The 56,894-nt window shown below is 59.8% G+C and carries 50 protein-coding genes and 1 pseudogene (1 of these 51 running past the window's edge); 25 read left to right on the top strand and 26 right to left on the bottom strand.

Features of this window, described 5'->3' with window-relative positions:
- Positions 1-1,099, bottom strand: the 5' portion of a protein-coding gene (locus JJN09_RS00250; RefSeq protein ID WP_249484962.1) for a methyl-accepting chemotaxis protein. The gene continues 527 nt to the left of window position 1, outside the view; the window shows 1,099 of its 1,626 coding nt (coding positions 1-1,099); its start codon is at positions 1,097-1,099; its stop codon lies off the left edge, out of view.
- Positions 1,100-1,516: 417 nt separating this feature from the next.
- Here JJN09_RS00250 and aceK point away from each other — a divergent pair, with 417 nt between their 5' ends.
- The 7 genes from aceK (at position 1,517) to JJN09_RS00215 (ending at position 11,533) form a co-directional block, all read left to right on the top strand.
- Positions 1,517-3,238, top strand: a complete 1,722-nt coding sequence (aceK, locus tag JJN09_RS00245; RefSeq protein WP_249484961.1) for a bifunctional isocitrate dehydrogenase kinase/phosphatase — start codon at positions 1,517-1,519, stop codon at positions 3,236-3,238.
- Between the two features lie 97 nt (positions 3,239-3,335).
- Complete coding sequence (locus JJN09_RS00240) at positions 3,336-4,523, top strand: AAA family ATPase (RefSeq protein ID WP_249484960.1); 1,188 nt, start codon at positions 3,336-3,338, stop codon at positions 4,521-4,523.
- Entirely contained in the window at positions 4,520-5,098 is a 579-nt protein-coding gene (locus tag JJN09_RS00235) for a DUF4276 family protein (RefSeq protein WP_249484959.1), read from the top strand. The genes JJN09_RS00240 and JJN09_RS00235 overlap by 4 nt, the downstream gene beginning before the upstream one ends.
- 81 nt (positions 5,099-5,179) lie before the next feature.
- Positions 5,180-9,091: an ATP-dependent RNA helicase HrpA gene (gene hrpA, locus JJN09_RS00230; RefSeq protein WP_249484958.1), complete on the top strand. Its 3,912-nt coding sequence runs from the start codon at positions 5,180-5,182 to the stop codon at positions 9,089-9,091.
- A 330-nt stretch (positions 9,092-9,421) separates the two neighbouring features.
- The gene (locus JJN09_RS00225; protein WP_249484957.1) at positions 9,422-10,543 is read left to right on the top strand and encodes a beta-ketoacyl-ACP synthase III; all 1,122 of its coding nucleotides are present in this window, start codon (positions 9,422-9,424) and stop codon (positions 10,541-10,543) included.
- 148 nt (positions 10,544-10,691) lie between these two features.
- Positions 10,692-11,303, top strand: coding sequence for an RNA polymerase sigma factor (locus tag JJN09_RS00220; protein WP_249484956.1), 612 nt, complete (start codon positions 10,692-10,694; stop codon positions 11,301-11,303).
- Complete coding sequence (locus JJN09_RS00215; protein WP_249484955.1) at positions 11,297-11,533, top strand: anti-sigma factor; 237 nt, start codon at positions 11,297-11,299, stop codon at positions 11,531-11,533. Before JJN09_RS00220 ends, JJN09_RS00215 begins: the two co-directional genes overlap by 7 nt.
- Before the next feature lie 134 nt (positions 11,534-11,667).
- On the opposite strand, the gene JJN09_RS00210 is transcribed toward JJN09_RS00215, so the two are convergent.
- Positions 11,668-12,999 (bottom strand): putative porin, encoded by a 1,332-nt coding sequence (locus JJN09_RS00210; protein ID WP_249484954.1) that lies wholly within the window; start codon positions 12,997-12,999, stop codon positions 11,668-11,670.
- A gap of 280 nt (positions 13,000-13,279) precedes the next feature.
- Between JJN09_RS00210 and JJN09_RS00205 the strand changes: the two genes are divergently transcribed.
- Entirely contained in the window at positions 13,280-14,404 is a 1,125-nt protein-coding gene (locus tag JJN09_RS00205) for a GNAT family N-acetyltransferase (protein ID WP_249484953.1), read from the top strand.
- A 15-nt stretch (positions 14,405-14,419) separates the two neighbouring features.
- Here JJN09_RS00205 and aqpZ read toward each other — a convergent pair whose 3' ends face one another.
- From aqpZ to JJN09_RS00180, 5 genes are all read right to left on the bottom strand, one after another.
- On the bottom strand, positions 14,420-15,115 hold the full coding sequence (gene aqpZ, locus JJN09_RS00200) for an aquaporin Z (protein WP_249484952.1): 696 nt from the start codon (positions 15,113-15,115) through the stop codon (positions 14,420-14,422).
- A 187-nt stretch (positions 15,116-15,302) separates the two neighbouring features.
- Positions 15,303-17,135, bottom strand: a complete 1,833-nt coding sequence (locus tag JJN09_RS00195) for an ABC transporter ATP-binding protein (RefSeq protein WP_249484951.1) — start codon at positions 17,133-17,135, stop codon at positions 15,303-15,305.
- A gap of 88 nt (positions 17,136-17,223) precedes the next feature.
- Positions 17,224-17,787, bottom strand: coding sequence for a peptidylprolyl isomerase (locus JJN09_RS00190; RefSeq protein ID WP_249484950.1), 564 nt, complete (start codon positions 17,785-17,787; stop codon positions 17,224-17,226).
- A 3-nt stretch (positions 17,788-17,790) separates the two neighbouring features.
- Complete coding sequence (locus JJN09_RS00185; RefSeq protein WP_249484949.1) at positions 17,791-18,594, bottom strand: alpha/beta fold hydrolase; 804 nt, start codon at positions 18,592-18,594, stop codon at positions 17,791-17,793.
- Positions 18,595-18,608: 14 nt separating this feature from the next.
- A complete protein-coding gene (locus JJN09_RS00180; RefSeq protein ID WP_007956543.1) occupies positions 18,609-19,532 on the bottom strand; it encodes a LysR family transcriptional regulator in 924 nt (307 codons plus the stop codon).
- 49 nt (positions 19,533-19,581) lie between these two features.
- On the opposite strand from JJN09_RS00180, the gene JJN09_RS00175 reads away from it, so the two are divergent.
- The 6 genes from JJN09_RS00175 (at position 19,582) to JJN09_RS00150 (ending at position 26,450) form a co-directional block, all read left to right on the top strand.
- Entirely contained in the window at positions 19,582-19,896 is a 315-nt protein-coding gene (locus JJN09_RS00175; RefSeq protein ID WP_249484948.1) for a 3-phosphoglycerate kinase, read from the top strand.
- Positions 19,897-20,061: 165 nt separating this feature from the next.
- Entirely contained in the window at positions 20,062-20,661 is a 600-nt protein-coding gene (locus JJN09_RS00170) for an FMN-dependent NADH-azoreductase (RefSeq protein WP_249484947.1), read from the top strand.
- A gap of 344 nt (positions 20,662-21,005) precedes the next feature.
- A complete protein-coding gene (locus JJN09_RS00165; protein WP_249484946.1) occupies positions 21,006-21,872 on the top strand; it encodes a carboxylate/amino acid/amine transporter in 867 nt (288 codons plus the stop codon).
- A gap of 120 nt (positions 21,873-21,992) precedes the next feature.
- Positions 21,993-24,557 carry an S-type pyocin domain-containing protein gene (locus JJN09_RS00160; protein WP_249484945.1) on the top strand — a complete coding sequence of 855 codons (2,565 nt, stop codon included), beginning with the start codon at positions 21,993-21,995 and terminating at the stop codon, positions 24,555-24,557.
- The gene (locus JJN09_RS00155; protein ID WP_249484944.1) at positions 24,554-24,829 is read left to right on the top strand and encodes a bacteriocin immunity protein; all 276 of its coding nucleotides are present in this window, start codon (positions 24,554-24,556) and stop codon (positions 24,827-24,829) included. The genes JJN09_RS00160 and JJN09_RS00155 overlap by 4 nt, the downstream gene beginning before the upstream one ends.
- A gap of 85 nt (positions 24,830-24,914) precedes the next feature.
- The gene (locus JJN09_RS00150) at positions 24,915-26,450 is read left to right on the top strand and encodes a bacteriocin immunity protein (protein ID WP_249484943.1); all 1,536 of its coding nucleotides are present in this window, start codon (positions 24,915-24,917) and stop codon (positions 26,448-26,450) included.
- On the opposite strand, the gene JJN09_RS00145 is transcribed toward JJN09_RS00150, so the two are convergent.
- A complete protein-coding gene (locus tag JJN09_RS00145; RefSeq protein ID WP_249484942.1) occupies positions 26,413-27,300 on the bottom strand; it encodes a LysR family transcriptional regulator in 888 nt (295 codons plus the stop codon). The genes JJN09_RS00150 and JJN09_RS00145 overlap by 38 nt on opposite strands.
- A gap of 169 nt (positions 27,301-27,469) precedes the next feature.
- Between JJN09_RS00145 and JJN09_RS00140 the strand changes: the two genes are divergently transcribed.
- Entirely contained in the window at positions 27,470-28,114 is a 645-nt protein-coding gene (locus JJN09_RS00140; RefSeq protein WP_085648570.1) for a hydrolase, read from the top strand.
- Positions 28,115-28,245: 131 nt separating this feature from the next.
- Here the strand turns inward: JJN09_RS00140 and JJN09_RS00135 are convergent, their stop codons facing one another.
- Entirely contained in the window at positions 28,246-29,544 is a 1,299-nt protein-coding gene (locus tag JJN09_RS00135) for a mechanosensitive ion channel family protein (RefSeq protein ID WP_249484941.1), read from the bottom strand.
- 191 nt (positions 29,545-29,735) lie between these two features.
- Here JJN09_RS00135 and JJN09_RS00130 point away from each other — a divergent pair, with 191 nt between their 5' ends.
- Positions 29,736-31,076 (top strand): DEAD/DEAH box helicase, encoded by a 1,341-nt coding sequence (locus tag JJN09_RS00130; protein WP_027614555.1) that lies wholly within the window; start codon positions 29,736-29,738, stop codon positions 31,074-31,076.
- Between the two features lie 63 nt (positions 31,077-31,139).
- Here the strand turns inward: JJN09_RS00130 and JJN09_RS00125 are convergent, their stop codons facing one another.
- From JJN09_RS00125 to JJN09_RS00110, 4 genes are all read right to left on the bottom strand, one after another.
- Positions 31,140-31,739 (bottom strand): hypothetical protein, encoded by a 600-nt coding sequence (locus JJN09_RS00125; protein ID WP_249484940.1) that lies wholly within the window; start codon positions 31,737-31,739, stop codon positions 31,140-31,142.
- 12 nt (positions 31,740-31,751) lie between these two features.
- Positions 31,752-32,336, bottom strand: a complete 585-nt coding sequence (locus tag JJN09_RS00120) for a papain-like cysteine protease family protein (RefSeq protein WP_249484939.1) — start codon at positions 32,334-32,336, stop codon at positions 31,752-31,754.
- A 239-nt stretch (positions 32,337-32,575) separates the two neighbouring features.
- Positions 32,576-32,851, bottom strand: a complete 276-nt coding sequence (locus JJN09_RS00115) for a hypothetical protein (protein ID WP_201138459.1) — start codon at positions 32,849-32,851, stop codon at positions 32,576-32,578.
- 81 nt (positions 32,852-32,932) lie between these two features.
- Positions 32,933-33,667 (bottom strand): thioredoxin family protein, encoded by a 735-nt coding sequence (locus tag JJN09_RS00110; protein WP_249484938.1) that lies wholly within the window; start codon positions 33,665-33,667, stop codon positions 32,933-32,935.
- Between the two features lie 176 nt (positions 33,668-33,843).
- On the opposite strand from JJN09_RS00110, the gene JJN09_RS00105 reads away from it, so the two are divergent.
- Positions 33,844-34,236, top strand: a complete 393-nt coding sequence (locus tag JJN09_RS00105) for a transcriptional regulator (RefSeq protein ID WP_249484937.1) — start codon at positions 33,844-33,846, stop codon at positions 34,234-34,236.
- Between the two features lie 58 nt (positions 34,237-34,294).
- On the opposite strand, the gene JJN09_RS00100 is transcribed toward JJN09_RS00105, so the two are convergent.
- The 3 genes from JJN09_RS00100 to JJN09_RS00090 form a co-directional block, all read right to left on the bottom strand.
- Positions 34,295-35,164 (bottom strand): DUF6279 family lipoprotein, encoded by an 870-nt coding sequence (locus JJN09_RS00100; RefSeq protein WP_249484936.1) that lies wholly within the window; start codon positions 35,162-35,164, stop codon positions 34,295-34,297.
- Positions 35,165-35,241: 77 nt separating this feature from the next.
- Complete coding sequence (locus JJN09_RS00095; RefSeq protein ID WP_249484935.1) at positions 35,242-35,958, bottom strand: TorF family putative porin; 717 nt, start codon at positions 35,956-35,958, stop codon at positions 35,242-35,244.
- A gap of 216 nt (positions 35,959-36,174) precedes the next feature.
- Positions 36,175-36,363, bottom strand: coding sequence for a hypothetical protein (locus JJN09_RS00090; protein WP_016985943.1), 189 nt, complete (start codon positions 36,361-36,363; stop codon positions 36,175-36,177).
- A gap of 351 nt (positions 36,364-36,714) precedes the next feature.
- Here JJN09_RS00090 and JJN09_RS00085 point away from each other — a divergent pair, with 351 nt between their 5' ends.
- The 3 genes from JJN09_RS00085 to JJN09_RS00075 all read left to right on the top strand — a co-directional run bounded on the left by JJN09_RS00085 (position 36,715) and on the right by JJN09_RS00075 (position 39,230).
- Positions 36,715-37,551, top strand: coding sequence for a S1 RNA-binding domain-containing protein (locus tag JJN09_RS00085; RefSeq protein WP_249484934.1), 837 nt, complete (start codon positions 36,715-36,717; stop codon positions 37,549-37,551).
- Between the two features lie 45 nt (positions 37,552-37,596).
- Positions 37,597-38,001, top strand: coding sequence for a DUF2177 family protein (locus JJN09_RS00080; RefSeq protein WP_249484933.1), 405 nt, complete (start codon positions 37,597-37,599; stop codon positions 37,999-38,001).
- A gap of 296 nt (positions 38,002-38,297) precedes the next feature.
- Positions 38,298-39,230 carry a DMT family transporter gene (locus JJN09_RS00075; RefSeq protein ID WP_249484932.1) on the top strand — a complete coding sequence of 311 codons (933 nt, stop codon included), beginning with the start codon at positions 38,298-38,300 and terminating at the stop codon, positions 39,228-39,230.
- Here the strand turns inward: JJN09_RS00075 and JJN09_RS00070 are convergent.
- Positions 39,175-40,356: an MFS transporter gene (locus JJN09_RS00070; RefSeq protein WP_249484931.1), complete on the bottom strand. Its 1,182-nt coding sequence runs from the start codon at positions 40,354-40,356 to the stop codon at positions 39,175-39,177. The two genes, JJN09_RS00075 and JJN09_RS00070, sit on opposite strands and share 56 nt — an antisense overlap.
- Before the next feature lie 104 nt (positions 40,357-40,460).
- On the opposite strand from JJN09_RS00070, the gene JJN09_RS00065 reads away from it, so the two are divergent.
- Entirely contained in the window at positions 40,461-41,354 is an 894-nt protein-coding gene (locus JJN09_RS00065; RefSeq protein WP_249484930.1) for a LysR family transcriptional regulator, read from the top strand.
- A 142-nt stretch (positions 41,355-41,496) separates the two neighbouring features.
- Positions 41,497-41,625 (top strand): PA1414 family protein, encoded by a 129-nt coding sequence (locus JJN09_RS29645; protein ID WP_007905120.1) that lies wholly within the window; start codon positions 41,497-41,499, stop codon positions 41,623-41,625.
- A 105-nt stretch (positions 41,626-41,730) separates the two neighbouring features.
- Here the strand turns inward: JJN09_RS29645 and JJN09_RS00060 are convergent, their stop codons facing one another.
- The 6 genes from JJN09_RS00060 to speB all read right to left on the bottom strand — a co-directional run bounded on the left by JJN09_RS00060 (position 41,731) and on the right by speB (position 47,324).
- Complete coding sequence (locus JJN09_RS00060; RefSeq protein WP_249484929.1) at positions 41,731-41,979, bottom strand: acyl carrier protein; 249 nt, start codon at positions 41,977-41,979, stop codon at positions 41,731-41,733.
- A gap of 43 nt (positions 41,980-42,022) precedes the next feature.
- Entirely contained in the window at positions 42,023-42,748 is a 726-nt protein-coding gene (locus tag JJN09_RS00055; protein ID WP_249484928.1) for an MBL fold metallo-hydrolase, read from the bottom strand.
- 85 nt (positions 42,749-42,833) lie between these two features.
- Positions 42,834-44,213, bottom strand: coding sequence for a sodium:solute symporter (locus JJN09_RS00050; protein WP_249484927.1), 1,380 nt, complete (start codon positions 44,211-44,213; stop codon positions 42,834-42,836).
- A gap of 160 nt (positions 44,214-44,373) precedes the next feature.
- Complete coding sequence (locus JJN09_RS00045; RefSeq protein WP_249484926.1) at positions 44,374-45,885, bottom strand: cytosine permease; 1,512 nt, start codon at positions 45,883-45,885, stop codon at positions 44,374-44,376.
- Between the two features lie 56 nt (positions 45,886-45,941).
- Positions 45,942-46,364, bottom strand: a complete 423-nt coding sequence (locus JJN09_RS00040) for a nuclear transport factor 2 family protein (RefSeq protein ID WP_249484925.1) — start codon at positions 46,362-46,364, stop codon at positions 45,942-45,944.
- A gap of 9 nt (positions 46,365-46,373) precedes the next feature.
- Entirely contained in the window at positions 46,374-47,324 is a 951-nt protein-coding gene (gene speB / locus JJN09_RS00035) for an agmatinase (protein ID WP_003222717.1), read from the bottom strand.
- 428 nt (positions 47,325-47,752) lie between these two features.
- Here speB and JJN09_RS00030 point away from each other — a divergent pair, with 428 nt between their 5' ends.
- Together JJN09_RS00030 and JJN09_RS00025 are read left to right on the top strand one after the other, a co-directional pair.
- The gene (locus tag JJN09_RS00030) at positions 47,753-48,646 is read left to right on the top strand and encodes a LysR family transcriptional regulator (protein WP_039772530.1); all 894 of its coding nucleotides are present in this window, start codon (positions 47,753-47,755) and stop codon (positions 48,644-48,646) included.
- Positions 48,647-48,650: 4 nt separating this feature from the next.
- Positions 48,651-49,247, top strand: coding sequence for a tRNA-uridine aminocarboxypropyltransferase (locus JJN09_RS00025; RefSeq protein ID WP_249484924.1), 597 nt, complete (start codon positions 48,651-48,653; stop codon positions 49,245-49,247).
- 160 nt (positions 49,248-49,407) lie between these two features.
- Here the strand turns inward: JJN09_RS00025 and JJN09_RS00020 are convergent, their stop codons facing one another.
- The 3 genes from JJN09_RS00020 to JJN09_RS00010 are packed head-to-tail and all read right to left on the bottom strand — an operon-like array spanning position 49,408 to position 54,333.
- Complete coding sequence (locus JJN09_RS00020; protein WP_249484923.1) at positions 49,408-50,769, bottom strand: HlyD family type I secretion periplasmic adaptor subunit; 1,362 nt, start codon at positions 50,767-50,769, stop codon at positions 49,408-49,410.
- A 9-nt stretch (positions 50,770-50,778) separates the two neighbouring features.
- Entirely contained in the window at positions 50,779-52,938 is a 2,160-nt protein-coding gene (locus JJN09_RS00015; protein WP_249484922.1) for a type I secretion system permease/ATPase, read from the bottom strand.
- Between the two features lie 30 nt (positions 52,939-52,968).
- Complete coding sequence (locus tag JJN09_RS00010) at positions 52,969-54,333, bottom strand: TolC family outer membrane protein (RefSeq protein ID WP_249484921.1); 1,365 nt, start codon at positions 54,331-54,333, stop codon at positions 52,969-52,971.
- Between the two features lie 533 nt (positions 54,334-54,866).
- Between JJN09_RS00010 and JJN09_RS00005 the strand changes: the two are divergent.
- A pseudogene (locus JJN09_RS00005) lies at positions 54,867-56,894 on the top strand (retention module-containing protein); the annotation flags it as partial.

Raw genomic sequence — 56,894 nt, 5'->3', positions numbered from 1 at the left:
GGCTCGCAAGGCCCTCGGCCTGTTCGGACGCACCGAGCACCGCGCTGACCAGTTCCTGAATCGAACTGATGGTTTCGCTGACCTGCACGTGCCCGTGCTTGCTGTCCTCGTTCGAGGCTTCGGACGCTTCAGCACTGGACACCGCGTTGGCAGCCACTTCATCCACCGCCGTGCTCATCTCGGTAACCGCGGTGGCAGCCTGTTCGATCTGGTCGTTCTGCTGTTGCAGGCCGCGGGTGCTCTGTTCCATCACCGAGCTCATTTCCTCGGCGGCGGAGGCCAGTTGCTGGGCAGACTCGCTGATGCCGCGAATGGTCGAGCGCAGATTGCCCTGCATCTCGGCCAGCGCCGTGAGCAACTGCGCGGCTTCATCCCGGCCCTCGCTGTCGATGCGACCACTGAGATCACCGGAGGCAATCCTTCGTGCCACGTTCAGCGCCTGATTGATCGGCGCGGTGATGCTGCGGGTCAGCAGCCACGCCAGCAGCAACGTGGCGATCAGGGCGATGACGATAATCGTGGCGACGATCCACAGCGCCTGCTGGTACATCGCCGCCGCAGACCTGGCGGCGGCATCCGCGCCTTGCTGATTGAGGCTGATCATTTGCTCCAGCGTCTTGTCGAGCACCGTGCCCTGAGGCGCCAGTTCATTGGTCAGGCGCGCGTATGCCTGATCGTTTTGCCCGGCATCGATCTGTTTGAAAATCTGGTCGAGGATGCTCACGTACTTGGCCGTGTCGGCGCCCAAACCTTCCAGCATCGCCCGCTCCTGGTCGTTGGCGATCAGCGCTTTGTGGTCGTCGAGGCGCTTGAGCAATTCCTGTCGCTGCGCCGTGAGAATGCCTTTGCTTCGTTCGCGAACGGCAGCCTGGGTGCTGGTGATCAGGCGCAGGGATTCAAGGCGGATGCTGGCGATGTTTGCCGCCGCGTCGTGGATGCTTTCGATGCTGGGCATCCACGACTCTTCGATCACCGCAGCGCTCTCGCGCAGGGTTTTCATCTGGCCCAGACCGAACAGACCAACCACCACCAGCAAGATGGCCAGAACGGCAAAACTCAAACTGGCGCGCAAACCTATGCGCAGATTCCGGATAGACATCAATGTGCTCCTTGGGCGTTGGGGGAGAGGTCGTCCTCGTGGTCCGAGGATCTTGTTGTGAGGCGGGTGATGGCGGGCTGTATATCAAAGTGCCAGTATCTTGGTAAGGCCAGTTTTTACTCGACGCTGCCCGGAATGGACAGGAGTGGACACGTCGAGCAAAGCCTCGGACTAGAGATGTCCTTGATGAATTGGATCCGAAACCCAGAGAAAACGTGGGCTGGCGCCTAGCAGGGGAAAGAACCGTTCGAGATGTTTATTGACCGAACGGTCGATTAAAAAAACTTTGATAAAAACTGTGTCGCTGTACAAGCCGGTCGAGGATTTGGCAGAAATTGCACTTCTCCTGCGCCCGGTTCCGTGGCTAAGCTCAGGCCTTCGAGCGCAGATTCTTCAATTCCCGCAGAGGTCTCATCTATGCCGCAGCAATGGCCAGCCACCGACATCGCCCGCATGATCCTCGATGGCTTTGACGATTACCGCGAGCATTTTCGGCGGATCACCGACGGCGCCCGGGAGCGCTTCGAGCAGGCGCGCTGGCAGGAGACGCAAACCGCCTCGGCGGCGCGGATCAACCTCTACGAAGACAAGGTCGGCGAAACCGTCGCTCGCCTTCGCGAGTATTTCGAGGCGGACACGCTGATGGAGGTCAGCTGCTGGCCGCTGGTGAAAAGCGCCTACATCAGCATCATCGACTTGCGCTTCGACGATGAGCTCTCCGAGACCTGGTACAACTCGATTTTCTGCGGCCTGTTCAGCCACGATCTGATCAGCGACGGCAGCATGTTCATCCACACCACCCGGCCAAGCCTGCGTCGCGCGCGGGCGGCACAGACCCGCACCTACAAACCTCAAGGGCAGCTGTCAGGCATGCTCGCGAGCATCTTTGCCGATTACCGATTCAGCGAGGCATATGCCGACTTGCCCCGCGACTTGCAGCGCCTTGAAGCGCAATTGCGCGAGAACCTGCCGGACTGGGTGTGTAAGGACCCGGAGCTGAGCGTCGAGCTGTTTTCCTCGGTTCTGTACCGCAACAAGGGCGCGTACCTGGTCGGTCGCATCTACACCCGTGACGAGCAGTGGCCGCTGGTGATTCCGTTGCTGCACCGCGAGGGGCGGGGGATTCAGATCGACGCGCTGATCACCGACGAAGCCGATGTGTCGATCATCTTCTCGTTCACCCGTTCGTACTTCATGGTGGACGTGCCGGTGCCGGCGGAGTTCATCGGCTTCCTCAAACGCATCCTGCCGGGCAAGCACATCGCCGAGCTGTACACCTCGATCGGTTTCTACAAGCACGGCAAATCCGAGTTCTACCGCGCGCTGATTAACCACCTGGCCAACACCGATGACCAGTTCATCATGGCGCCGGGCGTGCGCGGTATGGTCATGAGCGTGTTCACGCTGCCGGGCTTCAATACCGTGTTCAAGATCATCAAGGACCGCTTCTCACCGTCGAAAAACGTCGACCGGGCGACGGTGATCGAGAAGTACCGACTGGTGAAAAGCGTCGACCGCGTCGGGCGTATGGCCGATACCCAGGAGTTCGCCGACTTCCGTTTTCCGCTGAGCAAATTCGATCCGGCCTGCCTGGCGGAATTGCTGGAAGTCGCGCCGTCCACGGTGTCGCTGGAAGGCGAAACCGTGCTCATCCGCCACTGCTGGACCGAGCGCCGGATGACTCCGCTGAACCTGTATCTGGACAACGCCAACGAAGCCCAGGTGCGCGAAGCACTGGAGGATTACGGTCTGGCAATCAAGCAACTGGCGGCGGCCAACATCTTCCCCGGCGACATGCTGTTGAAGAACTTCGGCGTCACCCGCCATGGCCGGGTGGTGTTCTACGACTACGACGAGATCTGCTTCCTTACCGAAGCCAACTTTCGCCATATCCCGGCACCGCGCACGCCGGAGGATGAAATGGCCTCCGAGCCTTGGTATTCGATCGGGCCGCTGGACGTGTTTCCCGAGGAGTTTCCGCCTTTCCTGTTTGCCGATTCGGCGCAGCGCAAGCTGTTCGATCAGTTGCATGGCGAGTTGTACAACGCCGATTACTGGAAGGGACTGCAGGAGGCGATTCGGGCGGGGAAAGTGATTGATGTTTTCCCGTATCGGCGCAAGGGCCTTGATAACGAGTGAGCGGCCGACGCGGTTGTAGAGGATGAATGGCAATTGTTTATGTGGTCTGTGACAATGCCAAGCTAATCAAACGACAGCTCGGATGGTCGAGGCACCTATGAAAATCGAATCAATTCGGCTAAAAAACTTTAAAGTTTTTCGCGATGTACACTTGAAGGATATCCCTCCTTTTTTAATTGTGGTGGGGGCTAATGGTGCAGGGAAGACCTCTCTCTTCGATGTGTTTGGGTTCCTGCATGATTGTTTAAAAGGAAATGTTAGACAGGCTCTAGATAGCCGTGGTCGCTTTAGGGAGGTCCTTAGTAGAGATAGTGATGGGGACACGATCCTTATAGAAATTCAATACAGGATGCCTATCGCGGGCGTTAATCGTTTAGTTACATACTCACTTGAAATTGGAGATCGCAACAACATTCCTTATGTTAAGCGCGAGATTCTCAGGTATAAGCGTGGACGTTACGGTAGTCCCTACCGTTTTCTCGATTTTGAGAATGGTCAAGGTTTTGCCATTACTAATGAAGAAGACTTTCAGCGTTCCGATGAAGAGTTGGATCGTGAATATCAGTCCGTTGCTTCCGATACGCTGGCAATCAAAGGGTTAGGGCAATTTGAAAAATTTAAGGCTGCTAATGCCTTTAGGCAGTTAATTGAACAGTGGCATGTGTCTGATTTTCACATTAGTTCGGCGAGGGGGAGGAAGGAACCTTCGGGCGACTCAGAACATTTGTCTGAGTCTGGTGATAATTTGCCGTTAGTTGCTCGCTATATGCATGAGCAGCATCCAGAGCAGTTTAGGAAAATTCTGGATACCATGTCTCGAAGAGTGCCAGGAGTGAAAACCATTGAACCACTCCTGACTGCCGATGGTTATTTGACATTAAGGTTTCAGGATGGCGCCTTCAAAACTCCATTTTTGGATCGGTATGTTTCAGATGGCACAATTAAAATGTTTGCCTATATGGTGCTTTTGCATGATCCAGCACCTCATCCGCTGCTTTGTGTTGAGGAGCCAGAAAATCAGCTCTATCCAACGCTAATGCAAGAATTGGCTGAAGAGTTTCGGGGTTATGCATTGCGAGGTGGTCAGGTTCTTGTTTCCACTCACTCGCCTGATTTTTTGAATGCGGCGGAGTTGGATGAAGTTTGTTGGTTGGTAAAGGAAGAGGGTGGGACTAAAGTTCGTCGAGCTAAAGACGATCCGCAAATTTGTGCCTATATGGCTGATGGCGATCAACTAGGATACCTGTGGAAGCAAGGCTTCTTTGATGGAGCTGATCCACAATGAGAAAAGAGTTAGTGTTTTTGCTCGAGGAGCGCTCTGCGAAAGTCATGTTGGAAAGCCTTCTGCCGAGGATGCTTGATGAGCGAATTGAGTTTAGATTAATTGCTTTTGAGGGCAAGCAAGACTTGGAGAAGCGCATGGTTATGCGCATGAAGGGATATGTAAATTCTGAGGCTCGTTTTGTTGTAATGCGAGATCAGGATAGTGATCCAAACTGCATGGCTCTAAAATCAAGATTGCTCGCCAAGTGTCAAGAGTCTGGGAGGGGGGCGGTCAGCTTGGTACGTATCGCTTGCCGCGAACTCGAAACTTTTTATCTGGCAGATCTTAAGGCTGTAGAAAAAGCTCTCGCCGTAAAAGGAATAAGCGAGAAACAGGGTGCTGCAAAGTTTCGTCATCCCGACTATTTAGTGTCGCCTAGTCATGAGCTGAAAATTATAAGTAAGCACAGGTATGAAAAGATTAGTGGCTCGCGTGAGATTGGGCGGTATTTGGATGTTGATAATGTCCGTTCTGATAGTTTTCGTAATTTGGTCCAAGGGATAAAGCTTCTAGAGAGAGAGCTTCTTTCCTTGTGATGGATACGCTATACGGTGCTTTCGAACTTTGTGTGATAACTTTTCTACACTGCAACCTTTTATAAGAATTCTGTATACCCGATGACCGACGAATCGCCCTCCATCGACAAACTGCTGAAAAACCTCGATCACGCCATGCTCGCCGACCGCCACCGGCTGCGGCGGCAGTTGCTTGAGCTGCGCAAGAAACCTGACGAGGCCAAGCTGGCCCAGTGGGTGGCGCGCATGCAGGCGTCCTGCGATCAGGTGCTGGCGCGCAAGGCCAGCCTGCCGGTGATCCGTTACGACGACAGCCTGCCGATTGCGGCCAAGCGTGACGAAATCAAGAAGGCCCTGGAAAAGCACCAGGTGCTGATCATCGCCGGCGAAACCGGCTCGGGCAAAACCACCCAGTTGCCGAAAATCTGTCTGGAAATCGGTCGCGGCCAGCATGGCCTGATCGGCCACACCCAACCGCGTCGGATCGCGGCGCGCAGCGTGGCCAGCCGGGTCGCCGAAGAACTCGGTACGCCGCTGGGCGCACTGGTCGGCTATCAGGTGCGATTCGAGGATCAGAGCGATTCCAACACCCTGATCAAACTGATGACCGACGGCATCCTGCTGGCGGAAACCCAGAATGACCGCTACCTCGAACGCTACGACACGATCATCGTCGACGAAGCCCACGAACGCAGCCTCAACATCGACTTCCTGCTCGGTTACCTGAAAACCCTGTTGCCACGTCGTCCGGACCTGAAAGTCATCATCACGTCGGCGACCATCGATCTGGAGCGCTTCTCCAAGCATTTCGATGATGCGCCGATTGTCGAAGTGTCCGGCCGCACCTTCCCGGTCGACACTTGGTATCGCCCGCTGACCCTGGAGCAGGACGAAGAGGGCAACCGCGTCGAAGACGACCTGACGGTGGATCAGGCGATCCTCGCCACCCTCGACGAAATCGCCGCCTATGAGCGTAGCGAGCGTCGCAGCCCCGGCGACGTGCTGGTGTTCCTGCCGGGCGAGCGCGAGATTCGCGACGCCGCCGACATGCTGCGCAAGGCCCAGCTCAAACACACCGAAATCCTGCCGCTGTACGCACGCCTCTCGCCGGCCGAGCAGCAGCGGATTTTCCAGTCCCACCCGGGCCGTCGTGTGGTGCTGGCGACCAACGTCGCCGAAACGTCGCTGACCGTGCCGGGCATCCGTTACGTGATCGACAGCGGCACCGCGCGCATCAGCCGCTACAGCTACCGCGCCAAGGTCCAGCGGCTGCCGATCGAAGCGATTTCCCAGGCCAGCGCCAACCAGCGTAAAGGTCGTTGCGGCCGGGTCGAGCCGGGCATTTGCATACGTCTGTACAGCGAAGAGGATTTCATCGGTCGCCCGGAATTCACCGATCCGGAAATCTTGCGGACCAACCTTGCGGCCGTTATTTTGCAGATGTTGCATCTGCGTCTCGGCGAGATCACCGATTTCCCGTTCATCGAGCCGCCGGACGGCAAGGCGATCAGCGACGGTTTCAACCTTCTGCAAGAGTTGTCGGCGGTGGATCGCAACAGTCAGCTGACCCCGCTCGGTCGCCAGTTGGCGCGCCTGCCGGTGGACCCGCGCATGGGCCGCATGCTGCTCGAAGCGGCAAAACTCGGCAGTCTGCAGGAAGTGCTGATCGTCGCCAGTGCCATGTCTATTCAGGACCCGCGCGAGCGTCCGCCGGAGCGTCAACAAGCGGCCGATCAGGCCCACGCCCAGTGGAAGGACATCGATTCGGACTTCGCCGGGCTGGTCAATCTGTGGCGCGGTTTTGAAGAGCAGCGCCAGGCGCTGACCGCCAGCCCGCTGCGCAACTGGTGCCGCAAGAATTTCCTCAATTACCTGCGCTTGCGCGAGTGGCGCGATTCCCATCGCCAGTTGAGCCTGATCTGCCGCGATTTGCAGCTAAGCCTCAATAAAGAGCCGGCGGATTATCCGAAACTGCATAAAGCGGTGCTGGTTGGTCTGCTCAGTCAGATCGGTCAGAAAACCGAGGACGGAGATTACCTCGGTGCGCGTCAGCGGCGGTTCTGGATTCATCCGTCCTCAGGCATCGGCAAGAAGCGCCCGCAATGGGTGATGACCGCCGAGCTGGTGGAAACCACCAAGCTTTACGCGCGGATGGTGGCGAAGATCGACGCCGACTGGATCGAACCGCTGGCCGGGCATCTGATCAAGAAAAACCACTTCGAACCGCACTGGGAAAAGAAGCGTGGCCAGGTCGTCGCGTTCGAACAGATCACTCTGTTCGGCCTGATCGTGGTCGGTCGCCGGCCGGTGCATTACGGCCCGGTGGATCCGGTGGTCTCGCGGGAACTGTTCATCCGCGAAGGCCTGGTGCGTGGCGAGATTCAGTCCCGGGCCAAGTGCCTGACCGCCAACAAGCAATTGCTGGAACAACTCGACGAACTGGAAGCCAAGGCCCGTCGCCGCGACATTCTGGCCGACGAGGAAACCCTGTTTGCGTTCTACGATGCGCGGCTGCCGGCAGAGATCCACCAGACCGCAACGTTCGACAGCTGGTATCGGGTCAACAGCCAGAAAGACCCGCAACTGCTGATCATGCGCGAAGAAGACGTGCTGGCCCGTGAGGCCAGTGAAGTCACCGCCCAGCATTACCCGGACACGCTGCACATCGGCGATCTGGAACTGGCACTGAGTTATCACTTCGAACCCAATCATCCGCGCGACGGCGTGACCCTGCGTGTGCCGGCACCGCTGTTGCCGATGTTGCCGCCGGAGCGCCTTGAGTGGCTGGTGCCGGGCCTGATCGAGGCCAAGTGCATTGCGCTGGTGCGCAACCTGCCCAAGGCCTTGCGCAAGAACTTCGTGCCGGTGCCGGACTTCATCAAGGCTGCGCTGCAACGCATGACGTTTGCCGAAGGTTCGTTGCCGCAAGCGCTGGGCCGTGAACTGCTGCGCATGACCGGTGCGCGGGTCAGCGACGAAGCCTGGGCGGAAGCTGAGCAGCAGGTTGAAAACCATCTGCGGATGAACCTGGAAATCGTCGATGGCCAAGGCAAGTTCCTCGGCGAAGGCCGGGATCTGGCAGAGCTGACAGCACGCTTCGCCGAAGCCAGCCAGGCCGCACTGGCCGTGCCGCAGAGCGCGAAAAGTCAGCAACCGGTGGAGGCCAAGGTCTTCGCCCCGGTGGCGGAAAAGACGCAGCAGAAGATTGCCGGGCTGTCGATGACGGTCTATCCGGCGCTGGTGGAAGAGGGCGGCACGGTCAAGGAAGGGCGTTTCTCGACCCCGGCCGAAGCCGAGTTCCAGCACCGCCGCGCCTTGCAAAGACTGTTGATGCAGCAACTGGCAGAACCGGCCAAATTCCTGCGCGGCAAGTTGCCGGGCCTGACCGAACTGGGCTTGTTGTACCGCGAACTGGGCCGGGTCGATGCGCTGGTGGAAGACATTCTGCTGGCCAGTCTCGACAGTTGCATTCTTGATGGCGAAGACCCGTTGCCTCGTGATGGCGCAGGGTTGGCGGCACTGGCCGAGCGCAAGCGTGGCAGCTGGACCGAGCACGCCGAACGGGTGGCGCGTCTGACCCTGGAAATCCTCAAGCTCTGGCACGGTCTGCAAAAACGCTTCAAGGGCAAGATCGACCTGGCTCAGGCGGTGGCGCTTAACGACATCAAGCAGCAGCTGAGCCATCTGGTGTATCCGGGTTTCGTGCGGGAAACGCCGATGCTCTGGCTCAAGGAGCTGCCCCGTTATCTGAAAGCCGTCGAGCAACGTTTCGAGAAGCTTGGCGCGCAGGTGCAGAAGGATCGTGTATGGAGCGGTGAACTGGCCGGGCTCTGGACGCAATACCAGACGCGCGCGGCCAAACATGCTCAGGAAGGCAAACGCGATCCGCAACTTGAGCTGTATCGCTGGTGGCTGGAAGAGTACCGGGTTTCGTTGTTCGCCCAGCAGTTGGGGACGAAAGTGCCGATTTCCGACAAGCGCTTGAACAAACAGTGGACCCAGGTCGAACCCTGATTCCGAGGCTGTGCAGATACTCTGTGGGAGCGAGCTTGCTCGCGAATGCGGCGGCTCAGGCAATCAAGATGTTGACTGATGTACCGCCTTCGCGAGCAAGCTCGCTCCCACAAGGAGTTTTCCGTTTCTCCCGGGAGTGGGGCCAAAACCTTGGGTTTATGGCAAACTTCGCGACCATAAATGCCGTTTTCGCGTCCCAGAGCCTTTGCCGGGCCGCGCAGCGGAATAAAGCGATGCCAGGTTTTTGCGTCCCCTCTATGGGAATCGACCCTTTGCGTGTTGGCACGTCGGTGCCAGCACTTTCTGCCTGAACAGATTAGAGAAACGACCATGCATAACGTCGTCATCAGCGGCACCGGCCTGTACACCCCGGCCAACAGCATCTCCAACGAAGAGCTGGTGCAGTCTTTCAATACCTACGTCGCGCAGTTCAACGCCGACAACGCTGACGCCATCGCCAGCGGCGAAGTCCAGGCCCTGACCGAATCCAGCGCCGCGTTTATCGAAAAAGCCTCGGGCATCAAGAGCCGCTTTGTCATGGACAAGGACGGCATTCTCGACCCTGCGCGCATGGCGCCACGTCTGCCGGAGCGTTCCAACGACGAATGGTCGGTGCTCTGCCAGATGGCCATCGGCGCTGCCGAACAAGCCTTGCAGCGTGCCGGCAAGACCGCCGCCGACATCGACGGTGTGATCGTTGCCTGCTCCAACCTGCAACGCGCCTACCCGGCTATCGCCATCGAAGTTCAGGAAGCGCTGGGCATCCAAGGTTTCGGTTTCGACATGAACGTTGCCTGCTCCTCGGCCACCTTCGGCATCCAGCAAGCCGCCAACAGCGTGCAACTGGGCCAGGCCCGGGCGATCCTGATGGTCAACCCGGAAGTCTGCACCGGTCACCTGAACTTCCGCGACCGCGACAGTCACTTCATCTTCGGTGACGCGGCCACTGCGGTGATCATCGAGCGTGCCGATACGGCGACGTCGAAGCACCAGTTCGACGTGGTCAGCACCAAACTGCTGACCAAGTTCTCCAACAACATCCGTAACAACTTCGGTTTCCTCAACCGCGCGGCGGAAGAGGGCATTGGTGCCCGCGACAAACTGTTCGTGCAGGAAGGCCGCAAAGTGTTCAAGGATGTCTGCCCGATGGTGGCCGAGCTGATCGGCGAACACCTGGAAGAGAACAAACTTAACGTCGGCGACGTGAAACGCTTCTGGCTGCACCAGGCCAACCTGAGCATGAACCACCTGATCGTGCGCAAGCTGCTGGGCCGCGAAGCCACCGAAGAAGAAGCGCCGGTGATTCTCGACACCTACGCCAACACCAGCTCCGCCGGTTCCGTGATTGCTTTCCACAAGTATCAGGACGATCTGGCGGCCGGTTCGCTGGCAGTGCTGAGTTCGTTCGGTGCCGGTTATTCGATTGGTAGCGTGATTCTGCGCAAGCGTTGAGATTAAGGTTAATTTCCTCTTAATCGCGTTGATCTTTCCTACAGCCGGATCAGCTGCAACGCTGTAATTTTCGAAGATGACGGCAGGATGGTGCGTTGAGCGCCATCCTGCCGTTATCATTTTCGAGTCAGGACAAGGGGATTGAGGGATGGCGGCTGACGACACCCAACTGCTGGCACGTTTGCTGGCTGGTGAGCAAAAGGCTTTCAAGGAACTGGTCACGACCTACCAGAGCCCCATGCGCGCGGTGGCCTATGCGATTGTCGGTCAGCGCCATGTCGAGGAAGTGGTGCAGGACGCCTGGTTGTCGGTGGTGCGTCATATCGGCAGCTTCGAGGGCCGCTCCAGTCTCAAGACATGGCTGCTGACCATCACCGCCAACTCGGCCAAGGGTCGCTACAAGCAGAATCGCCGGGAAGTGCTGATGGATGATTTGCCGTCGCCCCACGGCACCATCGACGACGACCGCTTTTCCCCTGGCGACGGCCATTGGTTGGTCGCGCCGTTCGCCTGGCATCAGGACACGCCCGAGGCGCTGCTCACCGAAAATGAGCTGCGCGAATGCCTGGAACACACCTTGCTGAGCCTGTCAGAACTGCAAAGCAGTGTGCTGTTGCTGCGCGAGCGTCAGGGGCTGGAGCTGGAAGAGATCTGTAATCTTCTGGAGATCTCGCTCTCCAATGTCCGTGTGCTGCTGCATCGGGCACGCTTGAAGGTCTTCGCGACCGTGGAACATTTTGAGGAGACCGGCGAATGTTGACCTGCAAGGAGCAAGTGGCACGATCCAGCGATTATCTCGATGGCCAGTTGAGCTTTCGCGAGAAGCTGATGGTGCGTCATCACCTGATGTTCTGCCCCAACTGCCGGCGTTTCATTCGTCAGATGCGGTTGATGCAGGCGACGTTGCGCAAGATGCCGGAGAAACCGGAAGGGGATCTGGACGCGTTGGCCGAACGCTTGGCAGAGCAACGGCGAAAAGATAAATCCTGAAGCAAAAACAGCCCGGTGTAGCCGCAGCGAACGGATGATGGGGATCGCTGCTGCTGCGCCGGGCTGTAGGAAAAAAGCAGCTTCAAGCGACAAGTGAGGCATTCACTCGCGGCTTGAAGCCTGGCATTGCTGGTTTAGAACTTGGCTTCGGCATCCAGTTGCAGGGTGTTGATGTCGGAGTCGGTCTTCTTGAGGCTGGCGTTGGTGTAGTCCGAGTTAGCCATGAAGTAAGTGGCGCCCAGGGTGAAGTTCTTGTCCAGCTCGTAGCTCACTTTCAGCTTGCTGCCGCGCGAACCGGTATAACCGTTGGCGAAGTCAGAGTCGGTGAAGGCACCCACCACAGCGTTACGCTGTACGTCGCGGTAGTTGTAGTCGATACCGAAGCCATAAACCTTGGTCTTCACGCCGGCCAGCCAGCCAGTGTCCTGGTCGTTGCTGGCGTCGTTGTTGTTGACGTACTGGCCGTAGATCGACAGCGGAACCGGCAGGTTGGCGATGTCCAGTTGACCAAAGCCTTCGTACAGTTTGAAGGTTTCGTTCGGGCTGTTGCCGTTGACGGCCAGGGCGCAAGGGGCGGTGACGGTGCCGGTGGTCGGGCAGGCACTGTCCTTGTCGTTGTCGTAGGAGTAGATACTGCCGCCGAGGGTCAGTTTCAGGCTGTCGGTCAGCGCGAAGCGACCGCCCAACTGGCCGGCGTACAGACGCAGGTCGTGCTTGAACTGCACGCCTTCGCCATCGACGTTGTCCTTGAGGGTGTAGTGACCGGCGCTACCGAACAGTTCGGCGCTGCCGTTCAGCGGGTACTTGTAGGTAACGGCCAGGCCTTCCGGGTTGATGTCGCTATCCCAGATGATGTCGCCCATGCTCACCCAGGGCTGGTTCATCTTACCGGCGATCAGGTGCAGGTTCTTGATGGCGTCAGGGTGGTAGTCGACGTAACCCTGGTCGAGCCAGATCTGCTTCTTGTCGAAGTAATTGTTCAGGTCCTGGTTGGTGGAGCGGGCGTCGTCGCTGCTGCCGGTGGCGATACGGATGCCGGTGTCCACCTGCGGGTTGATTTCAGTGTAGGCACCCAGACGGGCACGAATGCGCTGACGGTCCTGGTCCTTGGCGTTCGGTACGCCATCATTCTTGACGGTTTCCTGACGGAAACGCACGTCGCCCTTGAACTGGGTCTTGGCAGCCCAGGCCAGTTTCTGGTCGAAGCTGCTCAGCTCGTTGGTTTTCTTCGCGGTCGCCGCGATCTGCTCGTTGGTCTCTTGCTGCGCCTGCTGCGCGATTTGCTGAGTCTTCTGATCCTGGGCCAGTTCAGTTTGCAGTTCTACGTACTGCGCCTGGGTAATGGAACCGTTGGCCTTGAGCATTTCGAGCAGTTTGGCGTCGACTGCGGCACTGGCCGGAACACTCATGGCCAGCAACAGGCCGCCACACAGGGCTGCCGCAGTTTTCGTGGAAGCAAGACGCATAGCAATCTCCGAAGATGAGAAGGATGGCTGAACCATCCTGGGCACAACCGACGATTTGAACGTCGGAAAACTGTGTCCGGGTAGAACCCGGCGCTCTAAAAACAGGCGCCAGTATCGCGATGGTTTATGACAGAGCAGTGGCACGGTGATGGCAGGTTGATGACGATACAAAACTTCTGTGAACTATTGATTTAGAGCGCTGTCGCGCAATTGGACGTGGGCAAGATCACGGTGATCGGCGATACTCGCGAGGCTTTCAGGCCCGGATGTGGAGAGGAAAATGCCGTTGCAGTGCCTGCAAAAACTGTCGGAAATCGAACCGGCGCTCTGGGATGCACTGGTGCCGGACAGCCAGCCGTTTCTGCGCCATGCCTTCCTCGGCGCGCTGGAAGACAGCGGGAGTGTCGGCCCGCACACCGGCTGGCAGCCGGAGCATTTGCTGCACGTTGAAGACGGTCGTCTGATCGCGGCGCTGCCCGGTTATCGCAAGTGGCATTCCTACGGCGAATACGTGTTCGATCACGGTTGGGCCGATGCCTGCGCCCGCGCCGGCATCGATTACTACCCCAAGTTTTTGAGTGCGGTGCCCTTCAGTCCGGTCAGTGGTCCACGGTTGCTGGCGGCGAACGTCGAGGACGGATTCGAACTGCTCAAGAGCCTGCCGGGTTACCTGGAGATCGAAGAACTCTCCAGCGCCCACGTCAACTTCACCGACGCGTTCACCGACGCCGCCATGTCCGAGCAACCGGGCTGGCTGCAACGCATCGGCTGTCAGTACCACTGGCAGAATCGCGGCTATCGCGACTTCCAGGACTTTCTCGACGTGCTCAGTTCGCGTAAGCGCAAGCAGATGCGCAAGGAGCGCGAGCAAGTGGCGGGGCAGGGCTTCGAATTCGAATGGCTGGAAGGACGAGAACTGGACGAGGCGCAGTGGGATTTTGTTTACGCGTGTTACGCCAACACCTATGCGGTGCGCCGTCAGGCGCCGTATCTGACGCGGGAGTTTTTCAGCCTGCTGGCCGAGCGCATGCCGGAATCGATTCGTGTCGTGCTGGCCAAGCAAGGCTCAAGGCCGGTGGCCATGGCTTTCAGTCTGGTGGGCGGCGACAGCTTTTACGGTCGTTATTGGGGATGCCTGGCTGAGTTCGATCGGCTGCATTTCGAAACCTGTTTCTATCAAGGCATGGACTACGCGATTGCCCAGGGTTACCAGCGTTTCGACGCCGGCGCCCAGGGCGAGCACAAACTGATTCGTGGCTTCGAACCGGTGATCACCCATTCCTGGCATTACCTGCGCCATCCCGGCCTGAAAGCCGCCGTGAAGGATTTTCTCCAGCAGGAGCGCGCCGGTGTACTGGCTTACGCCGAAGAGGCGAGGAGCGCCTTGCCGTATCGGCAAGCCTGATCCTCGCCGCGTCCCTCAACTGTCTTCCTTGCCCAGCCAGCGATAGACCACGCCGCCGACCACCGCGCCCAGCAGCGGCGCGACCCAGAACATCCACAACTGCGCGAGCGCCCAGCCGCCAACCATCAGTGCCGGGCCCGTGCTGCGGGCCGGGTTGACCGAGGTGTTGGTCACCGGAATCGAGATCAGGTGGATCAGCGTCAGGCCCAGGCCGATGGCAATCGGTGCCAGTCCTGCCGGGGCGCGTTTGTCGGTGGCGCCGAGGATGATCACCACGAACATGGCGGTCATCACCAGTTCGGTGACGAACCCGGCGGCCATCGAGTATTTGCCCGGCGAGTGCTCGCCATAGCCGTTGGAGGCAAGGCCAGCGGCGATGTCGAAACCCTCCTTGCCGCTGGCGATGTGGTAGAGCAGTGCCGCTGCCAGAATCCCGCCGATCACCTGGGCGATGATGTAGGCAGGCAGCTCTTTGGCCGGGAACCGGCCGCCGACGACCAGACCGACCGACACGGCCGGGTTGAGGTGACATCCGCTGATGTGGCCGATGGCGAACGCCATGGTCAGCACCGTCAGACCAAACGCCAGGGCGACCCCCAGCACGCCGATTCCCAAAGGTGAAGACGCGGCGATCACCGCACTGCCACACCCGCCCAACACCAACCAGAACGTACCCAACAACTCAGTGACTGAACGTTTGAACAGAGACATGAGAGAGTCCTTGATAGACGTGCTATCGAGACTGTATCGAGTGGTGCTTCCTTGCAGAATTACGACAGGTTCATCTCCAGAACCTTGGCTGAGTACAGCAGGGTTTAAGCGGATTTCCAGCAGGCGATAAAAAACCGCCAGAGCCCGTGCTTGGCGGGTTCTGGCGGTTTTTGTGTTTCGCGAAAGGTCAGTCGATACCGACAAACCCTCCGGTCTGGTGCGCCCACAACCGCGCATACAATCCGCCATGGGCCAGCAGTTCGGCATGGTTGCCGCTTTCGGCGATCTTGCCGTTCTCCAGCACCACCAGCCGATCCATGCGGGCAATGGTCGAGAGGCGGTGGGCAATGGCGATCACGGTCTTGCCCTGCATCAGGGTTTCCAGGCTTTCCTGGATCGCTGCTTCGACTTCCGAGTCCAGCGCCGAGGTCGCTTCGTCCATGATCAGGATCGGCGCGTCCTTGAGCAGCACCCGGGCAATCGCGATCCGCTGGCGCTGGCCGCCGGACAGTTTCACCCCGCGTTCACCGACATGCGCGTCGAATCCTGTGCGACCTTCGGCATCCGACAGCAGCGGGATGAACTCATCGGCGCGGGCCTTGTGCACCGCTTCCCAAAGCTCGGCGTCAGTGGCGTCGGGTTTGCCGTACAGCAAATTGTCGCGGATCGAACGGTGTAGCAGCGAGGTGTCCTGAGTAATCATGCCGATCCGCGCGCGCAGGCTTTCCTGACCGACTTCGGCGATGTTCTGGCCGTCGATCAGGATCCGTCCGCCCTCGACGTCGTACAGGCGCAGCAGCAGGTTGACCAGGGTCGATTTGCCAGCGCCGGACGGGCCGATCAGACCGATTTTTTCCCCCGGTTTGATGGTCAGGTTGAGGTCGCCGATGATGCCTTTCTTCTTGCCGTAGTGAAAATCCACGTGCTCGAAACGTACTTCGCCACGGGCCACAGCCAGCGGTTTGGCCTGTTCGTGATCGGTGACGCTGACCGGTTGCGAGATGGTCTGCAGACCGTCCTGGACCATGCCGATGTTTTCGAAAATTCCGGTGACCACCCACATGATCCAGCCGGACATGTTGACGATGCGAATCACCAGGCCAGTGGCCAGGGCGATGGCGCCGACGGTGATCAGCGACTGCGACCACAGCCACAGCGCCAGCGCGGTGGTGCCGACGATCAGCAGGCCATTCATGGTGGTGATTGCCACGTCCATGCTGGTGACCACACGACCGGCCATCTGGGCTTTTTCGGTCTGTTCCTGCATGGCTTCGCGGGCGTAATGCTGTTCGAAATTGGTGTGGGCGAACAGCTTCAGGGTGGCGATGTTGGTGTAGCCATCGACGATCCGGCCCATCAGTTTCGAGCGCGCGTCGGAGGCTTCTACCGAGCGATCCTTGACCCGTGGCACAAAGTAATAGAGTGCGCCGATGTAGGCGGCGATCCACGTCAACAGCGGGATCATCAGACGCCAGTCGGCTTCGGCGAACAGCACCAGCGAACTGACCGCGTAGATCAGCACGTGCCACAGCGCATCCACCGCCTGCACGGCGGAGTCTCGCAGCGAGTTGCCGGTCTGCATGATGCGTTGGGCGATGCGCCCGGCGAAGTCGTTCTGGAAGAAGTTCAGACTCTGCTTGAGCACATAGCTGTGGTTCTGCCAGCGAATCATGCTGGTCATGCCCGGGCTCAGGGTCTGGTGCACCAGCAAGTCGTGCAGGCCGAAGAAGATCGGGCGCAGCACCAGCGCAACCACCACCATCCAGGTCAGTTCGAGGGCATGGTCGTGGAAGAAATTCGGATTGGGTGTGCCTTGGGCCAGGTCGATGATGCGGCTCAGGTAACTGAACAGCGCCACTTCGATCAGTGCGGCGAACAGGCCGACCACCAGCAGGGCGGCGAAACTTGGCCAGACCTGCTTCAGGTAATAGGTATAGAAGGGCAGAACACGGTTCGGCGGAGCCGCCGTCGGGGCGTCACGGAATATGTCGATCAGTTGTTCGAAACGGCGATAGAGCATCAGATAACCGCCCGGAGTACGGGCTCTCCTTTTATCAGTGTGAGCGGCGTGACATCAGGTCAACGCCGCTCGATACGCCCTGTAAAGCTTAGTCGATGCGCTTGGCCGACTTGATGATCACAGGGTCGACAGGCACGTTTTGCATGCCCTGTTTGGTGGTGGTCTGGGAGTTGACGATGATGTCGACCACGTCCATGCCCTTGACCACTTTGGCGAACACGGCGTAACCGGCGTCGCGGCCCGGATCAAGGAATGCGTTGTCGGCGACGTTGATGAAGAACTGGCTGGTGGCCGAGTTTGGATCGGAAGTGCGGGCCATCGACAGGGTGCCGCGAACGTTGTGCAGACCGTTGCTGGCTTCGTTCTTGATCGGTGCCTTGGTGTCTTTTTGTGCCATCTGCTGGGTGAAACCGCCGCCCTGAGCCATGAAGCCAGGGATCACACGGTGGAATATGGTGTTGGTGTAGAAACCGCTGTCGACGTACTCAAGAAAGTTCTTGGTACTGATCGGCGCCTTGACCGGGTCCAGTTCGATTTCGATCTGGCCGTTGGTGGTGTCCAGCAGCACGTGCGGTGCTTTTGCAGGCGTGGCAGCCATCAGGTTGGCGGCGAACAGCACGGTGCCGGCGGCGAGGGCGAGTTTTTTCAGCATGGTTCAGTGATCCTGAGGGTGAATATCGGCTGTGGCGAGAAACGCCAGCAGCGTTTGATTGAAGCGTTCCGGTTGATCGAGCGGGGTGGCATGGCGCGAATCGGCGATCACCACCAGCCGCGCATCGGGCAGCAGTCTGACATAGGTTTCTTTCAGCGCGACGGGTGTGTAATCCCGGTCGGCGCTGACGACGAGCGTTGGACAGGAGATCCTCGAAAGTCGTTCCTGAACCCCCCAGCCAACAATCGCATCGAAGCTGGCGAGATAAGCACGTTTGTCGTTTTTTGCCCAGCGCTCGGCCATTTTCTGCCGCAAATCCGCCTGCTCCGGTTTGGGGAACAGTTTGGCGCCAAGGGCTTTGCCGATGGTGGCCAAGCTCAGCAGGCGCATCAGGCTCCAGCGCTTGAACCACTGCCAATAGTCATCGCGACTGCGCACTTTGACCTCGGGTGCGCTGTTGACGATGGTCAGGCTCTTGAGCATCTGCGGCTGATCGACGGCGAACTGGAAGCCGATCATGCCGCCCATGGACAGCCCGGCGTAGTGCACCGGGCCGAGCTTCAGGTGCTCGATCAGGGCGACGATGTCGGCGCTGAAGCCGGCGATGCTATAGCGCTCGCGGGGCTTGTCGGAGCGGCCATGGCCGCGCACGTCCGGGACGATCACCCGATATTGCGCGGCCAGTGCCGGGATCTGCATTTCCCAGTCCAGCGTGCTAGAGCCGAGCCCGTGAACCAGCAGCAACGGATCGCCGTGGCCATATTCCTCGTAGTGCAGGTTGCAACCTTCATGCTCGAAATACGCCATCGGTGAACTCCGTGTCAGGCTTGTTCGGGGGCGGCGAACGGTGCGTCCAACGGCAAGGTGTCGAAGGTGCGCAACAGTTCGACGAGGATCTGCGAGGCCGGGCCCAGCGGTTTGTCCTTGTTCGAATACAGATAGAAGCTCGGATTGCGGCTGCCACCCTGATCCAACGGTAGCAGCTTGAGTAGGCCTTCCTTCAATTCGCGTTCGATCATGTGCCGTGGCAACCAGGCAAAACCCAGGCCGCTGGAAACGAAATTGGCGGCAGTGGCGAGGCTGCCGACGGTCCAGCGCTGTTCGGCGCCGAGCCAGCCGACGTCCCGGGGCTGCTGGCGGCCGGAGTCGCGGATCACCACTTGCATCTGGGTTTCCAGGTCCTGGAAGTTCAGCTCACGGTTCAGTCGATGCAGCGCGTGTTCAGGGTGGGCGACGGCGACGAACTCCACGTCGCTCAACTCTGCACCGAGGTAGCCGGGAATGCTCAGACCGGTGATGGCCAGATCGGCCACGCCTTCGAGCAACACTTCCTCGACACCCGACAGCACTTCTTCACGCAGACGCACGCGGCAGCCACGGCTCTGCGGCATGAACGCGGTCAGCGCGCGAACGAGGCGAGCGCTTGGATAGGCTGCATCGACCACCAGCCGCACTTCGGCTTCCCAGCCTTGCTCCATGTGATGGGCGAGGTCTTCCAGTTGGCTGGCCTGTTTCACCAGTTGTCGCGAACGCCGCAGCAGCACGCCGCCGGCTTCGGTCAGTACGGCTTTACGGCCGTCGATGCGCAGCAACGGCACGCCGAGCTGATCCTGCATGCGGGCAACGGTGTAGCTCACCGACGATTGCGAACGGTGCAACGCTTCGGCGGCCTGGGCGAATCCGCCGTGGTCGACCACCGCCTGCAACGTTCGCCATTGATCAAGGGTCACGCGGGGCGCTTTCATCAATAGCTCCTCTTGTCCTAAGCTGGCTGTCCCTCATGGAGACTGCCGAATGAAAAAATTCTGTTGTGTGGTGCTGGCGCTGCTGCCGCTGACCGCGTTTGCGTATCCGATCGATGTGCAGAAGAATCTCAATGGCTTGAAGATCGACTACGAGTCTTACGATACCGATAAAGACATCGGCTCCATCCGGGTCGCCAACTACGGCGAGGTCGATGCACTCTGCAAAGTCGTGTTCAGCAATGGCCCGGAGGCGCCGCGCACCCGCAATATCGAAGTGCCGGCCGGCAAACATACAAACGCCACCGCCAAGTTCTCCCGCGAGATCATCAAGCTGCGCGTCGAACTGAGCTGCAACCCGAAATAACACCGGTCTCTTTGTGGGAGCCAATGTGCTCCCACAAGGTGTGCGTCAGCTTATAAACGAATTTATCGATGCTTTATAGCAGTTATTTGCGCTTTTTCATCGATAGGGCTCTGTTTAACCTTCACTCCATCGACTTACAACATTCTCGGATGGAGGCTACACAACATGTCCCGCGTTCTGATCATCGAAAGCAGCGCCCGCCAGCAAGACTCGGTATCCCGTCAACTGACCCAGACCTTCATCAGTCAGTGGAAAGCGGCACACCCGGCCGATCAGATCACCGTACGCGACCTCGCCGTGAACCCGGTGCCACACCTGGACATCAACCTGCTGGGCGGCTGGATGAAACCTGCTGACCAGCGCAACGCCAACGAACAATCCTCGCTGGATCGCTCCAACGAACTGACCGATGAATTGCTGGCCGCCGACGTGCTGGTGATGGCCGCGCCGATGTACAACTTCGCGATTCCAAGCACCCTGAAAGCCTGGCTCGACCACGTGCTGCGTGCCGGTGTGACCTTCAAATACACCGAGACCGGCCCGCAAGGCCTGCTCAGCGGCAAGCGTGCCTACGTGCTGACCGCTCGCGGCGGCATCTACGCCGGCGGCCCGGCGGATCACCAGGAACCGTACCTGCGTCAGGTGATGGGTTTCATCGGCATCCACGACGTGACCTTCATCCACGCCGAAGGCATGAACCTGGGTGGCGACTTCCAGGAGAAAGGCCTCAACCTGGCCAACGCCAAACTGTCCCAAGTCGCTTGATATGTTAATCGCCAGATAATCGCCGATTGTTCTAGTGACCTGGCGCAACCCCTTCAAGGCTCTACGCGCATCGAACCTCCCTTTGCACTTGTTGCTCCTGAGTGCTGTAGCCCGATTGAACGCTTTAGCGAGATCGGGCTTTTTTTTGCCTGCGATTTTTGCAACGCAGCGCATCCCCTGTGGGAGCGGGCTTGCCCGCGATGGTGGCGTGTCAGCACATAAATCTATGGCTGACACTCCCTCATCGCGGGCAAGCCCGCTCCCACAGGGTCCACCGTTGTCTGAGGGTTCGCGATCAGAAGCAAAAACCGCTATCGTCGCCGCCATTCGAAATCGAGGCGAGCATGGGCTATCTACTTTTTGTCACGCTGATCCAGGCGTTTTCCTTCAGTCTGATCGGCGAATACCTGGCCGGGCATGTCGACAGCTACTTCGCGGTGCTGGTGCGCGTGGTGCTGGCCGGGCTGGTGTTCATTCCGCTGACGCGCTGGCGTTCGGTGGAGCCAGCGTTCATGCGCGGCATGCTGCTGATCGGCGCGTTGCAGTTCGGCGTGACCTACGTCTGCCTGTACCTGAGCTTCCGGGTACTGACGGTGCCGGAAGTGCTGCTGTTCACCATCCTCACGCCGCTGCACGTGACCCTGATCGAAGATGCACTGAACCGCCGCTTCAATCCATGGGCGCTGATCGCGGCGCTGGTGGCCGTGTGCGGTGCGGCGGTGATTCGCTATGACCGGATCAACCCGGACTTCTTCATGGGCTTCCTGCTGCTGCAACTGGCTAACTTCACCTACGCCGCCGGGCAAGTGCTGTACAAGCATCTGGTGGCGAAGCATCCGAGCGATCTGCCGCACTACCGGCGCTTCGGTTTCTTCTACCTCGGCGCACTCGCGGTGGCGTTGCCGGCGTTCCTGCTGTTCGGCAAATCCAACTTCCTGCCGGAAGCACCGCTGCAATGGGGCGTGCTGGTGTTCCTTGGCCTGGTCTCGACCGCACTCGGTCTGTACTGGTGGAACAAGGGAGCGTGCTTGGTCAACGGCGGCACCCTGGCGGTGATGAACAACCTGCACGTACCGGTGGGATTGCTGCTGAATCTGCTGATCTGGAATCAGCATGAGGAACTGGGGCGCTTGTTCCTCGGTGGCAGCGTGATTCTGGCGGCGGTGTGGATCAGCCGGTTGGGGATTCGTAAGCCGCAGGCTATTGGCTGAATCGCCCATCAACCCCTTATTTCCACCGCGATAACTATGTACCGCACCTGATTACCGCTTGATCGACACGCTGTGCCCTACAGACAAGGAGTGACTGTATGGCACAGAACAATTTCAACGATGGAACGTCGGGGGAGCGTCGTCATCCGATCCGGGCCGCCCGCGTCGGGTGGCGGATCGGGTGGTGGTTTTGGTGGCGGCGGTGGAGTTTCGGGCGGCTTCGGCAAGGTCAGCAAGAGCAAGCAAAAGGCTCGGGCGCGGGCCAAAGCGGCGCACCGACAAAAACAACAGCAAGAGCAGGCTCAAGCGGCGGCTCAGGCACAAGAAGCGGCAGCCCAGGCACAGGCCGCCGCTACGCAGGCTCAGGAACAGGCGCGTCATCGGGCGCTGATGCAGTTTCTGGCGGGATTGGCGCAACGACATGACGCCGTCAGGGCCGAAGTCGATCGTCGTTTTGCCGAAAGGGCCGCTCAACTCTCGACGTCCCTGGAGCAAGAAGTCCTCGCTTCGCGCAGGCCACCGAAAAGCGATGACAGTGAGCGTTGGCAGCTTTACCTGATCACGAAGGAAAAAGGCGAAATCGACGGGCTGCTCGCCCGCAAATCCGCGGAACTCGATGCAAAGAATGCGGCAGCCCGCTCCTTCGATGGACACGACCCGCTGACGCGCTCGTCCCATGACTATCTGACTCGAATCACCCAGTTTGGCCAAGCGCTCGATGATGGCCACCGGATCTGGGAAAGCGCGTACAACGCCGCCCATGACGCGCGCTTATTGACCTCGCAGATTCATACCCTGCGGGAAAAGTCTGTTGCGCTGGCCAGGCATCATGCCGAACAGACTGTGGTCTGGCATGCCAGGGAAGCGGTTTGGGAGGCTCAGCGCCAATACGCTGCGCAGCGCGAGGCACGGGTCCGATTCAAGCAACAGGCCGATGAAGATGCACGGGTCAGTCGAACCCGACAAGCCAATACGCTGACCGTTCCGCTGTCGTCGATGACGCACGGCGCGATGGTGTTGACGCGTACCGGGGCACTTGTTGCCCAGCAAGCGGGTGCACTCATCGAGGCAGGTGTACGGCAAGCGGTCAAACACCTTCCTCTCGCCATGTTGGTTCCCCATCCGTCCACGGTATTGGTTGCCGGGTTGGTGTACTCGCCAACGCTGGGCGATGGAGAACTGACACCGGAGCAGCGACGACGATTGTTTCAGTCTGTCGCCGTGCCTGCCCAGGTGCTGGGGCTTTCCGATGAGCAGGCGCTGCGCTCGATCGCTGATTCCGGTGGGTCGGTGGACATGCCTTATCGGCTCAAACCCGAGGCCGTACCACAAGGTACCGCCGTCATTGCCGTCACCACTGGTAATGAGATCAGCCCCAGTGTGCCGGTCATCAACGCGGTGCCTGATCCGCTGACGGGCAACTACACCGCAGAAGTCCCCGGCTCACCGGCCCGACACCTGCAGTTCACGCCTGATACGAGCATCGCCAAAGAGGTTTCGAGCCAGGGCCGGATAGCACTGCTGCCACCTGTTGTTCAGGACTTGCCGAAGGGCGTCGACCTGCGCATTCAGGACTGCATCATCTGCGTGCCGGGTTCGGCGCCGATGTACCTGTCCTTCAACCTGCTACCGTTGGGCGCGGGCGTCGTCACCGGCAAGGGGCAACCCGCCAAGGCTGACTGGTGGAACACGGCCAGCCGCAGTACCGGTGCAGCCATTCCCAGTCAGATCGGCGACCAGTTGCGCGGGCGGGAGATTCAGTCGTTCGGCGCATTTGGCGACGCGCTGTGGCGGACATTGGGTGAGCAATCGGCACTCACCAGCCAGTTCGATGAGGTCAACAAAAAACGCGTCGAGCAAGGCTTCGCACCTTATGCACCGAAAAGCACATGGGTGGGCGAACGCCGCGAGTTCGAACTGCGCTTTCAGGACGATGCATCCGTTGGCGCGAATCCGTTCAATCTCGACCGGGTCAGCATCGTCGCGCCGCAAAGTGCCCACGGCCGACGTGGCGTTCTACCCGCCGTCCAGCCTTGGCCGATTCCTCCGGTGGGGATCGGAACCTGGACACCTCTGGTGCCACCGGGCAGCGAACACCTCGGGCCGACCACCACACCGATTTCCCCCTCGACCGCCACGGCTTATCCCGGCAACCCGCTCATCCCGATCCTACCGGCAAACGAGACGTTTCCGGCTGTTGATGAAGGGCAGGTGGGTGCGAGTATTCCGGGGTTCCCGGGGGATATGGAGCTGCCTTCGCCGGATGTGCTGTTTCTGGATCGAAGGGATGATCCGGGAGTTGCGACGGGAACTGGGCAGCAGATTACGGGGATTTGGTTGGGAGACAGTGCCAGGGCCGAGGGTGCGCCTATTCCGGCGCAAATTGCTGATCAGTTAAGAGGGAGGGAATTTGCCAATTTTCATCGGTTCAGGGAGGCATTTTGGAAAGCTGTGGCGGCAGACGAGTTTCTTGTGTCGCAGTTTAACAGGACCAATCTCAGGTTCATGCGTAAGGGAACTGCACCTTTTCCCGCGCTGGAAGATCAGCATGGGGGAAGAGTGAAGTTTGAGCTTCATCATAAAATTCCAGTAGCGACGGGAGGCGCAGTTTATGACGTGGAAAACATATTGGTGATGACGCCAAAGCGACATATATCGGTGCATAGAGGGGAGGATGCGCAATGAAAAATACTACACGTATCGAAGACTACACAGAGTCCGAATTCCGAGCGTTTCTTACAGAGCTTTTTGAGGGCGGGGAAGAACTGTCTGGTGACGAGTTTGATCGCTACATGATGAGGCGCGTAATACATTTCGAGCTAGTCACCGAACACCCCGACCGCTCGGACGTCATCTTCTATCCCAAGGAGGGACGTGAAGACAGCCTCGAAGGCATCCTGAAAGAAGTGAAGGAGTGGCGCGCACTCAATAACAAGCCTGGATTCAAACCAGAGTAATTTCATATCAAATGAGCCTCCATGGGTGACACCTTTCTGGATGTCATCCATGGCGACGTGCAAAAAAACAAGGAAGTTTAAATGTATGAAGCTGAAACCCGCTCTCAATGAATATACAGAAACCGAGTTCAAGGCATTGGTTGACCGGATCTGGGCAGTTGATCTGGCAAAAGTCGACCACGACCGGTTGATCAATCATTTCGATCAGATTTCAGGTCACGCCAAAGGGGCCGATCTGCTGTTCTATCCGGAGGATACTTCGAATCCCAACTCATCCGAGTCCGTTGTCGAATACCTTAAGGCGTGGCATCACCAACAGGGGCGAGCCATATTCAAAGGGCAGGCTCTGGCCAACGTTGTAAGTCCTCCAGTGACAACGAACTGGGCGCAGCAGCGTCTTGCCCAGAGTCTGGTGGATGTTCAAAAAATGAACGCGGAACTGGCTGCAGCAGAACAGACTGCAGAGGCCTCTCTTGTTTTACTGCAACAACGAATCCGGCAGATGCGCGAGAGGCAAAGTGCTCAGTTGGATCTCCTTGAAAGAGAGGCGGATATTCGTGCTCTGGAAGTCGCGGAAGCCGACTCGCGTGCCGCCGTGGTTCGATATGGCTCGTGGAAAATGCGTATTCAGTTCCGAAGAGAGAGTGCCCAGCGTGACGTGACGTTCGCTCGTTCAGAGCAGGGGCAATGGCAAAATATTGCCCTGCAAGTCAGTACCACGGGCGACCGCTTTTCGGCTAGGTCAAATGATCTCTATCAGCGTTTGTCAGTGGCTCAAATTGAAGCAGAGTCATTGTTGACGACTGCGCAGGCATGTCTGATCGAGCAGCGTAATCAGGGAGTCGGGCCGCTGCGGTTGCCAGTAAACCTGTTTGCACCACTCGCGCACGCTAACGCACGCCCGGCGATCATGCTCGACGGTGCTTTGTCAGGATCACTGGAAGAGCATCGAATCGAACTGCAAAAGTCCATTCGTTCAGTCGTGGCAGACTTGACCTGGCAAGTCAGTTCGGGCGCAGAGGCCACTCGGCGTCAACATGCAGCGGTGCTGCAGTTCGACTTTTCCAGCAGAGCCGAGGTGGGCTGGTATGGCGTATGCGTTCCTTTGGCCGAATTCCTTCCGCTTGAGGGGCTGGATTGGCAGCAACTGGCGGTGACGGCAGGAACCGTTGCGATGCCCTTCAGAATGAGCAGCGGAAGTTACACCGTTCCCGCGAAAACCATGCACCGAGGTATTAGGGAGATCAAGACGCTGCATCAGGTGACACTGGCATCAAACCAATCGTTATCTCATGTGCGAGTGCGCGGTGCGTTATGGAATGAACATGTGCGAGCCTACTCTTTCACCACTGATGAAGCCGGGCTGCTGACCGTAAACTGGTGCCCTCTCGAAACACTCGAAACGTCTCCGGCACCTTACGATGCAAGGGAGCCGCGGCTGGGATTTCTGCGCTCGAGTCCAGTGCCTGTGCTGGAGACAATCAGCGATTCGGTAACTGCTCGATTTGATGACTATGTGGTGGTTTTCCCTCAGGGCTCGGGCTTCGAGCCCCTGTATGTGATGTTCAGAAACCCTGCCGGTATTATTTCGGCGCCAGTTGCCCCACCAGAAACTCGATAAACGCGCGCGTCTTCTGCGGCACCCGCCGCGCTGACGAATACACCGCGTTGATGGTGATCGCCGGCGCCTGCCACTCGCACAGCACCGGCACCAGGCGCCCGGCGGCCAGTGCTTCTTCGACGATGAAGTCCGGCAGCAGCGCGATGCCCATGCCGGCCTCGGCTGCTTGCGCCAGCAAGTCACCATTGTTGGCGTGCAGCGGGCCAGTGACGTTGACGCGCTGGGTCTCCTTGCCGTTGCACAGTTGCAGGCTGACGCCACTCTGCAGATAGCCGTAGTTCAAGCATTGATGTGAGCGCAGATCCTGAGGCGACTGCGGTGTGCCCGCGCGTTCGAGGTAAGCAGGGGAGGCGACCATGATCCGCGGCGCTGGCGCCAGTTGTCGGGCGATCATGGTCGAATCGGGCAGGCTGGCGATGCGGATGGTCACGTCGAACCCGCCGCGCACCGGATCGACCTGCTGGTCGCTGAGCACCAGTTGCAGCTCGATGTTCGGGTGCTGCTCGTGGAACAGCGGAATCAGCTTGCCCAGTCGCCGCAGGCCGAACGACATTGGCGCGTTGACCCGCAACACCCCGCGCAATTCACCCACCCCGTCCCGTGCCCTTTGTTCGGCCTCGTCCAGTGCCGCAATCACTTCCCGCGCTGCTTCGAAATACTCCGCACCGGCCTCGGTCAGGTGCAGGCTGCGGGTGGTGCGTTGCAGCAGTTGTACGCCGATGGCTTCTTCCAGCGCCTGAATCTGTTTGCTGACTTTTGAGCGGGGCACGTCCATGGCCCGGGCGGCGGCCGCAAAGCCGTTCTCGCCGACCGTCACCACGAAGGCGCGCATGCATTCGATGCGATCCATGATTGTCCCTTTTTTAGAATCAATGATTCTCGATTTTAGGTAATTGTCCCTTTATCTGCCAGCCCCTAAAGTGACATCCAAGCCGAGACAACAACGCCGCAGACGGCAAGCCACTCGACTCACCCATTACCCAATCGAAACTCTGAAACGACATCAAAAGGAACGCGCCATGTCTATCCGTGAACTGCTGAACCCAACCAACTCCGCCCTGATCCTGATCGACCACCAGCCGCAAATGGCTTTCGGCGTACAGTCGATCGACCGTCAGACCCTGAAGAACAACACCGTCGGCCTGGCCAAAGCAGCGAAGATCTTCAACGTGCCGACCATCTACACCTCGGTCGAAACCGAAAGCTTCAGCGGCTACATCTGGCCGGAACTGCTGGCGGTACACCCGGAGCAGAAGCCGATCGAGCGCACCTCGATGAACTCCTGGGAAGACAAGGCGCTGGTTGACGCAGTGAAAGCCACCGGCCGCAAGAAACTGATCATCGCCGCGCTGTGGACCGAGGTCTGCCTGACCTTCCCGGCCCTGGAAGCCCTGGCCGAAGGCTACGAGGTGTACATCGTCACCGACGCGTCCGGCGGCACCACCAAAGAAGCCCACGACATGTCGGTGCAGCGAATGATTCAGGCCGGTGCGGTGCCGGTGACCTGGCAGCAAGTGCTGCTCGAGTACCAGCGTGACTGGGCGCACAAAGACACTTATCAGGCAGTGATGGACTTGGTGCTGGAACACAGCGGCGCGTACGGCATGGGTGTCGACTACGCCTACACCATGGTGCACAAGGCGCCGCAGCGTCAGGCCAAGTAACACGCCACTTCTGAGCTGAATGCAATCCCTGTGGGAGCGGGCTTGCCCGCGATGGCGGAGTGTCAGTCAACGAATTTGTTGCTGATGCACCCTCATCGCGGGCAAGCCCGCTCCCACAGGGTTTTGCGGTGTTACATCAAATGTTTTTCAGCCTCGGGTATGTGCGCCGAGCCCAACACCGCCGGCAACAACCCGGAACGTAAATCCCCACCACTCGGCTGCTGATACAGACTCAACCCAAACTCCGGCAGCACCGCCAGCAGGTAATCGAAAATATCCCCCTGGATCCGCTCGTAATCGGCCCACACCGTGGTGGTGGTAAAACAGTAGATTTCCAGCGGAATGCCCTGGGCGGTGGTCTGCATCTGGCGAACCATGCAGGTCATGTTCGGCTGGATCTCCGGGTGGCTCTTCAGATAGGCCAGCGCGTAAGCGCGGAAGGTGCCGATGTTGGTCATGCGCCGGCGGTTGGCCGACATCGCCGCGACGTTGCCCTGGGCCTCGTTCCAGGCCTTGAGTTCGGCTTTCTTGCGGCCCATGTAGGCGGTCAGCAGGTGCACCTGGGAGAGTTTTTCTTCTTCATCGTCGCGGATGAAGCGCACGCCACTGGCGTCGATGAACAGACTGCGCTTGATCCGCCGCCCGCCGGACTGCTGCATGCCGCGCCAGTTTCTGAACGACTCGGACATCAGGCGCCAGGTCGGGATCGAGACGATGGTTTTGTCAAAGTTCTGCACCTTGACCGTGTGCAGGGTGATGTCGACCACATCGCCATCGGCGCCGACTTGCGGCATTTCGATCCAGTCGCCGACCCGCAGCATGTCGTTGCTGGTCAGTTGCACGCTGGCGACGAACGACAGCAGGGTGTCCTTGTAGACCAACAGGATCACCGCCGACATCGCACCCAGACCGGACAGCAGCAACAGCGGCGAACGGTCGATCAGGGTGGCGACGATGATGATCGCGCCGAACACGTACAGAACCATTTTAGCCAGTTGCACATAACCCTTGATTGAGCGGGTACGGGCGTGTTCGGTGCGGGCGTAGATATCCAGCAGGGCATTGAGCAGGGCGCTGACCGACAGCAGCAGGAACAGAATGGTGAACGCCAGTGCGACATTGCCGAGAAACACCGTGGCGGTTTTGCTCAGTTCCGGCACCAGGTGCAGGCCGAACTGGATCACCAATGATGGCGTCATCTGCGCCAGACGCTGGAACACCTTGTTATGCCGAAAGTCGTTGAGCCAGTGCAGCGCGGGCTGGCGACCGAGCATGCGGCTGGCATGCAGGATCAGGTAACGCGCCACTCGTCCGAGGACCAGCGCGATCACCAGCAGCAGGATCAATGCCAGGCCGGCGTGCAGGAGCGGGTGCTGATCGAGGGCACCCCAGAGGTCTTGGGCGTTGAGCCAGAGCTGTTTGAAATCCATGAGAGAGACGATTCTTCTGTAAGACGCGACGGACGATTAGAGCATTTAAGACGCTGTGTATTACCGTTGGAGACAAATCGAGCAACAAAAAAGCCACTGATTACGGCTGATTTCACAAAGAAACTCGGCCTGAGCGCTCGAAACCGGTAACCTATGCAGCTGATTTTTTGCATATCTTCGAGGTAGCACCCGTGTTTTCCCAATTCGCCCTGCACGAACGCCTGCTCAAAGCCGTGGCCGAGCTGAAATTTGTCGAGCCAACGCCTGTGCAAGCCGCGGCCATTCCGCTGGCGCTTCAGGGGCGTGACCTGCGGGTGACGGCGCAAACCGGTAGCGGCAAGACCGCCGCTTTTGTCCTGCCGATCCTCAACCGCCTGATCGGCCCGGCCAAGATCCGCGTCAGCATCAAGACCCTGATCCTGCTGCCGACCCGCGAGCTGGCCCAGCAGACCCTGAAGGAAGTCGAGCGCTTTTCGCAGTTCACTTTCATCAAGTCCGGCCTGATCACCGGCGGTGAAGACTTCAAGGTCCAGGCCGCCATGCTGCGCAAGGTGCCGGATATTCTGATCGGCACCCCGGGGCGGATGATCGAGCAATTGAACGCCGGCAACCTCGATTTGAAAGAAGTCGAAGTGCTGGTGCTCGACGAAGCCGACCGTATGCTCGACATGGGTTTCGCCGAAGACGTGCAGCGTCTGGTCGACGAATGCCCGAACCGTCAGCAGACCATGTTGTTCTCGGCGACTACCGGCGGTTCCGGCCTGCGCGAGATGATCGGCAAAGTGCTGAACAATCCTGAGCACTTGCAGCTCAACGCGGTCAGCCAACTGAACTCGACCACCCGTCAGCAGATCATCACCGCCGACCACAACCAGCACAAAGAACAGATCGTGAACTGGCTGCTGGCCAACGAGACCTACCAGAAGGCCATCGTCTTCACCAACACCCGGGCCATGGCCGACCGCATCTACGGTCGTCTCGTCGCTCAGGAATACAAGGCGTTCGTGCTGCACGGCGAGAAAGACCAGAAGGATCGCAAACTGGCGATCGACCGTCTGAAGCAGGGCGGCGTGAAGATCCTGGTGGCCACCGACGTGGCGGCCCGTGGTCTGGACGTTGATGGTCTGGATCTGGTGATCAACTTCGACATGCCACGCAGCGGCGACGAATACGTGCACCGTATTGGTCGTACCGGCCGTGCCGGCAACGACGGTCTGGCGATCTCGCTGATCTGCCACGGCGACTGGAACCTGATGTCGAGCATCGAGCGTTATCTGAAGCAGAGCTTCGAGCGCCGCACCATCAAGGAAGTCAAAGGCACCTACGGCGGACCGAAAAAGGTCAAGGCCTCGGGCAAAGCCGTCGGCGTGAAGAAGAAAAAGACCGACGCCAAGGGCGACAAGAAGAAAACCGCCGCCAAGACGCCAACCAAGCGCAAGAGCGCCAACCGTCCGAAGCCGGATTCTCTGGTGAGCAGCGACGGCATGGCCCCGCTCAAGCGCCGCAAGCCGGCAGAGCCAGCGGCTGAGTAAGTCGTTTCAGGCAGGCAAAGAAAAACCCGGACAATGTCCGGGTTTTTTTATCGCCAGCGTTTGTCAGTTGCCCAACAGGCCACTGGTGTCGGCGTCAAAGCGTTGCCTGGTCTGATCCGCCGTCGGTTTGAGCTGCGCGAGCAGGGCTGCCGCGCTGTACAGCCCGGGCAGCGCCAACTCCTTGGGCGTTGGCTCGATCGGGATCAGCACATCTTCATCCGCTGCGTGCAGCCAGATCGCAACAATGTGCAGCGCCGAAACGAACAACACTCGCAGCTCAACGGTTTTGCCCTGCAACTGCGGCGCCTGCTCGGCCAGTTTCAGCGCATCCACCGTGGCCGCCGCCAGGTTGCCGTGGTTCAACGAAGCGAACTCGACGTGACCGCGGACTTCGGCCAATTGCGCATCGGCAATCGACACACCGTCGGCAAACACCAGGTAATGCCAGTCGCCCAGCCGGGCGTCCTTCAGGCCTTTGCCGTGGCTTAGATCTTCCAGGCTCAGCGAGTAGCCGCGATAGGCCTCGCTCAGACTGATTTTCGCCGGTGCAGCACTGGCGAACTGGCGATTGATGCCAAAGCCCTGGGTTTGCAGCGCGGCTTGCAGTACCGGACGCAAGGTCTGTACGCCGTTGGAGGGCGCCTTTGGATAAGTCAGTTGCATGATGTTGCCCTCCTAGTTTTTCGCTGTGAAGTAAGTGTGAGTCCAGTTGCCGCCACCGTTGTAGGAACCGGGGAACGAGTTCAGCGCGCGGGTCGAGTAGCCGTAGATCGAGTCCGCGACCAGCACGTAATTGCCGTTGGTGCCGTAGATCGCCAGAAAGTGCGCACCGCCGCCATACCAGGCGCAACGCAGACCGACGGGGCGGCCCATGTTGATCTGGTTCTGGATGGCCGACATCTGCAACGAACCCTGATTCATCCCGTTGTAGCTGCGGGTGGTTTGCAGGGCCGAATCCAGATAGCCGTAAACGTTGCACGGCCCCGGCTGGCTGCAGCAATTGCGGTCCAGTTGGGTGCTGGCCACGCCGCACTGGGTCCAGGACCCGGTGCCGTAGTAATTGCCGACCGAGGCGGAAACCGCCGCCCAGCACCAGTTGGTCTGGGTCTGTTGCTGCATCGTGAAGTTGAGGCTGGCAGCGGCCAGGGCCCTGGCCTGTGGGGCCGCTTCGACCTCGACCAGTTGCGGGTCGAGCAGGTGGCCGGTCAGGCACCCGGGCAGGGTGTTGCCGGTGAATTGCGTTGTTTCAGTGGTTAACATTTTTCAATCCTCCATGAATGAAAACAAACGTCCAACGTGTGGATGTTGCGAGCGATCGGCTGTGAATGGGTTGCCATCTCCGATGGCCGGTTCCGATCAGGCTCGAGGTAACCCTAGGTCCGAATATGCATTGATGCAAATATAAAAATGCATTAATGCAAGTTCTCGGACGAAAGGACGCAGGCTTTGGCATCGATTACGAGCGGTAGATGCCAAAGCCTGCGCTGTCGAACGGGCTGTCAGCCCTCGGTTTTCTTCTCGGCCGAATCCAGTTCCTTCAGCCGTTGATCGATCAACTGGCACTTGTCCGGCAGGTCTGCCGATGCCGTGCCCAGGTCCATTTTCTGCAACTCGGCGTTGATTTCCTTGGCCTTGGTCGGGTTCTGTTCGGTGAGCTTCGCGACTTCCTTGGCCAGTTGCTCGCGCTTGGCGGTGGCTTCTTCCGGGGTGCAGGCCCAGACGGGCAGGGCGCAGGCGAGGGTGGCGGCGAGGGTGAGTTTGAGCAGGGTTTTCATGGGGGCAGGCCTCAGATCCGGTTAAGGCGGGTTAACCGGTTGAGGGCTCTGGCCAATGAAAAGTTCAGTGTCTTTAGGGGATCAGTCTCCGTGGCAGCAACTGGATTTTTGCTCCCCGTCATACCGATCATGATGCCGCACCCACTCCATGATCTCGTCCTCATTTCGGCCCTTGGGCGTGAGGTCGAGGTAGTTGTAGGCCCCGACCAGCAGGTCGAGCCCGCGAGCGTAGGTTGAGTAGGTGTGGAAGATCTCGCCGTTGTCGGCTCGGTAAAACATGCTCAGCCCCGGCATTTCTTCCTCGGCGCTGTCAGTCTTTTCGTAGTTGTACGTAGCCTTTCCGGCTTCGGCATCCTCAGCATGGGTGCATACGCCGAAGTCGTAGTTGAAATCGCAACCGTCCGACGATACCCAATCGAACTTCCAACCCATACGCCGCTTGAAGGCCTGGAATTCGGCGAACGGCGCGTGGGACACCACCACCACGGCAATGTCGTGATGGGCCAGGTGTTGATTGGCGCCGTCGATGTGGTCGCTGAGGAACGAGCAGCCCGGGCAGCCTTCCTCCCAGCTTTTGGCAAACATGAAGTGATAAACGACGAGCTGGCTGTGTTGGCCAAACAGGTCAGCGAGTTTCAATTCGCCGTTCGGCCCCATGAAGCGGTAATCCTTCTCGACCCTCACCCAGGGCAGGGCGCGGCGTTTGGCGCTGAGGCGGTCGCGTTCTTTGGTGAAGGCTTTTTCGTCAGCGAGATGCTGCTTGCGGGCGGCGACCCATTCTTCGCGTGACACCACCGGATGATTCTCAACGTTCATGATGATTTCTCCTGCGGGGGGTGAAACCGTCTCTCTCAGACTAGTCGCTCGCCGCTGTCGTAAATCGACAGACCGCCGGTCGGTCGGGGCCGTGAATGAAGCTGAACGGCTATTGCCCGCTCGGGTCACAACCTTTGAAAGCGCCATTAATCACGCGCACCGGAGGTTGAATCAGGATGACGACTTATAACTGGGATTTGATTGAACGCCTGCTGCATGAAGTGCAGAACGGCGCCGGCCACAGCTTCGCTCCGCGCTCTTACGCAGAAGACTATGCAGCGGAAAAAGCGGCGGCGGGCGAGCCGATCGAGAATCTGGATCATCTGAAAACCATCGCCTGTGAATACGAGCAGAAGCTGTTGCTGCGCGGTTTTATCGGGCCTCGTGGCGACGATGAGGGCAGCACCGGCAACAACTTCAGTCTGACCCCGCGCGGCTCGAGTCTGTTGAGCCTGATCGACAGCAGCATTCCCGGTAATGATCATCCGCGTCAGGTGCTGGATGAGCAGGAAGATGCGCTGGATGAGGCGACGTTTGATCGTGTGGCGTCGAAAGCGCAGATTGCCTGAACGCCCTGTGCGATCCCTCGGGAGCCTGGCTGCTGGGCTCCCGCGGGTTCAGTGAAGCTCAGTCTGCCTTCGCAGCCTTCAAACACTTCAAATCATTGAAGTCCTTGCGCACCCCGTCGATTTTCTTCAACAAGCGCTGGCGTTGTTGCGGCGTGCTTTCAGCCATCAGATCGACCGCCAGCGAGCGCGCCTGGGCTTCGGTGTCGGCGTAGGCTTTGCGGTAATCCGCTGTCCATAAGCGCTCGCGATAAACAAGAAGGGTCTCGATCCGCTGTGGGAATTCCGGGCTGTTGCGCTGGGCGACGGCTGCACTGAACTGTTGTTGCCAGTGCGCACGGTTGGCGATCCATTGAGTGTTCTGGTCGCCCAATGCTGTCGACCACGCCATCACCCGTTGCTCCTGCGTCACGCTCAGCGGCCCGAGCCAGTCATTGAGGCGTTTGTCCATGCGCGCGCCGCGTTCGGCAATCTGCTGGGTCAGTGGTGGCTTCACATATTCCTGCTGACGTTTGCGCAGATCCTTGGCAAACGCGTCGTTCATTTCCGCGACCTGTTTGTCATCCAGCCCTTGCAGCAATTCAATCGCTGAAGGGGTGATCTCCCGGGCAGTTTCGGCAATCGCCTGCTTGGCTTCGGCTGTACGGGCCTGGAGCGCAGCGTCGGTGACCTGATTGGTTTCGACCATGGTTTGCAGGCGATCCAGCCAGTCCAGATAACCCGGCAATTGCGTGGTGCAGTGCCAGCTCAGGTGTTCCTTGAGACGTTCGTTGAACCAGCCTTTCTGCTCGCCGGTCATGTCCAGGTAGTCGCTGAGCGTCCATGGAATGAGCACGTCGAGATTGCGGTAGGCGAGGCCCACGCGGCTGCAAGCGCAGAGGGCAAGGGTGAAAACCAGAAGGGCGGCGATCTGTTTGAACCAGCGAGACATGGGCGAATCCTTGCGTGAGCCTGGCTTCGAAGTCTGATGCTTATGTGAACGCAGGATGGGCCCAGCAGTTCAGCCAATCAATAGAACGCGCGTTCGGCCTTGAGCGTGACCAGCCCGTCGCACTGGCTGTTGTGCCCGGAGTAGGCGGAGCAATCGCTGCCGCTGAGGCTGGAATTGCTGTAGATCAGGTCCAGGTCGACACCCATCACCGGCCGGGAAAATTTCACCGACCAATCGGTAAAACTGCTGACATACCCGCCGTCCACCGAGACCGGTGTATTGAGCTGATGGGTGGTGTATTTCATGCTGATCCCGATGCCGAACGGCTGGTTGCCGCGCAGATCGGCAAACAGGGTGTTGTTCTGTTTGTCCGGATCGTTACTCAACGCAATGCCGAAACGGCTGCCGAGCAGGGTCAGGCCGCCGAACAATTCCTGGCTGTCGAGGGTGTCAACCTTGGGATAGCTGTAATGGATCATCCCGACTTCGTAGCCGAGGGTTTGATCGAAGGGCTGTTTAAAGCCGACGTAGGAATCGATTTCCAGATTCTTGCCCGGCGTCAGCCCCATGCTCGGCGCGTACTGGCCGACATAGAGGCCACTGTCATGGGTTAGATCAAGGCCGCCGTGGAACGAACCGGCCGCCGAGGGTTTGACCAGTCCCTGGGCCATGCTGCGGCTGGGCGTGGTGCCGAGCTTGAGGTCGAAGTCGCCGAGTTCACGCTGGAAAATCTGCGCGTGCGTCATCGGGCTCGCCAGCAGGCCTGCAAGAAATAAACAGAGGGGTTTGAGCATGCGTCACTCCTTGAACAGCGAGCGCAGGTTGATAGGGCCTGCTGAAACGCTTGATCCAGACGCGTGCAAGGATACCGGCGAATGATCGGCATCGAGGGCCGTTCGTCGATTTCTATGGTTTTGTTGATTTGATTAAACGCGAGAGAGGTCTTGCGAGGGTTCCGGTCCAGACGCTTCGAAGCTCAAAGCGCCTTGGGACTGGGGTGTTGCGGGGTGTTACTTCTTGCCCAGGCTGATTTGCTTGGACGGGCCGAACGTCTGGCCGCTGACGCCCTTGGCAATTTGCTGGATCTCGCCGCCGGACTTGAGGAATGCCGCGATCTGATCGTTGATCGATTCGCTGGTTTCAACGGCTGGAGCTGGCTTTGCTTTGCTGGTGGATGCTTTTACACGCATGGCGGCCATTAACCTGTAGAAAAGTAACTCGGCCAGGCATCGTACAGGAATAACTTGACAATTGCTTGGTAAATATCCTCCGGAATAACCCAGCGTGAGGGTGGATTATTCTCGATTAATTATTCGAAACATCCCGCTAACCCGCTGTTTTAAATAACAACATTTATCGGTCTCGATGCCTTTTTCGAGGGGGGGGCACGCCGCGGAGTCGTCGAGGTGGTCTGACGAGTGGCGCCCGCTCGACGGCAAACCAAGGAAAATCAAGGCTTCGCGCAAATTTTCAGTCGACGGGAGGATCTGCCGTCCAACGAAGCCAGCAAAACCGGGTAGAATGCCGCCCACGCAATGAGGGTATTGGAAATGGCTTTAGTCGGGCGCTACAACAGTTTGCAAGTGGTTAAACACACTAACTTCGGTTTATATCTGGACGGCGGTGCCGACGGCGAAATTCTTTTGCCCAACCGTTATATCCCCAAAGATATTCCCAGCGAAGATGAAGACTGGCTCAATGTTTTCATTTATCTGGACAGTGATGACAAACTTATTGCCACCACTGAAAAACCAAAAGTTCAGGTCGGTGAATTTGCCAGTTTGAAAGTTGTTGAAATCAACAGTATCGGTGTGTTCCTCGATTGGGGTCTGCCGAAGGATCTGTTGCTGCCTTACTCCGAAGAAAAACGCCAGATGACCGCCGGCGAATACTGCGTGGTGCATGTCTACCTCGACAAACACACCCGCCGCATCACCGCCACCGCGCGTCTTGATCGCTACCTCGACAAGACCCCGGCCAACTACAGCGTGGGCCAGGAAGTTGATCTGCTGGTGGCCGAAGCCACCGACATGGGTTTCAAGGCCGTCATCAACAACAAGCACTGGGGTCTGATTCACAAGAACGAAATCTTCAAGTTCATGCGTTCCGGCATGCGCGAGAAAGGCTTCATCAAGGAAGTGCGTGCCGACGGCAAGATCAGCCTGAGCCTGCAACCGGTGGGTCAGGAAGCGGCCAGCAGCCTGAACTCGAAGATCCTCGCCAAGTTGCGCGAAAACGATGGCACCCTGGCCGTCAGCGACAAGAGTGATCCGGCGCTGATCAGCAGCCTGTTCGGTGTCAGCAAGGGCAACTTCAAGAAAGCCATCGGTTCGTTGTACAAGGAAGGCAAGATCGTCATTCATGCTGATCGCATTGAACTAACCTGAGCCTGACGTGGCCCATGTTGCATGGGCTCACTTGAGGTCGGGCAGATGAAAAAAGCACTGATTGCCTACGTCGCCACGCTGCTGACGTTTCTTCTGCTCGACGGCCTCTGGCTCGGCGTGTTGATGGCGCCGACCTATCGCGAACTGCTTGGTCCGCTGATGCTTGAAAGACCGTTGCTGATGCCAGCAGCGGTTTTTTATTGCCTGTACGTTTTCGGGTGTGTGGCGTTTGTGGTGTTGCCGGCATTGAGCTGGCAGCGAGCCGCCCGCATGGGCGCGCTGCTCGGGCTGGTCGCCTATGGCACTTATGACCTGACCAACTGGGCGACGTTGCGCGGCTGGTCGGTGCAGGTGACGTTGATGGATTGGGCATGGGGGACGTTTGCCACGGCGCTGGCCTGTACGGTCGGATTTGTTGTGGCCAGCCGGATTGGCAGATCAGCCCGTTGATTGCGGTCGCCTGACCTGACGTCATCGCTGGCAAGCCAGCTCCCACAAAGTCCGTGTCGCGCTCAGCCTTCCGGAACCTTCACATCACCTGTGGGAGCTGGCTTGCCAGCGATTGGCGGCGCAGCGGTCAGCGATTCGCCGCTGACGTTGCAGGAGCATCAAATGTCTCTTCCAGACGGCTTTTTCTGGCTGACTGGTTAATAATCCACGCATCATTTTTCGCCCCGGACGAAGAGCCGGGGCTTTTTTTTGACTTTTGGGAAAACTGCCATGTTGTGTGTGTTCGAGGTGTTGCGGTGAGCGTCAGTCGGCGCAGTGCCGACGGGTTTGCCCTGCAAGTGATGATCGGCCTGTGCCTGATCTGGGGCGTGCAGCAGGTGATGATCAAGTGGGCGGCGACCGATATCGCGCCGGTGATGCAGGCGGCGGGGCGGTCGGGGATTTCCGCGTTGCTGGTAGGACTGCTCATCTGCTGGAAGGGCGGCTGGGATCAGGTCGGCAGCACCTGGCGCGGCGGCTTGCTGGCCGGTGCCTTGTTCGGGCTTGAGTTCCTGTTCATCTCCGAAGGCTTGCAGTTGACCACCGCCGCGCACATGTCGGTGTTCCTCTACACCGCGCCGATCTTCACCGCGCTGGGCGTGCATTTCCTGTTGCCCAGCGAGCGTCTGCGGCCGGTGCAATGGCTGGGGATTTTCCTCGCGTTCGTCGGGATTGCCGTGGCGTTTGCCGGCGGCGTGTCGTGGGACAACCTCGATCACCGCATGCTGTTGGGCGATGCCCTCGGCGTGCTGGCCGGGGCCAGTTGGGGCGCGACCACCGTGGTGGTGCGTGCTTCGCGCCTGTCGGAGGCGCCGGTGACGTTGACGCTTTTTTACCAGCTGATTGTCGGCTTCGTCGGCCTGCTGTTGATCGCGCTGCTCAGTGGCCAGATCACCCACGTCAGCCTGACCGTCGTGGCGGTGGGCAGCGTGCTGTTCCAGGGGCTGGTGGTGTCGTTTTTCAGTTACCTGACCTGGTTCTGGCTGCTGCGCCGTTATCTGGCGGCCAACCTCGCCGTGTTTTCCTTCATGACGCCGTTGTTCGGCGTCACGTTCGGCGTGGTGTTGCTCGGCGAAAAACTGAGCATGAACTTCATCATCGGCGCCGTGCTGGTGTTGCTCGGCATCACCTTCGTCAGCGCGGAACAGTGGGTGCGTCGGCGTTTGCGCAAAGCGCTCGGCCAGTCGTAAGCGGTTTCCAGGCCAGGCCGCCGGCAATCAGCAGGCCGCTGCCGGCGATCACCAGTGCCGGTTGCAAGCCGCCGCTGAAGTGGCTGCTGACCGCTGCCAGCAACGGTCCGCTGAGCTGACCGACGGCGAAGCACGCGGTAAGCAGACCGGCGTTGCGCTGGGTGGCGTGGGGCGCCAGTTCCCGAGAGCGTTGCATCACCAGTTGCATGCAGGCCAGAAATGGCGTGCCACAGAGGATAACGCCCAAAGCCAGACCGAGGCCGCTGCCCAACAGGCAGGCAAACACCCCGGCGGCCTGCAGCCACAACGTCGCCATCAGCCAGTGACGGGTGGTTTCCGGATCATGCCGACGCAAACTCACCAGCAACACACCAATCGCTGCGCCGAGGCCAAAGCACGGCCAGAACAGATCCGCCTGCCATTGCCCGTGAAACTGCGCGTTGGCCATCTGCGACAGAAACGTGGCGGGAATGATGTAGCCCACACCGTACAAGGCGTACACCGCCGCCAAACGTCCGATGCCGCGATTCGAATGATTGACGGCGGAAGGTGCGACGGTTGCGCCGACGCCCGGTTGCGGCAGGATCCGCACGATTCCCAGCAACATCACCAGCGCCACGGCGGCGTAGATCAGCCACAGGGTGGCAGAAGTCTGCTGCGCCAGATGTGAGAACAGCGCCAGCAGCCCTGTCAGAAAAATCCCCAGCCCCGGCCCGGCAAACACCAGCGCTCCCAACCGTGGACGACCCGCCGCCGCAGCCAGCGGCTGACTCAGCGCAGTAATCATCACCAGCACCCACGCGCTCGCCACACCAGTGCCGAAACGCAGCAGCAGATGCGACCAGAAACCATTGGCCCAGAACGACGCCAGCGTCAGTAGCACACACAACCACAAGCCACCGTGCAGACGCCGTTGCACCTGATCGGGCCGGCGAGAAAACATCGCGTCCACCGCGCCGAGCAGATAGCCGAGGTAGTTGGCTGCCGCAATCAGACCGGCGGCGGTCAGGTCGATCTGCCCTTCGCTGATCAGATGGGGAAGTTGCGGTGTGAGGGCGAAACGCCCGATGCCCATAGCCATCATCAGGGCAATGAAACTGGCGGATAAGCGAATCAGCGGCGACATGGTCTGGATTCCGTTGGAGGTTCAATGACCGTCAGGCTAGGACTGATTGACTTTCTTTAAAATTGAATAATAGTGAGTAACTTGTTCTGTTCGGGAGAAAGGTTGTGGAGTTCAGCCAACTGCGAATCTTCCAGGCCGTGGCGGAGGAGGGCTCGATCACCCGCGCCGCCGAACGATTGCATCGCGTGCCGTCGAACCTGTCGACCCGGCTCAAACAGCTCGAAGAGCAATTGGGCGTCGAACTGTTCGTCCGTGAGCGTCAGCGTTTGCAGTTGTCACCTGCGGGAAAAGTCCTGCTGGATTACACCGGCAAGCTGTTTGCCCTGCGCGATCAGGCCAGCGCGGCGGTAATGGGCGGCCAACCGGCGGGGGATTTTGTGCTCGGCACCTTGTACAGCACCGCCGCGATCCATTTGCCGGCGTTGCTGGCGCGGTATCACAAGCAGTATCCGGCGGTGAATCTTCAAGTGCAGTCCGGGCCCAGTGGCGAATTGCTGGAAGGCCTGCTCACCGGGCGCCTCGACGCGGCGCTGGTGGACGGCCCGCCGCAACTGGCCGGGATCGACGGTGTGCCGCTGTGCAACGAGCGGCTGGTGCTGATCAGCGAGCCGGATCACCCGCTGGTGCGCAGTGCCAAGGATGTCGAGGGGCGGGCGGTGTTCACCTTTCGCCATGGCTGCGCCTACCGTGCGCGGCTGGAGTCGTGGTTCGCGCATTATCACGCGGCGATGGGGCGGGCGATGGAGATCGAGTCCTACCAAGGGATGCTGGCTTGCGTGATTGCCGGCAGCGGCGTGGCGCTGATGTCGGAGTCGATGCTCGCTAGCCTGCCGGGCCGCGAAAGTGTCGCGGTGCACCCGCTGGCCGAGCCTTTTGCCAGTGCGACAACCTGGCTCATGTGGCGGCGGGGCATGGTGGGTGCCAATCTCAATGCGTGGATTGAACAGCAGCAGGCGCTCTATCCCGTGGCTGGCGAAGACACCCGGGAAATCGCTTGAACGATCGGTCAGGGATTCTGATCAATCTGGTAACAGATCATTGCGGATTTCACCGAGCATTGCGTAGGACTTCGGACTATTATCAGTGCGAAGCGGCCTCAGAATTCCGGACGCTCAGCACCACCCTGAAGGGGGCATGACGATGAAAGAGAAAATTCAAAACTGGCTGCACGATTTGGGTGTTGCCCTCGGCTTGATCGAACCGCCTCTGCAACCGATCCCGATTCGCACTGATGACGAACAGCGTCGGCGTCAGCAGCGTCGGCGCTAATGCCCCGATCTGACTAGCAAAGATTTGAAGATAGAGAGATCGCAGTCTTCGTCAGCGCCTGCATGAAATGTGCAGGCGCTGACGAAGACTGCGATCTTTTGCTTTTCAGTGTCGCCCGATCTCGATCAGAAACCGGCTCAAGTCGTTCGCGGTTTTCGCGGTCTTGAGCATGTGATCTTCTTCGGCGGTGAATGCCGTCAGTCCGAATTCATCTTCCAGATGGAAGATCAGGTCTTCGATATCCGCCTTCTCCAGACCCAACTCCGCCAGGCTGGTGCGGTCATTGAAGTCGCGGTTTTCCAGCAGACGCTTGATGAACCTGTGCACGGCGGCACGTACGGCAGCTCTTCTCATGGCAGATCTTTTTTGGGTGGGTCTGACTGGAGTACAGCAGGCCTCAGGCGTGCCGGCGCAACCATTCGTCAATCATCTCGCGCAGATGCGCCCCTGAAAAACTGCCGAAATGTCCGCCATGCACGGTGCGGATCGGCAGCGCTTTCAAGCGCCGCAGGCTGGCGGCGTAATCCTCGAGATTCGAGTGGTAGGCGTCTTCGATCAACGGCCCGTCATAGATGATGTCGCCGCTGAACAGGGTTTCGGTGGCCGCTTCGTAGAGGCTGATCCCGCCCGGCGAATGCCCCGGCGTGTGTAGCACTTGCAGCGTGCGATTGCCCAGGTCCAGCACATCGCCGTCCTCGACAAACCCGGTGGCCGGCGCAGCCTTGACCCGGTATTCGGCGTAGCACAACGGGCAATCCGGGTGCGCTTCGAACATGTCGTCGCCGACGAAGGCCCGGCTCAAGTCATTCTCGCCATCCGGCGCCGCCAGAATGTCTGCTTCTGCCGGGTGTACCAGCCGCTCGGCAAACTCGTGATGCCCGGCGATGTGGTCGAAATGGCAATGGCTGGCCACCGCCACCAGCGGCCGCTCGGTCAGCCACGGCAATTGTTCGCGCAGGCTGACCAGTCCGGAACCGCTGTCGAGCAACAGATCCTTGTCACGCCCCTGTACATGCCACAGGTTGCAGCGGTAGAAGGGCCGGATGTACGGCTCGTGAATCAGGCGAATTCCATCGCTCAGGTGCTGCACCTCGAACCACTGATTGCGAGAAACAATCTTCATAAAGCATTTTCTCCAGACGAAAAAAAACGGGTGTGGCAACCGACGCCACACCCGCCGAAGAAAGCATCAAGTCGTTGTGTTCAGCTTAGATCGCGCTGGCCACCACGTTTGGGCGGCGGGACATCAGGCTGACCACCACAAAACTCACCAGACCCACAGCCAGGCTGTAGTAGATCGGCGTGTTGGCGTCCAGACCGTCCTTGAACATGAACAGCAGGGCCGTGGCGAAACCGGTGCCCATGCTGGCGATGGCGCCGGCAGTGGTGGCGCGTTTCCAGAAGATCGCACCCATCAGCGGGATCAGCATGCCGCCCACCAACAGGTTGTAGGCCAGGGTCAGGGCGCTGATCACGTCGTTGACCACCAGCGCGATACCCAGCACCACAACACCGGTCAGCAGGGTGAACAGGCGGTTGATTGCCAGGCTCGACTGTTTGCCCCCACGCAGTTTCGGCAGCAGGTCTTCGGTCAGGGTGGTGGCAGCGGCGAGCAGGCCGGCGCTGGCGGTGGACATCATTGCGGCCAGGGCAGCGGCGATCACCAGACCCCGGATGCCGTCCGGCAGCGACAGTTTGACGATCGCGGCGAAGGCGTTGTTGACGTTGTCCAGATCCGGAATCAGCACGTGCGCCGCCATGCCAATCAGGGCGCAGGCCAGGCCGTAGAGGATGCAGTAAATGCCTGCGATGCTACCGGCGTACTGGGCGACTTTGGCGGTCTTGACGGTGAACACCCGTTGCCAGATGTCCTGACCGATCAGGATGCCGAAGAAGTAGATCATGAAGTAGGTGATGATCGTGTCCCAGCCGATGGTGGTGAAGCTGAAGGCGGTGGCCGGCAGTTTCAGCACCAGTTCGTCCCAGCCGCCGACGCGGTACAGGCAGATTGGCAGGAGGATGAACATCAGGCCGACGGTCTTGATGATGAACTGGACGATGTCGGTCAGGGTCAGCGACCACATGCCGCCGATGGCCGAGTACACCACCACCACGCCTCCGCCGAGCAGTACCGAGATCCAGAACGGCAGGCCGAACAGCACTTGCAGCACGGTGCCGATGGCGAGGATCGAGGTCACACCGATCATCAGCGCGTAGGCCAGCATGATCGCCGCGCTCGCCGAGCGGGCCATCGGGTTGTAGCGTTTTTCCAGGACTTGGGTAACGGTGTAGATCTTCAGTTTCAGCAGCGGCTTGGCCAGGAACAGGTTCAGCGCGACGATGCCGCAACCCAGTGCCGCGCACAGCCAGAAACCGGAGATGCCGTGCACATAGCCCAGGCGGACGGTGCCGACGGTGGACGCGCCACCGAGAACGGTCGCGGCCATGGTGCCCATGTACAGGCTCGGGCCGAGGTTACGCCCGGCAACCAGGAAGTCCTCGTTGGTCTTGGCCTTGCGCATGCCGAAGTAGCCGAGCAAGAGCATGCCGGCGGCGTAGATGAGGACGACGAATAAATCCAAAGCCATGATGGCGTGTCTCCGATTGTCTTTTTTATGTTGAAACAAGTTTGGTTTCTTGTGGGAGCGAGCTTGCTCCGGGCGGCGATCCGACGATAGCGGTCTGTCAGTCACATCGTTGCTGGATGTGCCGCCGTCATCGCGGGCAAGCCCGCTCCCACAGGGTTAATCAGGCAGCCTGACGCAGCGCCGCTTCAGCCGGCGCATGGGCGCCTTTGCTCCGGGGATCCTTCGGGCCGTAGACCAGCGACGGTTCCGGGAACAGGCTCAGCAGCATCAGGTACATCACCGAGGCCAGACCGAGGGTCACCAGCAGGCTGATGTCGATGCCGCCGGCCAGTTCACCCAGCGGACCAACGAACTGCCCCGGCAGGTTGACGAAGCACAGGCCGACCGCCGCGCTCGGGATCCACGCACCCAGGCCGCGCCAGTTCCAGCCGTGGCTGAACCAGTAGCGTCCGCCTTGCTCGCCGCGCGTGAACACTTGCAGGTCGTCCGGGCAGTAGAAGCCGCGACGCACCACCAGGCCGATGATCATGATCACCATCCACGGGGTGGTGCAGGTGATGATCAGCACGGCGAAGGTCGACACGCTCTGCACCAGGTTCGCCGCGAAGCGCCCGATGAAGATGAAGGCAATCGACAGCACGCCGATCAGCAACGTCGCCTTGACCCGCGACAGCAGGCGCGGGAACACGCTGGACATGTCCAGCCCGGTGCCATACAGCGACGTGGTGCCGGTGGACATGCCGCCGATCACCGCAATCAGGCACACCGGCAGGAAGAACCAGCTCGGCGACACTGCCAGCAGACCGCCGACGTAGTTGTTGGCCGCGATGTAGTCCGGCGCCTGGATCGCCACGATGGTCGCGGTGGTCAGGCCGAACAGGAACGGGATGAAGGTGGCGATCTGCGAGAAAATCACTGCCGCCATAATCCGCTTGCGCGAAGTCTCACGCGGGATGTAGCGGGCCCAGTCGCCGAGGAACGCGCCGAAGGAAATCGGGTTGCTCATGGCCACCAGCGCGGCGCCGATGAACGCGGCCCAGAAGCCCGGCTGGCCGAGGTTGACGGTGCCGGCGTAGTGCGAATCGAAAGGACCGGCGAAGGCGAAGATGCCCAGCAGGAACAGCAGGCTCGCGCTCCACACCGCAACCTTGTTCACCCACAGCAGGAAGCGGAAGCCGTAGATGCACACGGTCAGCACCAGAATCGCGAACAGACCGTAGGCCAGGCCCAGGGTCAGGTCGGTTTCCGGCAGGCCGATCAGGCGTTTCGCACCACCGATCAGCGCATCTCCCGAACTCCACACCGAGAGCGAGAAGAAGGCGATGGCGGTCAACAGCGAGAGGAACGAACCGACGATCCGCCCGTGCACGCCGAAATGCGCACCGGACGACACGGCATTGTTGGTGCCGTTGAGCGGGCCGAACAGGCCCATCGGTGCGAGGATCAGCGAGCCAAGCAGCACGCCCGACACAATCGCCCAGACGCCCGCCTGAAAGGACAGGCCGAACAAAACCGGGAAACTGCCGAGCACGGCGGTGGCAAAGGTATTCGCGCCGCCGAAGATCATGCGGAACAAATCCACGGGACCGGCGGTGCGTTCGTTGTCCGGGATCTGTTCGACCCCGTGGGTTTCAATCTGCGTAAGGCTTTGGTCTTTGTTGTTGTTATTCATGATCTGCTCCGATCATAAAGGCGCGCCTCATCGTGTGTGAGGCGTCACCTGTTTGGCTAAGGGGATGGCAGCCCTTCCGGCATTGCGGACAAATGTTCGTGGCAGGCCAGCCAATGGCCTTGTTGTTCTAGGCTCGACGCTTGTTTCCTGAAAACAATCGTCTCGCGCTCCTGGCTGAAGTGTTGCTCCCCTTGCATGCGCAGCTCGGTGGCCACGTCATGGATGAAAATCGCCACGTCACCCTGCAGGCTGACGAAGGCGTTGCTCGAGGTGCAGGACAGCACCTCGAAGCCATCCTCGGCGCGCCAGTTGTCCCACAACGCCTGATAGGCATCGCGCGACAGCAGGGGCTGTTCGAGGGTGTAGAACACGAAGCTTGCGTCGCTGCTGAATGCACCGAAGTAGGCTTCGCGATCGTTACGGGCAAACGCCGCCACCAGATCGGCAGCAGCTTTCAAGACCTGATTGAGCTCGTTCATGACCGATCCTCAGCGATGGACCACGCCAGGCAGTACGCAGAGCATTTCGTACAGCAGGTTGGCGGCCAGCAGCGAGGTGTTGCCGGTGGTGTCATAAGCGGGCGAGACTTCTACCAGATCGCAGCCGATCAGGTCGAGGCCCTGGCAGCCGCGAACGATTTCAATCGCCTGAATGGTCGTCAGACCACCGATTTCCGGGGTGCCGGTGCCAGGCGCCCAGGCCGGGTCGATGCCGTCGATGTCGAAGCTCAAGTACACCGGGCCGCCACCGACTTTCTCGCGCACTTCGGCCATCAGCGGCGCCAGCGACTTGTGCCAGCACTCTTCGGCTTGAACAACGCGGAAGCCCTGATCGCGACTCCAGTTGAAGTCGTCAGCGGTGTAACCCTGGGCACGCAGACCAATCTGCACCACACGGTCGCAGTCCAGAAGGCCTTCTTCGACGGCGCGACGGAAGGTCGTACCGTGGGCGATCTTCTCGCCGAACATGTGATCGTTGACGTCAGCGTGGGCGTCGATGTGCACCAGACCGACCTTGCCGTGCTTTTTGTGGATGGCACGCAGGATCGGCAATGTGATGGTGTGGTCGCCACCCAGGGTCATCGGGATCACGTTGTGCTCGAGGATGTTGTCGTAGGCTTCTTCGATGATGCGCACGGCGTCGAGCAGGTTGAAGGTGTTGATCGCCACGTCACCGATGTCGGCAACCGACAGCGAGTCGAACGGCGCAGCGCCGGTGGCCATGTTGTACGGGCGGATCATCACCGATTCGGTGCGGATGTCGCGCGGCCCGAAGCGGGTGCCGGGGCGCAGCGAAGTACCGATGTCCAGTGGCACGCCAACGAAGGCAGCGTCCAGGCCGGCAGCGGTCGGTACATGGGGAAGTCGGAGCATGGTGGCGATGCCGCCGAAGCGCGGCATTTCGTTGCCGCCCAGTGGTTGGTGAAGAATCTTGTCCACGGGTAAGGCCTCATCGTCTTTGTTTTATTTATGTCGGCGCACCGCATTCGCAAGGTCACGGGCACCGCTGTGGGGCCGATTCTGCGAAATGTAGTGGCGGGGAAGAATCGCTACGGGCAAATACTTAGTTCAGATTTTTCTAAACTAATGGGGAGGGGCGGGATAGACTTTGCGCTTCTCTGGATGTTCGTTCGGCGCGGGATCGTAGCCCTCACCCCAGCCCTCTCCCGGAGGGAGAGGGAGCCGACGGAGTTGTTCTTCAGAGGTACATCGACCTGCAATATCGGTCGAACTCAGGAAGGTCGTGAGGCAGACGCAGGATTTGAAGCCATGGAGATCGGCTCCCTTTCCCCCTCTCCCCCTTGGGGAGAGGGCTGGGGTGAGGGGTGGTTCCAACAGACGACGCAGTTCCCAGCCCCGGAGTAGACATGGCCAACGCTTTACCCGACCTGAAACTTTTGCGCATCTTCGTCAGCGTCGTGCGCCATCAGGGGTTTGCCAACGCGCAGCAGGAACTCAACCTGTCGACCTCGGCGATCAGCACTTACATGAGCCAGCTCGAAGCCGCGCTCGGCCTGGTGCTGTGCCATCGCGGCCGCGGTGGTTTCAGTCTGACCAGCAAGGGTGAACTGTTCCATCAGGAAACCCTGCGCCTGCTGGCCGAACTCGAAGGTTTCGAGCAGTACGCCGCCGCGCTCAAGGGCGAACTGCGCGGCACGCTCAATCTGGGGGTGATCGACTCCACGGTCAGCGACAAGGCCTTGCCGTTCGCCGAAGCCATCGGTGCCTACAGCCAGGAACACCCGGCGGTGCATTTGCATCTGTCGGTGATGAGCCCCTACGAATTGCAACTCGGTGTGCAGGACAACCGACTCGATCTGGCGATCGGCGCGTTTTCCACGCGCATGAGCGGTCTGGTGTACATGCCGCTTTACCGCGAACAACATTGGCTGTATTGCAGCAACCGTCACCCGTTGTTCAACGAGCGGCGGATTCCCGAGCAAGTCATCACCCAGCAACGCATGGTCGGTCGCGGCTACTGGAGCCAGGCTGAACTGGCCCGCCACGGTTTCAAACACAGCGCCGCGACCGTGGAAAGTATGGAGGCGCAGCTGATTCTCGTGCTGTCCGGCGCCTACATCGGTTACCTGCCGGAGCACTACGCCCAGGCCTGGGCCGACAAGGGTGATCTGCGGGTGCTGTTGCCGGCGACCTTCGGTTATCAGGCGCCGTTTTCCATGATCATGCGCCGTGGCCGCAGCCGCGAGCCGCTGATCCAGACTTTCCGCGATCTGCTCAAAGCGCAGCTCAATCAGGCATAAGAACATGTCCAGACCTCAATGCCCGCGCTGCCTGCGCCCACAAACCCACTGCCTGTGCCCGCTGATCCCGAGCCTCGACAGCCGCACCCGCGTGTTGCTGTTGCAGCACCCGAGTGAGGTCAATCACGCGCTCAACACTGCTCGGCTGGCGGCGCTCGGTTTGAACAATGCCGAACTGATCGTCGGTGAAGTGTTCGAGGATTTGCCCGCGCTGTTGAATCGGCCGGGGTATCGGGCGCGGTTGCTGTTTCCGGCGGACGATGCGCAACCGATGCAGGCTTACACCGCGTCAGATGAACCGCTGTTGCTGGTGGTGCCGGACGGCACGTGGCGTAAGGCGCGCAAGATGTTGCATCTGAATCCGCTGCTGGCGGCGTTGCCACGGGTGACGCTGGCGGAGGGCGGGATTTCACGGTATCGGCTGCGCAAGGCACCGGGGCCGGGGGCGTTGTCGACCATCGAGGCGATTGTTCAGGCGTTGCAGACGCTGGAAGCTCCGGCCTCTTTCGATCCGTTGCTCAAGCCGTTTGAGGCGCTGATCGAGGGGCAGATTGCGGCGATGGGGGAGGAGACCTTCCAGCGCAATCATTCTGAAAAATGATCATTGCTCCTGCTGGCCCCATCGCTGGCAAGTCGAATCGTCGCACCGCAGCTCCCACAGGTTACTGGGTGTTCACAGTTTTTGTGTTCAACACAAACATTGTGGGAGCTGGCTTGCCAGCGATGGGGCCAGATCATTCACTGCAAAGTCCGGATAATCACTAGCGCTCGCGCATCGCCTCGGTCCGCGCCTTCAGCACCGGTTTGAGCAGGTAATCCAGCACGCTTTTCTCCCCGGTGATGATGTCCACCGTCGCCACCATCCCCGGGATGATCAGCAGCGGTTTCACATCCCCGCCCAAGTGGTTTTTGTCGGTACGCACCTGGATCAAGTAGAAGCTGTTGCCCTTGTCATCAGTGATGGTGTCGGCACCAATCAGTTCAAGCTTGGCACTGAGTCCGCCGTAGATTGTGTAGTCGTAGGCACTGAACTTGACCATGGCTTTCTGGCCAGGATGCAGGAACGCCACGTCTTGCGGACGGACCTTGGCTTCGATCAGCAGGTTGTCTTCCAGTGGCACGATTTCCACCATGTCGCTGCCCGGCTGAACCACGCCACCGATGGTGTTGACCTTCAATTGCTTGATCACCCCGTGTACCGGCGAGGTCACGGTGGTGCGGCTGACGCGGTCGTCGATGGCGATGCTCGACGCGGTGATTTTCGACAGGTCGGTGCGTTTCTGGTTGAGGTCCTTGGCCGCGTCCGAGCGGAAGGTCTGTTCCGATTCGTCGATCTTGCTCTTGATCTCGTTGATCGCCGATTCGGCCCGGGGAATGGCCAGGGTCGTGGCGTTCAACGACCCACGAATCTCCACCGCGCTGCGCTTGAGCCGCAGGATCTCAACCGGCGACACCGCACCGGTGCCCACCAGCGGCGATGACATGTTCATCTCTTGCTGCAACAGCGCCAGGCTGGAACTGTACTGACCCTGCTTGGAGCGAAACTCCGCCAGTTCCTGAGTCTTCTGCCGCAGTTGTTCGGTGAGAGTGCGCTGTTCACTGGCCAGCCGCCGCTGGCGCTGGTCGTACAGCGCACGTTCATCTTCGGCCACCTGTGGCGCCTTGCTGACGACTTCGTCCGAGAGCTTCATTGGTCGGCCTTCCGACTCCGCCGACAGACGCTCGACCTGGGCCATCAACGCATAGCGATCCGCCTCGCTCTCACCCTTGTTCGACAGAAACCGCGTGTCATCCAGGCGCAGCAGGGTGTCGCCCTTGTTCACCATTTGCCCTTCACGCACGAAGATCTCAGTGACGATCCCGCCCTCAAGGTTCTGGATCACCTGGACCTTGCTCGACGGAATGGCCTTGCCTTCGCCCATGGTCACTTCTTCGAGCACCGCAAACTTGGCCCAGACCAGCGCGCTGATCAGCAGCGCCGCCGCCAGCCACACGGTGATCCGCGACCAGCGCGGTGAATCCTGCAACGACGCGCCGGCGGTTTCCGGCATGAATTCGGCTTCGGCGCTTTTGCCGAAACTGTCGAAGTAACCGCGCGGTTTTGAAGACGAGGAAGCAGACATGGGCAACTCCTAGACCGCCGCCGAGCCGACCCGGCCCTTGCGCAGTGCATCGATGACCGCTTCTTTCGGACCGTCGGCGACGATCCGGCCATTGTCCAGCACCAGCAACCGGTCCACCAGGCTCAGCATCGAGGTGCGGTGGGTGACCAGCAGCAAGGTTTTGCCTTGCACCCAGCCGTGAAGTTTCTGGCGCAGGACGTCTTCGCTGCTGTTGTCCATGGCGCTGGTGGGTTCGTCGAGCAGCATGATCGGCGGGTCGAGCAACAGCGCCCGGGCCAGCAACACCGCCTGGCGCTGGCCGCCGGAAAGCAATTGTCCGCGCTCACCCACCGGCCGGTCGAAACCTTGCGGATGCTGGCGGGCCAGCTCGGTGACGCCGGTCAGTTCGGCCACTTCGAGCATCCGCGAATCGCTGACGTAGCGGGCGCCGAGGGTCAGGTTGTCGCGCAGGCTGCCGGCCAGCAGCGGCAGGTCATGGGCGACGTAACCGATCTGCTGGCGCAGGTCGGCGACATCCAGTTGCCGCAGGTCGAGGCCGTCGAGCAGCAGTTGGCCTTCCTCCGGTTCGTAGAAGCCCATCACCAGTCGCGCCAACGTGCTTTTGCCGGAACCGCTGCGGCCGATGATGCCGATCCGCTCGCCGGGTTTGACGCTGAAGCTGACGTTGCTCAGGGCCGGGGCGTTCTGGCCGTTGTAATGGAAGGTCACCGCATTGGCGTCCAGCGCGCCTTGCAATTGCGTGCGCTCCAGCGGCCGTTGTTTGCCGTCGCGCTCCTGAGGCAGGGACATCAGCGCGTCGGTGCTTTTCATGGTCAGTTGCGCTTGCTGATAGCGGGTGATCAACCCGGCGATCTGGCCCAGTGGCGCAAGCACGCGGCTGCCGAGCATGTAACTGGCGACCAGCGCGCCGACGCTGAGGTTGCCGGCGATGATGCTGTAGACCCCGGCGACGATGGTCGCCATCCCCGAGAATTGCTGGATGAACAGCGTGCCATTGGTCGCCAGCGCCGAGAGGTTGCGCGCGTGGCTGTCGAGGCGGGTGAGGGCGCCGTGGGTGCTTTCCCATTTGTACTGGCGCTCGCTTTCGGCGCTGCACGCCTTGAGGGTTTCCAGGCCGCCGAGGGTTTCGATCAGCAATGCCTGACGCTCGGCGCCGAGGCTCAGGCTTTTCTGTACGGTGTCGCGCAAACGAACCTGAATGATCATCGCGAACACGATCGTGATCGGAAACGCCAGCAGCGGAATCACCACCAGCCAACCACCGAGCAGACCGATCACCACCAGCATCAGCACCACGAAGGGCAGGTCGATCAGGCTGGTCAGGGTCACGGCGGTGAGGAATTCCCGCAGGCCCTGAAAGTCATGAATGCTCTGGGCAAATCCACCGATGGTCGCCGGCCGGGCTTTCATCGCCATGCCGGTGATGCGCTCGAACAACGTCGCGGAAAGGATCACATCGGTTTTCTTGCCGGCGGTGTCCAGCAGGTGCGCACGCACCACCCGCAGCACCAGTTCGAAACCGGTGCCGATCAGCAATCCGATGGCCAGCACCCACAGGGTCGACGTGGCCTGGTTCGGCACCACGCGGTCGTAGGTCTGCATGACGAACAGCGGCACCATCAGGCCCAGCAGGTTGATCAGGAAACTGGCGAGGATCGCGTCGCTGTACAGCCATTTCGACAGCTTCAGGGTGTCGCGAAACCAGGCCTGCACCCTTGGCACCAGCGGTGAGCGCAGGTCTTCCAGTTCATGCCGTGGCCGGGCGAACAGGGCCTGGCCGGTGTAGTGTTCAGTGAGTTCTTCGCGGCTGACCCACTGTTCGCCGCCATCGGCTTCACTGGGCAGAATCAGGGCCTTGCCGTCATCGGCAAAGCGCCGCAGCACGGCGGTGCGGCCATTGCCCAACAGCAACAGCACCGGCAGGTTGAGCGGGGAGATGTCCTTGAGGTCGCGGCGCAGCAATCGCGCCTGCAACCCGGCCCGGGCTGCTGCACGGGGCAGCAAGTCCAGGCTCAGGCGTTGTTTGTCCAGGGGCAGCCCCGCACTCAGGCTGGCGCGACTGACCGTCGCGCCATGCAGTTTGCAGAGGATCAACAGACCGTCGAGTAACGGGTCATCGAAGCTCAACCGCGGATCGATCCCGGAGGCCCCGGGTTCCATGCTGGTCATATTGATCGCTCCCTGGCTACATCATCGGGACTACTTCAGTTCAGGCAAGCGTGCCTCGTTCTTCACCTCGGTAGCGGCAACCGCGTCGGCGGGCAGCACCACCCGTTGCTTGCTCAGCAACTGACCCATGTTCGCCAGCACGCGGTACATCGAATACTCCTCGGTGTAGCGGATTTCGGTGTAGCGGCGGTTGGCGTTGTACAGCTCGTTTTCACTGTCGAGCAGGTCGAGCAGGGTGCGTTGGCCGAGGCCGAATTGATCCTGATACGCGGCGCGTACACGCTTGGTGGTTTCGGCGTATTCGCGGGCGGTCGGGGTCTGCTTCTTGGCGTTGACCATGGCGTTCCAGGCCAGGTGAATGTTCTCGTTGAGCTGGCGCAGGGCGTTGTTGCGAATGTCCATGGCCTGGTTGATCTGGTGCGCATCGGAGGCCAGTCGCGCCTTGTCACTGCCGCCGCGGAACAGGTTGTAGTTCATCACCACGCCGACGCGCCATTCGTTGTCGTGGCCCTCGTCACCCTGCACGTTGTTGTTGGCGCCGACCGCCGCTTCCGCATCGAAGCGTGGATAGAACGGCGACTTGGCGACTTCGTACTGGCTCTCGGCCGATTGCACGTCGGCCTGGGCGGATTTCAGGTACGGGTTGTTCTCGACCATGCTTTGCTGGGCTTCAGGCAAAGAGGTAGGCAACTCGCCACGAGTCGAGGCCGGCTCTTCCAGCTCATCGGGCATGCGTCCGACCACGGCGTAGAAGTTCGATTCGGCATCCGCCAGATCGACTTCGGCGGTGTCGAGGTTGTTCTGCGCCAGCGCCTTTCGGGCGACCGACTGATCGGAGTCGGCGGTGCTGCCGATGCCGCGCTGGGTGCGCAGGCCGATCTGATCGTTGACGCGCAAGTGCGCTTGCAGGTTGTTCTTGGCCAGGGTCACCAGTTCGCGGCGCTTGAGCACTTCGAGATAGACCTCAATGGTGCGCAGGGCCAGATCCTGGGCGGTGCCTTGCGCGTAGTACGCGCGCGAATTGGACACGCCTTTGGTGCGCTCGACTTCGTTGGCGGTGTTGAACCCGTCGAACAGCATTTGCCGCAGGCGCAATTCCGACTGGGTGTAATTGAGAATTTCAGTGTTGTGGCCGCTCGGTGTCAGTGAACGAGTATTGGTATTGTCGCTGTAGCCGCGCCCGTACGAGGCATTCAGGTCAACGGAAGGATAGAAGCCGCCCTTGGCGACTTTCACCTGTTCATCGGCCGACAGTTTGGCGTCCACGCGCGAAGCCAGTTCCGGGTGAGTGGCAATGGTGCTTTGAATAGCTTCGGTGAGGTTCATGGCCTGAGCTTGGGAAGTGCAAGCCATGGCCAGCAAAACCGCGCTGCAGAGGGGGGTTAGAACGCGCATGGGTGCATCTCCCTGAGTCCTGATGGTGTATTGCTGTCGCCAATTTATTGACGATATTTTTTAGGTTTGGCGTTTCATCGCTGTTACAACAGAGCTAAGAACATCCTGAAGCGTAGCTAAGAAAAAATTTTCATATGGCTTATGCCAAAAAAAACTTATGCGCTTCGCCGAATCCGGCACATTGTTCCATTCGAAAGCCTTTGTTTTATGTGCTTTAGGGAGTGCAGAAAGGCTTGAGGAAAGTTCCACTCACTTTGCGACATACGGGCGAAGTACTGCTAAAGGGGAGGGACGCGTAGCGGCCAATGAGCGACAGTTTTTTGTCACTCGGGTGATTCACCACCGTTACGTAGCGTTAGTGGGCGTGCTGCATCGATCAGGGATTCCAAGTGCTTGATGGCGCTGGGATTTCTGAATTTGCACAACCTGCGAAACGAACTGTCGAGGTGCGAGCGTCGCCCCGACAACCCGCTTGAGCCATGGGCTGCTTCGCGAACCAGTGCCGACGGTGGTCGGCAGCGGAGGAAATGCACATGGCAACGCTCATCGGGATCGTCACTAAAGTCATTGGTCAGGTTTTCGCTCAATCGGCAGACGGAAGTCGGCGTGCATTGGTTGAAGGCGATCGACTGTTTGCCGGGGATCAATTGATCACGGGTGCAGAGGGGGCGGTTGCCGTCCATCTGCAAAATGGCCAGGAACTGACCTTGGGCCGGGACAGCAGCCTGACCATGACCGGACAATTGCTGGCCAACCACGCGCCGCATGTGGATGCCCCGGAAGCACTGACTCCGAGCGATGCCCAGCTCACCGATGTCGCACAGATCCAGAAAGCCATCGCCGCCGGTGACGACCCGACCAAGTCCGCTGAAGCCACCGCCGCAGGCCCCGATGCTCCCGGTGACACCAACGGCGGCAAGGGTGGTGGCCACAGCTTCGTATTGCTGACCGAGGTGGCCGGCCGGGTCGATCCGGTCATCGGTTTCCCCACGGCCGGTTTTGGTGGCATTCCCGAGTTCCCTGAAGAACGCCATAACGTGGTAGTCGATAACGGCGACAACACGCCGGCGCCGATCCTCCCGCCACCGGTCAATAACCTGGTCACCCTCACGGGCCTCGACGTGCCCGGGGGCGAACTGACGCTTAACGAAGCCAATTTGCCGGACGGCTCTGCTGCCAATCCCGGCGCGCTGACCCAGGCCGGCAGTTTCAGCATCTCGGCGCCCGACGGCCTGACGAGCCTGAGCATCGGTGGCATCAGCGTGATCGTCGGCGGCGTGCCCGTCGGTTTTCCGCAATCGATCACCACGCAGCTGGGCAACACCTTGACCATCACCGGTTACAACCCGGCGAACGGCACGGTCAGCTACAGCTACACCCTAAACGGCAACGACGCCCATCCGTCAGGTGACGGCGCCAATAGCCTCAGCGAACATTTCACGGTGATCGCCGGCGACAGCAACGGCGATACCGCGACTGGCTCGCTGGATGTGAACATCACTGACGACGTGCCCAAAGCGGTGGATGACAGCAACGCCAGCACGGCTTCGGAAACCAACCTGACGCTGACCGGCAATGTGCTGACCAACGATGTGCAAGGTGCTGACCGCGTCCCGACCGGCCCCAATGCCGGCCCGATTACTGCGGGCACTTTCACCGGGACTTACGGCACCCTGGTGCTGAATGCCAATGGCACTTACACCTACACGCTGAATACCAATGATGCGGACTTCAAAGCGCTGCACGGCGGCGGAAACGGGACTGAAACCTTCACCTACACCATCACCGATTCCGACGGCGACAGCAGCACTGCGAATCTGGTTTTGCAGATCCACAACAACGACGATCCGGTGCTCATCAACGGCTTGAACGTCGAGGGTGGCGAGCTGACGGTTTTCGAGAAAAACCTTTCCCTCGGCAGCGCCCCGGATTCGGCGGCGTTGACTCAGAGCGGCACGTTTACCATCACGGCTTTGGACGGCGTGACCACGCTGACTGTGGGCGGCATCGCCGTTGTCACTAACGGTGTTGCCGCAGGCTTCCCGCAATCGGTCACGACTCCGCTGGGTAGCACGCTCACCATCACCGGATTCAACGCCACCACCGGCGTCGTCAGCTACAGCTACACCCTCGATCACAACGACGCCCACCCCACCGCCAACGGCGCGAACACGCTAAACGAACAATTTGCGGTCACCGTCGTGGACGATAACGGCACCACCGCCAACGCTTCGTTGGGTGTCAACATCGTCGACGATCTGCCGAAAGGCGTGGACGACAGCAACGCCGGCACGGCTTCTGAAACCAACTTGACTCTGACTGGCAACGTCCTGACCAACGACGTGCAAGGCGCCGACCGCGTCCCGACAGGGCCGAACGCTGGCCCGATCACTGCCGGTACTTTTACTGGGACTTACGGCACTCTGGTGCTCAACGCCAACGGCACTTACACCTACACCGTCAACCCTAATGACGCCGACTTCAAAGCCCTGCACGGTGGCGGCAACGGCACTGAAACCTTCACCTACACCATCACCGATTCGGACGGCGACACCAGCACC

Source organism: Pseudomonas sp. HS6, assembly GCF_023375815.1.
Classification (GTDB): domain Bacteria; phylum Pseudomonadota; class Gammaproteobacteria; order Pseudomonadales; family Pseudomonadaceae; genus Aquipseudomonas.
The sequence above is the reverse complement of the archived record's forward strand: the minus strand, read 5'-3'. Positions and strand labels throughout refer to the sequence as shown.

What these genes read in the sequence shown, in the direction of transcription:
- aceK (WP_249484961.1), top strand. Translation starts at nt 1,517, where the DNA reads ATGCCGCAGCAATGGCCAGCCACCGACATCGCCCGCATGATCCTCGAT.
- JJN09_RS00240 (WP_249484960.1), top strand. Translation starts at nt 3,336, where the DNA reads ATGAAAATCGAATCAATTCGGCTAAAAAACTTTAAAGTTTTTCGCGAT.
- JJN09_RS00235 (WP_249484959.1), top strand. Translation starts at nt 4,520, where the DNA reads ATGAGAAAAGAGTTAGTGTTTTTGCTCGAGGAGCGCTCTGCGAAAGTC.
- hrpA (WP_249484958.1), top strand. Translation starts at nt 5,180, where the DNA reads ATGACCGACGAATCGCCCTCCATCGACAAACTGCTGAAAAACCTCGAT.
- JJN09_RS00225 (WP_249484957.1), top strand. Translation starts at nt 9,422, where the DNA reads ATGCATAACGTCGTCATCAGCGGCACCGGCCTGTACACCCCGGCCAAC.
- JJN09_RS00220 (WP_249484956.1), top strand. Translation starts at nt 10,692, where the DNA reads ATGGCGGCTGACGACACCCAACTGCTGGCACGTTTGCTGGCTGGTGAG.
- JJN09_RS00215 (WP_249484955.1), top strand. Translation starts at nt 11,297, where the DNA reads ATGTTGACCTGCAAGGAGCAAGTGGCACGATCCAGCGATTATCTCGAT.
- JJN09_RS00210 (WP_249484954.1), bottom strand. Translation starts at nt 12,999, where the DNA reads ATGCGTCTTGCTTCCACGAAAACTGCGGCAGCCCTGTGTGGCGGCCTG.
- JJN09_RS00205 (WP_249484953.1), top strand. Translation starts at nt 13,280, where the DNA reads ATGCCGTTGCAGTGCCTGCAAAAACTGTCGGAAATCGAACCGGCGCTC.
- aqpZ (WP_249484952.1), bottom strand. Translation starts at nt 15,115, where the DNA reads ATGTCTCTGTTCAAACGTTCAGTCACTGAGTTGTTGGGTACGTTCTGG.
- JJN09_RS00195 (WP_249484951.1), bottom strand. Translation starts at nt 17,135, where the DNA reads ATGCTCTATCGCCGTTTCGAACAACTGATCGACATATTCCGTGACGCC.
- JJN09_RS00190 (WP_249484950.1), bottom strand. Translation starts at nt 17,787, where the DNA reads ATGCTGAAAAAACTCGCCCTCGCCGCCGGCACCGTGCTGTTCGCCGCC.
- JJN09_RS00185 (WP_249484949.1), bottom strand. Translation starts at nt 18,594, where the DNA reads ATGGCGTATTTCGAGCATGAAGGTTGCAACCTGCACTACGAGGAATAT.
- JJN09_RS00180 (WP_007956543.1), bottom strand. Translation starts at nt 19,532, where the DNA reads ATGAAAGCGCCCCGCGTGACCCTTGATCAATGGCGAACGTTGCAGGCG.
- JJN09_RS00175 (WP_249484948.1), top strand. Translation starts at nt 19,582, where the DNA reads ATGAAAAAATTCTGTTGTGTGGTGCTGGCGCTGCTGCCGCTGACCGCG.
- JJN09_RS00170 (WP_249484947.1), top strand. Translation starts at nt 20,062, where the DNA reads ATGTCCCGCGTTCTGATCATCGAAAGCAGCGCCCGCCAGCAAGACTCG.
- JJN09_RS00165 (WP_249484946.1), top strand. Translation starts at nt 21,006, where the DNA reads ATGGGCTATCTACTTTTTGTCACGCTGATCCAGGCGTTTTCCTTCAGT.
- JJN09_RS00160 (WP_249484945.1), top strand. Translation starts at nt 21,993, where the DNA reads ATGGAACGTCGGGGGAGCGTCGTCATCCGATCCGGGCCGCCCGCGTCG.
- JJN09_RS00155 (WP_249484944.1), top strand. Translation starts at nt 24,554, where the DNA reads ATGAAAAATACTACACGTATCGAAGACTACACAGAGTCCGAATTCCGA.
- JJN09_RS00150 (WP_249484943.1), top strand. Translation starts at nt 24,915, where the DNA reads ATGAAGCTGAAACCCGCTCTCAATGAATATACAGAAACCGAGTTCAAG.
- JJN09_RS00145 (WP_249484942.1), bottom strand. Translation starts at nt 27,300, where the DNA reads ATGGATCGCATCGAATGCATGCGCGCCTTCGTGGTGACGGTCGGCGAG.
- JJN09_RS00140 (WP_085648570.1), top strand. Translation starts at nt 27,470, where the DNA reads ATGTCTATCCGTGAACTGCTGAACCCAACCAACTCCGCCCTGATCCTG.
- JJN09_RS00135 (WP_249484941.1), bottom strand. Translation starts at nt 29,544, where the DNA reads ATGGATTTCAAACAGCTCTGGCTCAACGCCCAAGACCTCTGGGGTGCC.
- JJN09_RS00125 (WP_249484940.1), bottom strand. Translation starts at nt 31,739, where the DNA reads ATGCAACTGACTTATCCAAAGGCGCCCTCCAACGGCGTACAGACCTTG.
- JJN09_RS00120 (WP_249484939.1), bottom strand. Translation starts at nt 32,336, where the DNA reads ATGTTAACCACTGAAACAACGCAATTCACCGGCAACACCCTGCCCGGG.
- JJN09_RS00115 (WP_201138459.1), bottom strand. Translation starts at nt 32,851, where the DNA reads ATGAAAACCCTGCTCAAACTCACCCTCGCCGCCACCCTCGCCTGCGCC.
- JJN09_RS00110 (WP_249484938.1), bottom strand. Translation starts at nt 33,667, where the DNA reads ATGAACGTTGAGAATCATCCGGTGGTGTCACGCGAAGAATGGGTCGCC.
- JJN09_RS00105 (WP_249484937.1), top strand. Translation starts at nt 33,844, where the DNA reads ATGACGACTTATAACTGGGATTTGATTGAACGCCTGCTGCATGAAGTG.
- JJN09_RS00100 (WP_249484936.1), bottom strand. Translation starts at nt 35,164, where the DNA reads ATGTCTCGCTGGTTCAAACAGATCGCCGCCCTTCTGGTTTTCACCCTT.
- JJN09_RS00095 (WP_249484935.1), bottom strand. Translation starts at nt 35,958, where the DNA reads ATGCTCAAACCCCTCTGTTTATTTCTTGCAGGCCTGCTGGCGAGCCCG.
- JJN09_RS00090 (WP_016985943.1), bottom strand. Translation starts at nt 36,363, where the DNA reads ATGGCCGCCATGCGTGTAAAAGCATCCACCAGCAAAGCAAAGCCAGCT.
- JJN09_RS00085 (WP_249484934.1), top strand. Translation starts at nt 36,715, where the DNA reads ATGGCTTTAGTCGGGCGCTACAACAGTTTGCAAGTGGTTAAACACACT.
- JJN09_RS00080 (WP_249484933.1), top strand. Translation starts at nt 37,597, where the DNA reads ATGAAAAAAGCACTGATTGCCTACGTCGCCACGCTGCTGACGTTTCTT.
- JJN09_RS00070 (WP_249484931.1), bottom strand. Translation starts at nt 40,356, where the DNA reads ATGTCGCCGCTGATTCGCTTATCCGCCAGTTTCATTGCCCTGATGATG.
- JJN09_RS29645 (WP_007905120.1), top strand. Translation starts at nt 41,497, where the DNA reads ATGAAAGAGAAAATTCAAAACTGGCTGCACGATTTGGGTGTTGCCCTC.
- JJN09_RS00060 (WP_249484929.1), bottom strand. Translation starts at nt 41,979, where the DNA reads ATGAGAAGAGCTGCCGTACGTGCCGCCGTGCACAGGTTCATCAAGCGT.
- JJN09_RS00055 (WP_249484928.1), bottom strand. Translation starts at nt 42,748, where the DNA reads ATGAAGATTGTTTCTCGCAATCAGTGGTTCGAGGTGCAGCACCTGAGC.
- JJN09_RS00050 (WP_249484927.1), bottom strand. Translation starts at nt 44,213, where the DNA reads ATGGCTTTGGATTTATTCGTCGTCCTCATCTACGCCGCCGGCATGCTC.
- JJN09_RS00045 (WP_249484926.1), bottom strand. Translation starts at nt 45,885, where the DNA reads ATGAATAACAACAACAAAGACCAAAGCCTTACGCAGATTGAAACCCAC.
- JJN09_RS00040 (WP_249484925.1), bottom strand. Translation starts at nt 46,364, where the DNA reads ATGAACGAGCTCAATCAGGTCTTGAAAGCTGCTGCCGATCTGGTGGCG.
- JJN09_RS00030 (WP_039772530.1), top strand. Translation starts at nt 47,753, where the DNA reads ATGGCCAACGCTTTACCCGACCTGAAACTTTTGCGCATCTTCGTCAGC.
- JJN09_RS00025 (WP_249484924.1), top strand. Translation starts at nt 48,651, where the DNA reads ATGTCCAGACCTCAATGCCCGCGCTGCCTGCGCCCACAAACCCACTGC.
- JJN09_RS00020 (WP_249484923.1), bottom strand. Translation starts at nt 50,769, where the DNA reads ATGTCTGCTTCCTCGTCTTCAAAACCGCGCGGTTACTTCGACAGTTTC.
- JJN09_RS00015 (WP_249484922.1), bottom strand. Translation starts at nt 52,938, where the DNA reads ATGACCAGCATGGAACCCGGGGCCTCCGGGATCGATCCGCGGTTGAGC.
- JJN09_RS00010 (WP_249484921.1), bottom strand. Translation starts at nt 54,333, where the DNA reads ATGCGCGTTCTAACCCCCCTCTGCAGCGCGGTTTTGCTGGCCATGGCT.